Below are 57436 nucleotides of genomic sequence, written 5' to 3'. Positions count from 1 at the left end.
CGGACTCGCCACCGCCGAGCGGTTCGCCCGCTCGGGCGACCACGTGGTCAATCTCGACATCCAGGCGCTCACCGGGGGCGCGGCGGACGGTCCTCGCGAGGGGGGAGGCGAGATCCGGACGGTCATGCTCGACATCGCCGACTGGACCGCCGTGGGCGGGGCCGTCGACCGGGTGCACGCCGAGCGAGGCCGCGTCGACGTCGTCATCGCCAACGCGGGCATCAGCGTCCGGCACTCCATCCTCGACCTCACCGAGGCGGACGCCCGGCGCACCCTGGACGTCAATCTGATGGGTGTCCTGGCCCTGTGGCGGCACGCCGTTCCGCACATGCTGCGGGAGGGGCACGGAGTGCTCCTGGCGACGGCGTCCGTCAACGGGTCGCGCGGCTACCCCCTCTACGCGGACTACAACGCTAGCAAGGCGGGTGTCGCCTCGCTGTGCCAGACCTTCGCCGTGGAGCTGAGCCCGCTGATCAGGACGGCGTGTGTCGCCCCCGGCGCCGTACTGACACCCATGCAGCGCGCCGAGTACACCGATGCGATGCTCGATGAGGTCAACGAACGCATCCCGGCCCGGCGGCACGCCCTGCCCGAGGAGATCGCGGACGTGTTCCACTTCCTGGCCTCGCCGCAGGCGTCCTTCATCTCCGGTCAGCAGTTCACCGTGGACGGCGCGGAGACGGCCGGTGCCACCACCGCGTTCTTCCCCGGCCCCACCGAGCCGACGCGCTGACCCGGACGGCGGCGCCCGGCCGCCGTCCGCCCGCGCCCTTCCGCTGTCGCCCGCCCGTAACCGAGTACGAGGAAACCGCCCCATGGACAACCGCCCCGCACTCGATCAGGGTCCGCTCGACGCCGTCGATCTGGCCGATCCGCTTCTGCACGCCCACCACGACCTGGGACCGTTGTGGCGCCGGCTGCGGGACGAGGCGCCGGTGCACTGGCAGCCCGAGAGCGGCAGCCGCCCGGGGTTCTGGGTGATCAGTGGTTACGCGGACGTCGCCTCGGTGCTCGGCGACAGCGCGAGCTTCACCTCGGAGCGGGGCAACGTGCTGGACACCCTGCTCGCCGGCGGTGACTCGGCGGCCGGGAGGATGCTGGCCGTCACGGACGGACAGCCGCACAAGGCGCTGCGCAGCGCCTTGCTGAAGCCGTTCTCGCCGCGCTCCCTCGACGTGGTGGTAGAGAGCGTGCGGCGGGGTACCCGGCGGCTGGTCGAGGAGGCGGTGGAGCGGGGCGAGGTGGACTTCGCCGCCGACGTGGCCGCGCACATCCCGCTCGCCGCCATCTGCGACCTGCTCGGCGTGCCGCCCGCCGACCGGCAGCACATCATCGAACTGACCTCCTCCGCCCTGTCCACCGAGGACGGGCTCCCCAACGAGGAGGCGACCTGGGCGTCGCGCAACGGACTGCTGCTCTACTTCTCGGAGCTGGCCGCAGCCCGGCACGACAAACCGTACGACGACGTCGTCAGCCTGCTGGTGACCAAGGAGATCGACGGGCGGCCCCTCACGCACGAGGAGATCGTCTTCAACTGCTACAGCATCATCATGGGCGGCCACGAGACGACCCGCTTCTCGATGGTCGGCGGGCTCCAGGCGCTGATGGAGCGCCCCGGCCAGTGGCGGGCCCTCAAGTCCGGCGAAGTGACGACGGAGTCGGCGGTCGAGGAGGTACTGCGCTGGACGAGCCCCGCCCTGCACAGCGGGCGGACCGCGACCCAGGACCTCTTCCTCGGCGACCAGTTCGTCGAGGAGGGCGACATCGTCACCACCTGGCTGGCCTCCGCCAACCGCGACGGCCGGGTCTTCGCCGAGCCCGACGAGTTCGACCTCGCGAGGACCCCCAACAAGCACCTGTCGTTCGCCTACGGGCCCCACTTCTGCCTCGGCGCGTTCCTGGCCCGCGCCGAGCTGACGGCCCTCCTGGAGAGCCTGCGCGACCTGGTCGCCGAGGCTCGTCCGACGGGCCCGCCGGCCTACGTGTACTCGAACTTCCTGAGCGGTCTCTCGTCCCAGCCGGTGAGCCTCACCGGAGAGCCGGCAGGGCGTCGAGCACCGCTGCGATCGTCTGCCGGGGGTGGGTGCCCGGGAACGAGTGACCGCCGGGCAGCACCCGGGTCCGGTGCTCCGCCGGTGTGTACGCGGCCCACGGTCTGACCTGTGCCACCGGGGCCACCGGGTCGTCCTCGCCGGCGAAGGTGAAGAGCGGGCAGCCCACGGCGACCGGGTGCGGGACGACGTAGCCCTCGGCGAGGGCCAGGTCGCCCCGGACGGCCCTCAGCAGATCGCTCAGGAAGTCGGGAAAGGCCAGGAGTTCGCGCGGCAGCCCGCCGGTACTCAGCAGCCAGGCGATCAGCTCTTCGTCGGAGCCCGCCGAGACCGGCTCACGCGTCAGGGGCAGATGCGGCGCGCGGAACGCCGACGCCAGCAGCGCACTGGGCGGCCGCAGCCCCGCCCGCTCGATCCGCAGCGTCAGCTCGTACGCCAGCACGGCGCCGAAGCTGTGGCCGAACAGGGCGTAGGGCATGTCCAGTTCGGGCCCGAGCCCGTGGAGAAGGGCCTCGGTCAGTGTGTCGAGATCGTCCGGTACGGGCTCGTCGATCCGCGAGCCGCGCCCCGGCAGCTCCACCGGCGCCAGCTCCATGTGCTCGGGTACGTAAGGCCGCCAGGCATGGAAGACACCCGCGCCACCGCCCGCGGGCGGAAGGCATATCAGCCTCAGGTGAGGGTTCCCGACGGTGAACCGGGCGCAGACCCAGTCGACTGCTGGTGCGCTGTCCGTTGTGCTCATGCCGGTCAGCCTCATGGCCGAGCCCGGTTCCGGCAAGGCAGCCGGGCGGCAACTTGGGCGGGACGGCGGCCCTTCGGCCCGATGGTCGCGCCTCGACGACGGGCCGGTCCTCTTTCCTGGGATCATGCGACTGACGGGGCGTCATGATGCCCTGGACGGACCGCCTGCCGGGTTGCCCGACAGGGGCTAGTTGCCGCGCGCTTGCCGGGCCCGTTGCCTGGGCCCGGTCATCGGCAGGTCCTAGCGTCGACGGCATGACTCACACTCCTGCCGCCATCGGCGCCGAGGCCATCGCTCCTGTGGTGATCGGTATGGTCCAGGTGGTCGCGCCCCGCAAGCTGGACCGGATCGATCTGGACCACCGGCTCGTCGGTGACCTCGGCTTCCACTCCCTGGTTCTCGCGGAGCTCGGATACAACCTGGAGGATCTCTTCACCCTCCAGGCGCTGAATCCTGAGGCCGCCATGAAGCTGGAGCGGGTCAGTGACGTGATCGAGCTGGTCAGCGCAGAGGTGGGCGCGGGCCGGGCGGAGCTGCCCGACGCGGAAGCCCTGAGCGGCATGTTCAGCCGCTACGGCGTCGACAGCCCCCCGGTATGAGCGGCCGCGCGGGCGAGCGCCCGGCCCACGCGCTGGTCGCCGATCTGGAGCGGACGCTCGGTGACCCGGCTGCCGGGAGCGGCCCCTTCAGCTTCGCCGAGATCGTGGCGCACGAGGAGACGGACAGTCTGCCGCCGGGGGCGGTGGAGCTGCTCAGGTCGTGGGGCTTCTCCGGTTACCTGGTGCCCGAGGAGTTCGGCGGCCGGCTCCGTAACCTCGAAGACCTCTTCCTGCTCACCCGTACGCTCGCGCGCCGCAATCTGACGCTCGCGGTGATGTTCGGGTCCGCCCTTCTCGGGGTCAACTCGGTCTGGCTGTGGGGGAACGACGAGCAGCGCGCCAGGGTCGCGGGCGCCCTCCTGGACGGAGAACTCGCCTGCTTCGCGGTTTCCGAACCCGACCACGGCAGCGATCTCGGCACGAACGAGACCATCGCCGAGTCCGACGGTGACGACTTCCTCCTGACCGGGGAGAAGTGGCCCGTCGGCAACGCGACCCGGGGCCGCTTCGTCACCGTGTACGCGGCGATCGACGGTTCGCGGTCCTCTCTGCTGCTTCTTGACAAGGAGCAGATGGAGAAAGGCAGTTGGACCAACCACCCGTTCGTGAAGACGGTCGGGCTGCGCGGTCACGACCTCAGCGGGATCACCTTCGAACGTACCAGGGTGCCCGCCGGCGCACTCCTCGGGCGTCCCGGCGCCGGACTGGTCGGAATCCTTCAGGTGCTCCAGATCACCCGTACGGCGATCGGAGCGCTGTCCATCGGCACCATGGACTCGGTGCTGCGGATCGCGCTGCGTCACGCGCGTGAGCGAGTGCTCTACGGACAGGAGATCTACCGGCTGCCGGTCATCCGGCGGCATCTGGTCCACTCCCATGTGGACCTGCTGATCGCGGAATGCACGGCGCTGCCGGTGGCGCGCTCGCTCTCCATCGTGCCGTCCCGGCTCAGCCTGTGGTCGTCCGTGGTCAAATACCTCGTCCCGACCCTCGGCGAGGAGGTGGTGCGGGAGGCGGCCAGGGTCCTCGGAGCCCGGAGCTATCTGCGGGAAGGCGTGGCCTCCGGCGTGTTCCAGAAGCTCCAGCGCGACCACGCGATAGCGAGCATCTTCGAGGGGACCACGCACGTCAACCTCCACAGCATCGTCTCCCAGCTCCCCGCGGTGGCGCGCGTGGCCGACCGTCCCGCCGTCGGCGGGGAGGAGGTGTTGCGGCAGCTCTTCGACTGGTCCGAGGACGCCCCGCGGTGGCATCCGTCGGGCCGGGCGCTGCGGCTGACCAACGCCAGTGAGGACGAGATCACCCGGGGCTGGGGCCCGGCGGCCGCCGAGGCCCGCCGGATCGCGGATCGCGAACTCGCCGGGCCCGAGGGCGCCGCGCTCGTCAAGGTTCTCGGCGAGCTGTCCCGACGCCGGACCGACTTCTACGCGCGGATCGCCGCCGAGACGCCCGACGCCGCCTCCACGCACGGTCAGGATCAGGCCACCGAGCACAGCGTCCACCACGCGGCCGCCTCCTGTCTCTACACCTGGCTCTACTCCTTCGAGCGGGAGCGCGCGGCGCCGGGCGGCAGTGGATGGCTGGTGCTGGCGCTTCAGCGACTGCTGCGACGCCTGGACCACACGACCGAGCTGGAGGAGAGCTGCCTGCCGTGGCTGGAAGAGCTGATGCTGTCGAGCCTCGAAGGCCCGCGGCACTTCTCGCTGCAGGCCGTCAGGTCAGCTGCCGGGCGGGCGTCGGCATGAGCGGGGCGCCGTCCCCGGCGGCGCGTCACATGGCCCGGCGCCAGGCGCTGCCCGCGAGTACGGGCCGGTCGCGGCCCTGCTCGGCGGAGCGTCCGAGGTCGGTCGGGGCTTCCTCCTGGGTGACCCAGTGCCGCACGAGTGCGTGGACCCCGTATCTGTACTGCTGCCCCCGGTTGATCTGGACCAGTGAGACGTCGGCGAGTTCGGCCAGGAGATGGGCGACGCGTGTGCTTCCGCATCCCCCGCCCGGCTGGGGCGGGATCGCGTCCAGGGAGAACGTGCCGGGGAGCGAGGACAGTTCACGGAGGAGCTGGCGATGAGGGGGAGGCAACAGGTCATAGCTCCATCGCACGCTGTCCGACAGCGTGCGGTGCCGCGACAGGTCGCCGGCGTCGACGTGTGCGAGCAGGTGGAACAGCGTCCTGTCGTGCAGGAGGGTGGTGAGAGGGAGCGATCTGAGCCCTCTCGCGGCCACTTCTATCGCGAGTGGCATTCCGTCGAGGAGCCGGCAGAGCTGCTGCACCAGCGGCATGCGGTTGCCCAGGTCGAGCGTCGGCAGACTTGCCCGTACCCGGCGGAGGAACAGCTCCACCGCGCTCGGCAGCTCGGTGTCCGAGCCGTCCCGCTGGTCGCACGAGAGCGGCTCGACCTCCCAGGTCTCGGCCGCGCCGACGGCCAGGGCGCGGCGCGAGGTCACGATGATCTGGAGCCCGGGATGCTCGTCGAGGAGCTGCCGCGCGATGCGCGCCGTCTGCTGCGAGACATGCTCGGCGCTGTCCAGGACCAGAAGCCGCCGTCCGAGCCCGGCACCGCCCCGCGTACCGCTTTCGTTGCTGGTCAGGCGCCGTACTACACGCGTCAACTCAGCTGCCGAGGCGGCGGGTTCGAGATGCTGGGGCGGGATGTCGTGCAGTTCGGCGACGGCCACTCCGCCCTGGAACAGCGGGCGCAGCCGGGATGCCGCTGCCAGGGCGATGCGGGTCTTGCCCACGCCGCCGGGCCCGGTGAGAACGATGAGCCGGCTGCGCTGCGCGGCGGAGAGGACGTGGCTCAGGTCGGCCTGGCGGCCCACCAACGCGTCGCCCAGGGGCCGGGGCCCCTGCCACGGCGGCAGCGCTGTCGGGTCGGAGTGGAGGTCCGGGGGCTGCCCGAGCGCCGGCCTGCGCCCGCTGTCCCAGGGCGTCGGCTCGGAGAACGCGGTGGTGGTGGCGCCGAGCGCGGTGAGCAGCAGGCTGACGGAGGTCCGACGGGGATTGGTGTTGGAGCCGGTTTCCAGGTTGCGGATGGTCCGGACACTGACGCCGGAGCGGTCGGAGAGCTCCTCCTGCGTCCAGCCGGACAGCCTGCGCTGGTTGACCAGGAAGTCGCGGAGCTGACGGATATCTGTTCTGTCGAAAGAGTAGTGTTCCTTCAGAATCGGCATGTAAGCCCCCCGTGAATTATTAACAGTGCCAGTCGTGCGCATCCGCGCGATGCGAAAATGCGGTCGCCGCATTCTTTATGAGAGCGGTGGTACCGATAGGCGAGCCGTGGCGTTTGTGGCGCCGAGAGGTTCGCGTTTGCGCTGACGAGCGGCTCATTGAGACATCTCCTGCAATTACGGAGGACCCTACTCCAAGACCTCATCCGATTGGGAGATGTGGAGGCGGCAGAAAATTCGGCCGAGCGGCGCGGCTCCGACCACCCCGGCTTTGATCGGCTGTCACACGTCGGCAAGCGCGCGGCCCACCGGTGTACATGCTGAAATCATCAGCATGCGCCTATGCGTGCCTTGTGGAGTGCGTGCATGGGGAGGCAGGGGTGCGGCAAGGACCTGGTTGCCCGTATGGCCTGCGCAGCCCCCGTCGAAGAGGCGGGAAACCGAAGTTCAAGGTGTCCAGCACTGATCGGTCGCCTTTCCTGTCTGGGGGCGTCGGATCGGATGTCGACGAGTCCCCCTACCCCCTGCGGATCCCGGTCACGTCGTCCTTCCGGGCGCCCGGACAGGAAACGCCGCACTCTCCCGGGGTCAATCGGGGCTCCCGGCTCCGAAGAGGCCTTGGCCGAGTCGACGAACGCTCATGACGGCCTGAAAGTACCGCATCGGCGCGCCGTCGAACAGGTAAGATTGGCTTAAAATAACATTGCCGCATGATGAAGCTCACATGTTTCACCGAGTTGGTTGTTCCTGATTGTCCCTATTTTTCCCTGCTTTCGGCGCCAAATCCCCCAAGGGGGCAGGCGGCAAATAGCTGGCCGAAAGTGCCACTACGGACAGGAGGAGGCCGGAACGTGCCGCCCAGCGGCCGGTGAACCCAGCTGGGCCAGGGGATGACGTGGGTGGTTCAGGCGTCGGGGGAACCACGAGGAACGTGCCGTCGGGCCGCAGTCGAACGGTGAAGTCCCGAAAGCCGAAACGGGGTCCCGACCACGGCGAGAATGCCTTGTAGGAAGCCTCCTTGGCGCAGAAGAGCAGACGGTCCAGTGGCAGACCGGCGGCCGGGGGAAAGTCCTGCCGGAGCCAACTCGCTTCGACGTCCGTGACGATCCGCTCCGCCAGGAAGCGGGAGAGGGGCTCCCGCGGTTCCGCGTCGATGCCCAGAGCGGCGAAGTCCTCGGTCAGCGCGACAGCGGCCGCGCGATAGTTCCGGCAGTGGGTCATGCTCCCCACGACCCCCGCAGGCCAGCCGGGTGCGCCCAGGGGGCCGGGCACCAAGGGCGCCGGGTCCACCCCGAGGGCGGTCAGTGCCGCACGGGCGCACCCGCGCACCGTGGTGAACTCCTTGCGCCGCCCGTCGAACACCCCTTCCACCACTGCCTGTTCGGTGGCGAAGAGGGTGACGGCGCCGTCCGGGCCCTCGTCGTCGAATGCCTCCCGCGCCCGCACCCCGGTGGGCACCACCTCAGCGATCACGCCTCGCCTCCTCCTGCTCGACAACGGGTTACGTGGGCCTCGCGATTCTGCCCGGTAGCGGTGCGCCAGGCCTGCCGCGGGGGCTCGGTCCGGCGGCGGGGCGGGCCGGATCCGCGCCGGGACCATCGAGGTGTCCGACCGTGGTCCGGGCCGTCGAGCGGCAATTCCCGCCCCGTGAGTTGCCGGTGCGCTGCCTGGCCCGGCCCGTTCCCCATCGACCAGCATGCATCGCAGGTCGGCGGCGCACGCCCGGACGAGCGTGCAGACAAAGGACAGGGGACGACTAGCCATGGTGCAGGCGCGTCCCGAAGAGACCGGGCCGGCTCCGGCCGGCCCCCCGTCACTGTGGCGGGACCGCGACTACATGTACTGGTGGTCGGGCAACGGCCTGTCGACGCTGGGCACCAGCGTGTCGACGCTCGCCTTCCCGCTGCTGGTCCTCCACCTGACCGGATCCGCCGCCCAGGCCGGGGTCATCACCGTCCTGCACATGGTCGGCAAGCTGGCCACCCTCGCGGTGGGCGGGGCGCTGGCGGACCGGGTGTCCCGCCGCGCCATCCTGTGTCTCGCGCCGCTGGTCCAGGCGGTGTCGATGGGCGTCGTCGCCCTGCTGGTGTACCGGGGTGCCCCCTCGATCACCGCGATCGGCACGATGGCGCTCGTCAGTGGTCTGGCGGCCGGCCTGCGGGTCGCCGTCTCGATGCCGGTTCTCCGCAGGATCGTGCCCAAGGAGCAGATAGCGACCGCGACGGCCCAAGGCATGGGGCGCGACATGGTCGCCCAGCTGATCGGCGCTCCGCTCGGTGGCCTGCTCTACGCGATGGGCCGCTGGATCCCCTTCCTCTTCGACGCGGTCTCCTTCCTCTTCGTCACCCTGGGCTCCCTGTTGATCCGCCGGCCTCTCGGCCCGGACCGGCACCCCGGCGACGGGCCCAGGTCCAGCCTGGCCAAGGACGTGGGCGACGGCCTGCGCATGATCAGGCGCAGCGACTACCTGGTGTTCACGCTCATCTGGGGCGCTGTGCTCAACGCCGTCGCCGAGGGCTTCATCCTGCTCTTCGTGGTGCTGATACAGCACCGGGGAGGCGGGCCGACCGCGGTCGGTCTCGCCACCTCGCTCGCGGTCACCGGTGGTGTCATCGGAGCGGTCCTCGGCCCTTTGCTGATGGGCAAGTTGGGCGCACGGCGGGTCCTGATCATCTCCGCGTGGGTCTTCATGGCCTCCTTCGCCGTGGTGGTGTCGGTCTCCCAGCCGTGGCAGATCGGCCTGGTGGTGATGGTCGCCATGATCAGCATGGTGCCGATGAACGTCGTGACCGAGTCGTACGAGGTCCGGCTGGTCCCGGACCAGTACCAGGGCAGAGTCGCGGCGACCAGTCGCTTCTTCGTCCAAGGGGTCCAGTGGATCGGCCCGTTGGGCGCGGGCTTCCTCGCCGACGCGGCGGGCGTGGAGCGGGCCATCCTGGTGCTGGCTGCCGCCATGGCCCTGCTGGCCATCACCCTGCACGCGGCGCGGCGGTATCTCAGGGTGCTCGACACCCCGCTGACCGACGTGGAGGAACTGCTCCCGCCGGGCGCCCCGCCCACCGGCGAGGAGAGCGGGCCGGCGACCCCTCCGGAGAGCGACGTCCCCACTCCGGCGACCGGGACCAGGACGCCTGGAGAGGCACAGCAGCGATGACGGGCCTCGGCCCGCCGACCAACACACATGCCCGCCGACCGGAACACATGCCCGCCGACCGGAACGTATGAAGGAAGTCATGGAAGATCTTGTTCAGCCCATATCGCTGACGGACGCCGCCGAAAGTCTGCGGACGGGTGCTGTCGAGCCGCGGAAGTACGCGGCCAGGACCATCGAGCGCATCGCCGAAGTGGACGGTACGGTCCAGTCCTTCGTGGCGGAGCCCGGCCGGGCGGACCGGTTGGCCCACGCGGCCCAGGAAGCCGGCCGGCGCGGGGCGGAGCCGGGAGACCGGCCTCCGCTGTACGGAGTTCCGGTCGGGATCAAAGACATCATCCACGTCGAGGGGCTGCCCACCGGGGCGGGTTCGGCGCTGCCGCCCGAGGCCCTGGCAGGAGGGCAGGCCACGGTCGTGGACCGGCTGCTCCAGGCCGGGGCGGTCATCGCGGGAAAGACGGTGACGGGCGAGTTCGCCGTGACGGCGCCGGGGCCCACCCGTAATCCGCACCGTCCGGAGCACACCCCGGGTGGAACGAGCAGCGGCTCCGCCGCGGCCGTCGCCGCGGGTCTGGTGCCCCTCGCCATCGGTACCCAGACCATCGGGTCGCTCATCCGCCCCGCCGCGTACTGCGGAGTGGTCGGCTTCAAGCCGAGTCACGGACGCATTCCGCTGGACGGCGTCCTCCCCGTCGCCCCGACCTTCGACACCGTCGGCATGATCACCGCTCGGGTCGCCGACGCCGCCCTGGCCGCGAGCTGCCTGTGCGACGACTGGCGGCCCGACCGCACGGCCGCCGGCCGGCCGGTGCTCGGCATCCCGGAGGGCCCGTACATGGACTTCGCCGAGCCGGAGGCCCGTAGAGCCTTCGACGAGCAGGTGGCCGCGGTGCGCACGGCCGGCTACGACGTGGTGAGCGTCCCCATGTTCGAGAACTTCGAGGAAGAGGTCTTCGACTTCTTCGTGATCAACCTCTACGAGCTGTCCCAGGCGCACGCCGACTGGTTCGCACGCTACGAGGAGCTCTACGACGAGCGCACCGCCGAGGCCATCCGCCAGGGCCAGGGCGCCCAGGCGTCCGACCACGCTGCCTCGCTGGCGCGACGCGAAGCGTTCCGTGACCGGCTGGCCGCCTCCACGACCGAGCACGGCGTCGACCTGTGGATCACCCCTGCCGCCACCGGACCGGCTCCGCTCGGCCTGGAGAGCGCCGGGGACTCGGTGATGTCCCTGCCGTGGAGCGGCGTCGGCCTTCCGTGCCTCACCCTCCCCACCGCCCGTCCCGCGGGCGCCCTGCCGCTCGGCTTCCAGTGCGTCGGCCGTGCCGGTGAGGACGAGAACCTGCTGCACTGGGCCCTCGACCTCGAAGCCGTACTCACCGCCCGGGGGACCGATACCCGTGAGAGCTGAAGGACGACCGGTGGAGACTCCGGTGGAGATGGGCATCGTCGCGACCGGTACCGCGTTCGGCACCCCACGTGATGTGGCCGGGACCGCGCACGAGTACCTTCCCGACCCCGAGGCTGTCACCAAACTGGGCTACGAGACCTATCACCGGGTGGCCGACGGGGTGACGGCGGTCGACCTGGCGGCCGAGGCGTCCCGCGTCGCCCTGAAGAACGCCGGCCTCGACATCGCGGACGTGGACCTGATCGTCCTCGGCCACTCCGACATCCCCCAGTACCTGGGATGGGACCCCTCGGCGGCGATGGCCAGGGCGCTCGGCGCTCACGGCACCCCGACCGTGCTGTTCACCCAGTCCTGCGCGGCGTGGTCGTCGGCCCTGGACCACGCGGCCGGCGCGATGGCACTCTCGCCCGACACGGGCACCGTACTGGTGGCCATGGTCAACGTGGTCAGCGAGACGCACACCAACCGGATGGACTTCAACGGCACCATCGCCAGTGACGGAGCCGCCGCCGCCGTCCTGCGCCGGGGGCATCCACGCCTCCGTCGGCTCTCCTCCGCCGGCTTCACCAATCCCGAGTTCGCGGATCTGTTCCGTATCGACATCGGCGGATCCGCCCACCCCGTACCGCCTCCGGGCCGCACCCATCGCGACCTGGACCCGATGATCGCGGTCTACGAGCACTTCGGCGCGGACCCCGAGCGCTTCGGGCAGTTCATCGGGGAGGTCGTCGGACGGTTCACCGACGTGGTCGATCAGGCTCTGGCGCGGGCCGGCCGGGACCGGAGCGAACTGACCCGGCTCGTCTACTTCAACGACAACGCACGGGCGATCCACGGCGCCGCCGACGCGATCGGCCTCCACGTCGCCCGCACCAACGCCGAACTCGCCCGCCGACTCGGCCACATGGGCGCCGCTGATCAACTGGTCTCCCTCCACCTGCACGAGGAGGCCGGAGAGCTGGCGCCGGGGGACCTCCTCGCCCTCGCGGGTGTCGCCTCCCCCGGCATGCACTGGTTCTGCACGCTCATAGAGGTGTGAGACCGGAACAGCGAGACAAGGCGATGATCCCCATGTCACGACCCCAGAACATGTCACGACCCCAGAACGGGAAACAGAAATGACCACCGAGCCCGGGATCGAGCCGGAGGAACTGATCAGGATCTCCGAGGATCAGATCGCCCGATTCGTCGTCGAGCGCTTTCTCCCCGATGTCGAGTGGACCGAACTCGCGGCGGATGAGGACCTGTTGGCGACCGGGGTGATCGACAGCCTCGGGGTGCTGCAGATCGCGAGCTGGCTGGCGAAGCAGCACGGCATCGCTCTGGCCGGCCCTGAACTGACGTCCGGGAACTTCCGTTCCGTGCGGACCATCCGGGCGACGGCCGAGCGGGCGGAAGCGGGTGGCGTGGCATGACCCGCTCACTCGTCGCGTCGTTCACGGCCCGCGCGGCCGCCCAGCCCGACGCACCCGCGCTCATCTGGGAGGACCGGCCCGTAAGTTACGGCGATCTGTACGCCATGGCGGCCGGGGCGCGCGGCCAGGTCGAGGACGCGGCGCCGGACGCCGACCGTCCCGTCGGCCTGCTGGTACGCAAGTCACCGGAAGCCGTGGCCCTGGTCCTCGGCTGCCTGATGGCCGGCCGCTCCTTCCTCCTGCCCTCGCACGAACTGCCCGAAGCACCCCTGAAAGCCCTCTTCGAGCAGGCGGGATGTGCGGTGGTGCTCGGCCTTGCCGACGCTGCACCCGTCGACCGGGTGGTGGACCCGACCGGGGCTCCCAAGGGCCGGGAGGAGTACCCCCCCGCCCCGGCCGTCGACGACGACGCGGTGACCTTCATGCTCACCACGTCCGGCTCGACCGGTCTGCCCAAGGTCGTTCCGCTGTCGTCCGGCGCGGTCGGCCGTTTCACCGCGTGGGCGGCCGAGACCTTCGGGATCACGACCGGCGTCGCCGTCCTCAACTACGCGCCGCTCAACTTCGATCTCTGCATGCTGGACGTGTGGACGACGCTGGCGTACGGCGGCACCGTCGTACTGGTCGACCCGGGCAGGGGGGCCTCGGCCGGCTATCTGCGTGATCTGGTCGCCGATCACGCGGTGTCCGTGGTTCAGGGTGTGCCGATGCTCTTCCAGCTGCTCGCGGAGGCGACAGCGGAGAGCGGTGCTCTCGACACACCCGAGCACGTCGTCTTCGCCGGTGACAGCATGCCGGCCCGGGTGCTGGCCGGGGTGTCCGCCACCTTCTCCAAGGCACGCTGGTACAACAACTACGGTTGTACCGAGACGAACAACAGCTTCCTCCACGAAGTGGACCAGGACCGGCCCCTCCGTACCCCGCTGCCGATCGGCCGACCGCTGGCCGGTGTGCGCTGGCTGGTCATCGGCCAGGACGGCCGGGCGTTGGCCGGCCCCGGTCAGGGTGAGCTCTTGGTCAACACCCCTTTCCAGAGCGCGGGATACGTGAACGCGCCCAACGGGAGGACCTTCGCCCCGCACCCGGACGGCGCACCCGGCCTCACCTACTACCGCACCGGCGACATGGTCACCCTGCACGAGGACGGCGCCCTGAGCGTGATCGGCCGGACCGACTACCTGGTGAAGGTGCGTGGTTTCCAGGTCAGCACCCAGAGTGTGGAACAGATCCTCCTGGACCACCCGGCCGTCGCCGAGGCCGCCGTCGTCGCCCTCCCCGACCCGGTCGCCGGTCATCGCCTGCACGCCCGCCTTCGGCTGACCGACGCGGGAAGCGTGAACAGCCTTGCGTTGCGCAGGCATTGCTCGGAGCGAACCGTCCGCGCGGCGATCCCCAGCGTGATCGAGATGGTGACGGACCCGCTGCCCAGGACCTCCACCGGGAAAGTCGACCGTAACCGGATCAAGGCCTGCGTTCTCGCAGCGGAGGAGGAGCTGGCCCGGACACCGCGTCAGTGACGAGCGTGGCGGTCCGCCCGGATGTCCGGTGGACCGCCACGAGGGACGAGTTCGGTCGACGGGCGGGCGGGACGTCGGCACCGTGGCCCGGGGGCGCGGTGCCGGGAGCGGGTTATCGCGTCCTGAAGCGGCGGAAGAGGTTGCGGGCCACGTGGACGCCCGGCCCGCCGAAGCCGACGATGTCGACGCGTCCGTCGCCGGTGATGTCGGCCAGGAAGCGGGGGTGGCGGCCGACCCGCCAGCCGCCCGCGTCCTCGTTGTACCCGAACCCGCGGCACACCAGCTGGGCCTGTTCGAACCCGCCGGCGCCGTCGTTGTGCGATACCCAGACGCCCTCGTTCCCGAAGCCGACGATGTCCGGGTTGCCGTCGCCGGTGACGTCGGCGAGGAGCCGGAGGTGTTTCTCGCTGCTCCACCCCTGGGCCTGACCGTAGTCGTTCAGGATGAGCTGGGAGGGCTCGAACGTGCCGTCGCCGCGCCCGCGAGCGACGACGACGCCCTGCGGGCCGAAGCCGACGATGTCCAGAGGTCCGTCGCCGGTGGTCCTGACCGGGAACCGAGGGTACTCCTCGGCCGAGCTCCACCCCTGGTCGACCCCGAAGTCGGCGAGGACGTACAGCGGTTCGGCGAAAGCCCCTTCCTCGTCCTGGAGCGATGCCCAGAGGCCGTCGTCGTGGCAGCCGACGATGTCGAGCCTGCCGTCACCGGTGGTGTCGGCGAGGAAGCGGGGATGCTTGTCGACGAGCCAGCCGCCCGCCTCCTCGCTGTGACCGAACGCCCGGAGTGCGGGTTCGTCGGCGAGCGGTGCGAACTTCCCTTCCTCGTCCTGGAGCGATACCCGGAGGCCGTCGTCGTGGCAGCCGACGATGTCGAGCCTGCCGTCACCGGTGGTGTCGGCGAGGAAGCGGGGGTGCTTGTCGGCGAGCCAGTTGCCGGCCTGCGCGCCGTGGCCGAACGCCTTCAGGACCAGTTCGCCGCCGGAGGGCGTGAACGTGCCGCCCTCGCCCTGGGTGGACACCCGTACGCCATCGGCGGCGAGCACGACGACGCCGGGGCGGCTCTCGCCCGTGAGGTCCGCGAGGGTCCACAGGTCCTTGGGACTCGCGGAGGGCGCGGCCGGGTGCAGAACCCGTTCCTCATCGTCGAACGTCCCGTCCCCTCTGCTGGACGAGGTCACAGCCCCCTTGGCGGGTTTCAGCCCGACGATGTCCGCGAGCCCGGTTCCGGTGGTGTCGGCGAGGAACCGTTCGCCGAGCCCCGCCCACCAGCCCGCCTGCCCGGCAGCGCGGGGGTTGGGCCTGTCGGTCTTCCACCCGCCGGCGTCCTGGTCGCTGCCGTACTTCTCCATGACCAGCAGTACGTTGCTGAAGGAGGGCGTCGCGTCGGGTGCCGGCCGCAGTGCGCTCCTGTCGTGGGTCAGCCGCCAGGACTGGCGGCTGTTCCAGTGGCTCAGCGGCGCCCAGTCCAGCACGAGGTCGCTGGTGCGCTCCGGCTCGGCCGGGACGAAGCGCCACCGCTGGGTCTCGGCGCTGTCGTCGTACTCGCGAAGGACGATCCGGGTGTCGTCCTTCCCGGGTTCGTCGAGGTCGAGCACGGTGCCGTCGGTCGCGCCTTCGATGACGTAGAGGCCCGCTGTGCCCTCGACGGGGACGAGGCGCCACTGCTGGCTCTTCTTGCCCGAGGCATCCGACTGGCGGACGCCCTGGCCCGCGGCGGCTGGGGCGTCGAGCACTTTGCCGCTGCCGGCCGTGGTGCGGATCACGTACGCCGGGTCGTCCTGCGCCCCCGGCACGGGGGTGAACTGCCACAGCTCCGGGCGCGGGCCGTCCTCGGGGTAGTCGCGGACGACGAGTGTCCCGTCCGCGGCCGGCGTGGCCTGGGCGCCGAGGGGCCGGCCTGTGGCGGCGTTGACGATCTCCAGTTTCAGTTCTTGCGTGGGCACGGGCATCGTGGTGCCTCTTCCAGGCGGTTGGTGCGACGGCTCGGGACGGGTACGGCGTGACGGTGGCCGCGGCTCACGTGAAGACGTGGTGGTAGGGGACGTCCCACTCGTTGGGCAGCCGCGGGTAGAACGTGTTGATGACCGTCCCGGTGAAGTCCCCGCCCCAGTTGTAGGTGAGCCGCGCTTCGCTGTCCTTCGCCACCGCGTGGTCCTTGAACCCGAGGATGGCGTCGGGGTGGGTGATCGGCACGAAGGTGATCCCGCCCCACGGCGTCACCGTGACGACCCAGAGCTGGGTGTCCTCCGTCGCACCGTTCTTGCCGCGCCATTTGTCGCCCACCTTGCCGGGCAGGCCCACCTGCAAGGTGTCGGCCGTGCTCTGGGGGGCGTCCTGGTGGGCGGTGACGCGCCTGCGCTGGGGCTTCGGGGCTCCGTCGTCGCCGCGACCGGCATCCGCGTCGGCCGTGCCGGCGGGCGGGGGCGACACCTGGCCCGCGGCGCTCTCGATGAAGTACAGGGGGCGCTGTCCGAAGAAGCCGCCGGGGGTGATGTGCCAGAGGTGGCCCTGCGCGTCCTTGGTGGCCGGGTCGAGCGCGGTGGCGAGCTTCACGCCCTTGTCGTGGCTGCTCGCCGCCAGTTCCGCGGGGCGCAGGTAGCCGCCGTTGAAGGCGTGGACGAGCATGACGGGCCGGTTCTCGACCAGCGCGGCCACGATGGCGTTGTCGTAGCTGTTCACCGCCACCGGGCCGCCGACCACCAAATTCGCCATTGCCGTGCGTTCCTGGGTGTACATAGCGGAAACCTCACCTGTTCTTGATGTGGAGAACAACGCCTCAGGCGCTCAGTGAAGTGGTTTATCACGTGCCATTACCGGACGCTCCGGCGCTCGCGATCAGAAGGGCTTCATAAGCGAATGTATGATCGGAGTAAATGCGCCCAAAGTGACATCTTTCGAGGTCAGGATGCTAGGGAGGCGTGCTGGAAGGTCATCGATCGGGTGATCGCAGTCGCCGGAAATCCGTGATCACCCGTTTGAGTGTGATGCCCGGAGGTGCCTTCTCGGGTGATGGGGTCGCTGCTAGCTTCGCTTGCCGGAGCGTGTGCAGATTCCCTTTTTGCCATTTCACCGAGTGCGGTTTCGGCCAGATCAGTCGAGGACAGAAATTGCCTTCCAATGCGTACAACCTGGAACGGGCCAAGCGCCGGCCGCTGACGAAGAAGAACCTGCGGGAACTCAACATCGAGCAGACCTGGCAGTCCATCCTGGAGCACCCCAGCCTGGTCTACGTGGACGACTACGGGGTGCGGCACAAGCCCGTCGGGTTCTCCGTGAACAAGTCGAGCTTTGGCGCCTTCTCCGGCTCCGCGTACGGGCTGGGCTGGCTCGCCTACATGAACCTCGGGGAGCCGTTGATCGAGGAGCGGCGCAACATCGCCCAGCCGCCGCCCGACACGTTCTCCTCGCGCACCTACGTCAACCGCAGCGGGTCCGATATGAACTTCACCGACTCGGTCGACTTCAACGTGTCGAACGGGGCCACGTGGTCACTCTCGGGAGACACCAAGCTCACCTTCGGCGGCAACGTCAGCGCCCAGCTCGCGCTGCAGCTGCAGGCCAAGCTCGGTCTGAGCCTCCAGGGGCAGTTGGGGACGCAGCTCAAGAACGAGATGGCGAACAAGAACGCCAACACGGTGACCAATAAGCAGAGCAAGGACAGCATGGGCGTGGACAACGCCAACACCGTCGACACGTCGGTGAGCAACGGGATGACGAACTCCGCTTCGGCCACGTTGACCGGCTCGGTGGATTTCACGACCACGGGTACCGCGACCGGTACGGCGGGCCTCAACGCCGCGCTGGCCCAGGGCATCACGGCCTCCGCCGGCGGATCCCTGTCCACCGGCTGGTCCTCGAAATCACAGATCTCCGGCACGGTAAAGCCGAACTCCCGCGTGGAGACCATCGTCACGCAGCGCCGCGCCCTCAAGCAGTACGCCTACGAGATCCCGGTGACCTTCTCCGGGCTGCTCGCGGTGAAGTACGCGGTGCCGGTGGCCGTCCTGTCTCCCCCGCAGTCGGACGACTACCCCCGGCTCGACCAGCTGGTCGCCCGCGACATCAGCGACCTCGACCTGGCCGGCGGCGGCTTCCGCATGAAGGGGCTGGCCGAGGTGGTCTCCGCCCTGGAGGTCCACCACACGATGTTCGACGGCGAGAGCCTGACCGACAGCGAACGAGACCTGTACAAGCAGCCGTGACCGGCGGACGGCCCCGCAACAACGACCAGAGGTGACGAGCATGGTGTTCAAGAACGTCTTCGACTCCGCCGGACAAGGCGCGGGGCTCTTCTCCGTGATCACCGACCGCGACAAGCCGCAACCGGGAGCGGGTGTCGACTTCGAGGACGCGGCTGACGACACGTACGACGACACGACCGCGAGCCTGTTCACGAGCGGGATCCATGGTGCCTCCCACCGGGCGAAGATCGTGCAGGAGCAGGCATCCGAGGCGCGGGTCATCCTGGGCTTCCTCGCCTCCTTCATCCAGACCAGCCGGGCATCCGCCGACACCCAGGCCGCCTACGCCCAGGACCCCGGCTCGGTGTCCACGGCCGCGGCCGCCGGCATGGACAAGTCCAGCGAGACGGTGAAGCAGAACGGCGACCTGCAGAAGGACGAGGGCCTCAAGGCGCCGAAGAGGGACGACTTCAAGGCTCCCGACGCCCCGGCGTCGCCCAAGGCCGAGGAGCCTCCCAAGGCGCCCAAGGCCACCGCCGAGAAGCCGGCCGACTCCAAGTAGGTTTTCCCGATCCGAGTGGTCAGGGGCGCCGCCGCCCCTGACCACTCGTGCGTTCACACCGGGAGCAGCTGCCACTGGCGGTCGCGGTGGTCGCCCTGGGCCCCGTACTGCTTGATCACCGTGGGGGCGTTGGTGTCGACGCGAAGGAGCAGACCGCTGTTGCGGTTCGCGATCTCATAGACCCGCGGGGTGTCGGTAACCGACCCCACCGGGATCAGCCGCCACTGCTGGTGCTCGGCGTCGCTGCCCTCGTACGCTCGCTGCGCGACCACCGCGCCGTCCACGGTGCCTCCTCCGACGACCTCCAGGACCTTGCCGCTGCGCAGGTTCTCGATCCGGTACAGGACCTCGCCGTCGTCCTGGCCCGAGGCGATCAGCCGCCACCGCTGGTGCGCCCGGGGGGAGGTGAGGGACTGGTGGATCTCGGCCCCGTCCTTGGTGGACTCACGCAGGACCCCCATCCGTAGTTTGCTGCGCACGTTGGTCCAGGAGACCACGGTGCCCGACTCGGGCAGCCCGGCCATCTTCTCCGACGCGATCTTCCGGATGCGGTGGTTGCTGTAGTCCGCGATGTAGAGCGTGTCAACGCAGTCCACAGCAAGTCCCAACGGGTTACTCAGCTGGGCAGATGCGGCCGGGCCGTCGTCACCACCGAAGCCGGCAGTGCCTTTGCCCGCGATCGTGCTGATCTGCCCGTCCGGCGTGACCTTCCGAACCCGGTGGTTACCGTAGTCGGAGATGTAGAGGATGCCGGTGCTGTCCGCCACCACCCCCAAGGGGGTGTGCAGCTTGGCCGAGGCCGCTGGGCCGTCATCCCCGCCGAAGCCCGCGGTGCCCGTGCCGGCGACCGTGCTGATCTGCCCATCGGCAGCCTTGATCTTCCGGATCCGGTGATTGGCGGAATCGGCGATGAAAAGATCGCCTTCGCCGCTCAGCACCACTGCGTACGGGTTATTCAACTTGGCGGTCGCCGCTGGACCGCCGTCTCCGCCGAAGCCCGCAGTGCCCGTGCCGGCGACAGTGCTGATCTTCCCATCGGTCGTGATTTTCCGGATCCGGTGGTTGTGGTAGTCGGAGACGTAGAGGACTCCAGCACTGTCAACCGCTACCCCCATCGGGAGGTTCAACCGTGCGGCGGTGGCGGGGCCGCCGTCCCCGCTGAACCCGGCGGTGCCCATGCCGGCGACCGTGGTGATCTGCCCGTCGGGCGTGATCTTCCGGACCCGGTGGTTGGAGGAATCGGCGATATAGACGGCTCCGGCGCGGTCCACCGCCACCTCACGCGGGCCGTTCAGCTGAGCCGAGACGGCAGGGCCGGCGTCTCCTCGGAAACCGGCGGCCGCTCCTGCGACCGTGTTGATCTTCCCGTCGGTGGTGATCTTCCGAACCCGGTGGTTGGAGTGGTCGGAGAAGTAGAGGGTGCCGGCGCTGTCCACCGCGAGCCCGTACGGACGGTTCAGCTGCGCCGAAACAGCCGGCTCGTTGTCCCCCTTGAACCCCGCGACCCCGGTCCCCGCGACCGTGCTGATCCGAGGTGCCGAGTCCTCGCTGCCGGTGGCTGCCGCCTGTGGAGTGCTCACTGTCATCCCTTCACCGTTCACCGACCGCCCACTACAGCCGGTTGTCGATCGATTCCAACAAGACATGCGGTCATCCGGTCGGCAAAGTCACCAACGGGTGTCTCTGTGTATTGAGTTGACGGAGGCCGACCCCTATCGGCTGCGGCTCGCCGCCGGTGCCGAGAGGTGACACACGGGCGCGGCGAGCTGCACGGTCGATGATCCGCGGCGGACACTTGCCCCATGCCTGACATGCTGCGCATCTGGATGAGACACGAGTCCCGGCGGAACGAACGGCGTGCCGCGCTCGTGCCGGAAGACGCCCGCAAGCTGATCGCGAGCGGAGTGCACCTGACAGTCGAGGAATCCCCGCAGCGCGTCTTCTCCGCGCACGCGTACGCCGATGGCGGCTGCGCGATCGCACCGCAGGGCAGCTGGGCGAGTCACTGCCCTGCGACGGACGTCATCCTGGGCCTCAAGGAACTACCCGCCGAGCCTACGAACCTGATGCACCAACACCTCTTCTTCGGCCACGCCTACAAGGGGCAGCCGGAGGCGCCGCGGCTGCTGCGGCGCTTCCAGGCAGGCGGCGGTACTCTGCTCGACCTCGAACAGCTCCTCGACGCCGAAGGCCACCGGATCGCGGCCTTCGGCTACTGGGCGGGTTACGCGGGCGCCACACTCGCCGTTCTTCAGTACCGGGGCGAGCTGACGGCGCCGCTCGCCTCCTCATCCAGCACGGAACTGCGCAGGCGGCTGGCCCCCGGCCGACGCGGGAGCGGCGTCACCGCCGTGGTGATCGGCGCGGACGGACGCTCGGGGCACGGGGCCTGCGACGCACTCAGGACGGCCGGCATCGAGCCGACCTGTTGGGGGTCCGATGACACCCGGGACCTGGACCGGGACGCCCTGCTTGCCCACGACATCCTCGTGAACACCGTCGGATCCCGTCGGCCGGTGCCTCCGTTCCTGACGAAGGCCGACCTCGACAACGAGCGGCGGCGGCTGTCGGTGATCGCCGACGTGACCTGCGACGTGGGCTCCGACCTCGACACCCTTCCCGTCCACGACCACATCACCGACTGGGACAACCCCGTAGAACGGCTGCGCGAGGGCCCCAGGCCCCTGGACATCATCGCCATCGACAACCTCCCCTCCCTCGTGCCTGCCGAGGCCAGCAGGGCCTTCTCCGCCGACCTGTGGCCCCTCCTCCTGTCGTTGCGGGAGGGCTCAGAAGTCTGGGACCGCTGCCGGGGGGCGTTCCGTCACGCTGTGGCCTCACTGGGCAGGCGGGGCTGAACGGCCCGGAGCGCAAGGAAGGACGCCGCCGAGGGCGAGCCTCCGTCGCCGTGCGGACGGTCCGCCTCAGGCGGTGTCGATCTCCAGGAACTCCCGGAACTCCGCCGTGTCGGCCGGATCGTTCAGTGCGGCGTTCCACCGCGCGATGTCGTCACCCGAGACGTCGGCGTCGAGTGGCAGGAAGACCCGGACGGCGTTCGGCCACTGCTCGAAGAATCCACGGGCAACCGCGTCGGTCAGCGTCTGTGAGATCGAGTCCCACACCGCCCTGCGGAACACGCGAAGGCCCGGCACCGCGACGGGGTCGGCGCCCGCACCGGTGAAGCGTTGCCGCGCCCGTTCTGCCTCGGCGCGGATCGGCGCCAGTGGGTCGTCGATCCCCTGAACCCCGACGATGTCCAGATCCCACTCGCCGAGGTGCCATTTCACGTCGATGGCGAACTCCGGTTCCTCGGCGGTCATCCCGTCGAGATGATGCCGCGAGTGCGCGAAGGCGACGATCGACGTGGCGCCGGCGTCGGTCGCGATGCCGACGCCGACCACATCGTCCGCCGGTGACTGTCCTGCGACCGTCAGGACGGCCCGCTCGAGCGCCGGTCCGAGGCGATCGGACCAATCGCGCGCCCACGCGCGGAGCTCAAGATCCATGGCTCCATTGTCGACGCTCTCCGACCGGATCTCGCCCGCGTCAATGCCGCCGACGCCGACACCGACCATGAACCCGGCGGGGCCCCGACGAAGCCACCCGAGCGGGTTCGGTGCCTACCCATCCACATGAGGTGACTTCTCGGTGTAGGTGCTGCGGCACCCGCCCCGGGCGGCCGGGTGGGCGTTCCCGTCGAGGCCGGCGCCCAACGGCTCGTCACGGTGGGGGTCCCGCTCCTCGCTCCGCTCGGCCTCTGCCTCGAAGGTGCGCAGCAGATTGGCCGCGACGCTCACGGCGATGGTCGCGGGGTCCTTGCCGGTGATGTCGGCCAGCCCGATCGGGGTCTTGATCCGGTCGACGGCCGCCTCGTCGTGACCTCCCTCCGCGAGGAGGCGCTTGCGGAACCGCACCCACTTGGCCGCCGACCCGATCAGCCCGATCGAGCCGAGGTGGGGTGCCCGCAGGGCGGCGTCGCAGAGAGCGGCGTCCTCGGCGTGATCGTGGGTCATGATCAGGACGTGGGTGCCGCGCGGCAACGCGTCGAGGACCTCCTCGGGCAGCAGCGGAGTGTGGTGTACCCGCACCCCCGCCACCGCGTCCGCGAGGACGGCGAGCCGCTCCTCGGCGAGGATGTCCGAGCGGCTGTCGATCAGATGGAGGTCGAGGTCCTGCCGCGCCAGGACGCGCGCCAGCTCCATCCCGACGTGCCCGACGCCGAAGATCGCCACCGCCCGTACCACCGGGAGCGGTTCGAGCAGCACCGAGACCGTGCCGCCGCAGCACTGCACGCCGTGCCGGTTGGTCACCTTGTCGTTCAGGGCGAAATCCAGCAGCTCCGGTTCGGCCGAGGACGTGGCGATCAGCTCCCGGGCCCGGTCGATCGTGACCGCCTCGACGTTGCCGCCGCCGATCGAGCCCCAGGTCTCGCTCCGCCCCACGACGAGTTTCGCGCCGGCGTTCCGAGGGGCGTGGCCGCGCACGGTCGCGACGGTCACCAGCACACCGGCCTCCCGGCGTGCTCGCAGCCGCGCGACCGCGCCGAACCAGGTCATGTCAGGCACCGCTCAACGCCGCTGTCCCGGTCGGACTCCCGGCTTCGGCGGTGAGGCCGTCGGCGGCGTGACCGTTCGGGGAGGGGACGGCCCGACGGCTCGCCTCGACCGCCCAGTACACCGCCTCCGGCGTGGCGGGCGAGGCGAGTTCCACGCTCACGCCGGGCGGTCCGAACGCCGCGGCGGCCTGCCGCAGCGCCTCCCGTACCGAGAACGCCAGCATCAGCGGAGGCTCACCCACGGCCTTGGACCCGTAGACCGCGCCCTCCTCGGTGGCGTTCTCCAGCAGCCGTACGTGGAACTCCTGCGGCATCTCCGAGAAGCTGGGCAGCTTGTACGTACTCGCCGCCTGGGTCAGCAGCCGGCCGCGGCCCGGCCCGTCACCGGTGTCCCAGCGCAGGTCCTCCAGCGTCAGCCAGCCCGCGCCCTGCACGAAACCGCCCTCGACCTGACCGATATCGATCATCGGGGAGAGGCTGTCGCCGACGTCGTGCACGATGTCCACCCGCCGGAGGCGGTACGCGCCGGTGAAGCCGTCCACCTCCACCTCGGCCGCTGCGGCACCGTAGGAGAAGTACTTGAACGGTGAGCCCTGGAACGCCTTCGCGTCCCAGTGCAGCCCCTCGGTCCGGTAGAAGCCCGCCGCCGACAGCTGCACGCGCTGGAGGTACGCGGTGCGCACCAGGTCGTCCCAGGCCAGCTCGTCGTCGCTGCCGAGGGCCCGCGCGACGCCCTCGACGATACGCACGTCCGAGGCGCTCGTCCCCAGCCGGCCACCGGCCACCTGGAGCAGCCGCTCGCGGATCTGCTCGCAGGCGTTCTTCACCGCCGCGCCGTTGAGGTCCGCCCCCGCGCTGGCCGCGGTGGCGGAGGTGTTGGGCACCTTGTCGGTCCGCGTCGGGGCGAGGCGCACCTTGTGCAGCCCGATGCCCAGCGTCGTCGCGGCCACCTGGAGCATCTTGGTGTGCAGGCCCTGACCCATCTCGGTGCCACCGTGGTTGATCAGGACCGAGCCGTCCTTGTAGACCAGGACCAGCGCGCCGCCCTGGTTGAAGGCGGTGAGGTTGAACGAGATGCCGAACTTGATCCCGGTGACAGCGAGACCCCGCTTGGTGTTCGGGTGGGCGGCGTTGAACGCCGCGATCTCCCGCCGCCGGTCGGCGACGCGGCCGTCGGCGCACACCTGCCGCCAGACGGTGGAGATCCGTTCGGCGTGCGTGACCACCTGCCCGTACGGCGTCGTCTGCCCCTGCCCCGGCCGGTAGAAGTTGCGCTCCCGCAGCTCCATCGGGTCCAGGCCGAGCAGCGGCGCGCACCTGCCCATGATGTCCTCGATCACCAGCATCCCCTGGGGTCCGCCGAAGCCCCGGAAGGCGGTGTTGGAGACCTTGTTGGTCTGGGCGATACGGCCCGCGACCCGGGCGTTGGGGATCCAGTAGGTGTTGTCGATGTGGCACAGCGCACGGGCGACCACCGGCTCGGACAGGTCCAGGCTCCAGCCGCCGTCCGCGGTCAGGGTGGCGTCCAGGGCCTGGATACGGCCTTCGGCGTCGAAGCCGATCCTCCACTCCGCGTGGAATCCGTGGCGCTTGCCGGACATGGTCAGGTCCTGGGTGCGGTTGAGCCGGACCCGGACCGGCCGGCCGGTCAGCCGGGCGCCGAGCGCGGCGACGGCCGCGAAGCCGTGCGGCTGCATCTCCTTGCCGCCGAAGCCGCCGCCCATCCGCAGGCACTGCACGGTCACCTCGTGACTGTGCAGGCCGAGCACGTGCGCGACGATCTCCTGGGTCTCGGAGGGGTGCTGGGTGCTGCTCTGGACGAACAGCTGCCCGCTCTCGTCGACCAGGGCCAGCGCCGCGTGCGTCTCCAGATAGAAGTGTTCCTGGTCGGAGAAGTGGAACTCGCCCGAGAACACGTGCGCGGAGTCGGCGAAGCCGGCGTCGACGTCGCCGGTGAGCATCACGGGCCGGGCCCCGTGGAAGCTGCCGGCCGCGATCGCGTCCCGCAGCGCGATCAGGGAGGGCAGTTCGTCGAGGTCGACCTCGACGGCCGCCGCCCCGAGCCGGGCCGCCTCCAGGGTCTCGCCGAGCACCCAGGCGACCGCGTGGCCGTGGAACATCACCGTGTCGGGGAACAGCGGTTCGTCGTGCTTCATGCCGGCGTCGTTGACGCCGGGCACGTCGGCGGCGGTCAGTACGCGGACCACACCGGGCACGGCGAGCGCGGGCCCGGTGTCCAGCCGGCTGATCCTGCCGTGGGCCTTCATGACCTGGACCGGGTAGGCGTGCAGCACGCCCTTCGTGCGATGGACCAGGTCGTCGGTGTAGAGCGCGGCGCCGGTGACGTGCTGGGTGGCACTCTCGTGCGGCATCGAGACGCCGACGACCGGCTTCGCGGGGCGCTGGGACAGCTGGCTCATGAGGAAACCGCCTCGGTCGTCTGCGCGTACAGCTTCAGCAGGCTCTGGCCCAGCATCGCGGAGCGGTAGGCGGCGCTGGCGCGCTGGTCGTTCATCGGCGTGCCCTCCGCCCGCAGCACCCGCGCCGCGGCCTCGACGGTCTCCGCCGCCCACGGCCTGCCCTCCAGGGCCTTCTCGGTGGCCAGGGCGCGGATCGGGGTGGCGGCGACTCCGCCCAGACCGATGCGGGCCTTCCGGACGATCCCGCCCTCGACGTCGAGGGCGAAGGCGACCGCCACGCTGGAGATGTCGTCGAAGCGGCGCTTGGCGATTTTGTGGAAGGCCACGACCGGCGACAGCGGCAGCGGGACGCGCACCGCGCGGATCAGTTCGCCGGGGCGGCGCACGTTCTGCCGGTAGCCGGTGAAGTACTCCGCGAGGGGGACCTGCCGTTCTCCGTCGGCGTCGGCGAGCACCACCGACGCCTCCAGTGCGAGCAGCACGGGCGGGCTGTCTCCGATGGGGGAGCCGGTCCCCAGATTGCCGCCCAGCGTCGCGCCGTTTCGGATGAGCCGCGACGCGAACTGCGGGAACAGCTCTGCCAGCAGCGGGACTTGGCCGTCCAGGCGGCGTTCGATCTCGGTGAGTGTCAGTGCCGCCCCGATCTCGACGGCGTCGGATGCGACGCGCAGTTCGCGCAGTTCGGGCAGCCGGTCGACGGCGATCACGCAATCCGCCCTGCGGGCGCGGATGTTCACCTCGACGCCCCAGTCGGTGGAGCCGGCGACCACCACCGCGTCGGGCCGCTCGCGCAGCAGCCGCAGGGTCTCGCCCAGGGTGTTCCTCCGCAGGAACGTGCTGCCGTCCCGGACGTACTCGGTGGCGACGGGCGGGGGCGGGGACTGTGCACGACGCTGGGCGAGCGGGTCCTCGTCGGTGGGCGCGCCGACGGCGAACGCGGCATCGCGAATCGGACGGTATCCGGTGCAGCGGCACAGGTTTCCGCTCAGCGCGTGCAGATCGAAGCCGTTCGGCCCGTGCTCGGGGTCGGCGCCCCCGGCCGGGTCCGCGTGGGCGCAGCGGTCGGGCCGGTAGTACTCGGCGGCCATGCTGCAGACGAACCCCGGTGTGCAGTAACCGCATTGGGAGCCGCCGCGGAACGCCATCTCCTCCTGCACCGGGTGAAGCGTGCCCGGCGGGCCGGCCGCACCGACGGTGGCGAGCCCCTCGGAGGTGACCACCTCCTGTCCGTCGAGCGCCGCGGCCGGGAGGAGGCAGGCGTTGACCGCCACCCAGTCGGTGGGCTCGTTCGTCCCGGGACGGGCGACCAGGACCGCGCAGGCGCCGCACTCGCCCTCGGCGCAGCCCTCCTTGGTGCCGGTGAGGCCGCGCTCGCGCAGGAAGTCCAGCACCGTGGTGTGGGGCGCGGCCGGTGAGATCGGGGCTTCGGTCCCGTTGACCGTGATGCGTGGCGTCGTCACGACAGGTCTTCGTTCCGTCGCGCGGTGGGCGGGTTCATCATCTTCGTCAGTGTCTTCGTCAGTGTCTTCGTCAAAGTCGGACAGCTCTCTTGATTCGGACGCGCCACGGGAGAGGAGCGGGCGCGAAGCGGCGCACGGACAGCGGTGCGCCGCGAAAGAAGTGATGGAAAAGGGGCAAAGCGGCGAAGCGGGGCAGCCGGAAGGTGCCACAGAGGTGCCACGGAAGGGCACAGGAGAAGGGGGGCGCGCTCAGCAGCCGTGCGCGATACGCCCCGGGACCCAGGCGGTGCACTCGGCGAGGCGACCGAGGTCGGAGTAGGTGAACATCAGCTGGTCGCCTCCTTTCGAGCGCCGGGGGGTCGGCGGTTCACGGCAACGTAGTTGCTGCCGTCAGGGAGGTCAAGAGGCAGTCCGGCGCCGCACCTCACCTCGCGTGAGCGCCCTTCGGGGGCGAGTACGGGGCGTCTCGGTCCCGGTGGGCCCGCGGGGCAAGGCCATGCGGGCCGTCTCGCAGCTCTTGACGGCGGTCGCGGAGGCTCCCCATACTGACGGCCAAATCGATTTGGCCAAATCGATTTGGCCCTCCGTTCGGGGCTGGATCGCGGCTGATGTCCGAGCGTTCTTCACGCCCGAATGGAGCTCCAACGTGTCCAGTCATCGCCAGCCCGCACCCGGAGCGGAACAACAACCACCGACGCCGGAGCCGGTCACGCACGACGCCCCGCATCCCGCCGACGCCCCGCACGCGGCCGACGAGTCACGACCCGCCCGGGACTCGGCCGACGAGTCGCGCACCGCCCCGCCCTCGGCCGACGAGTCGCGCCCCGCCGTGCACCCCGTCGACGAGTCGCGCCCCGTGGGGCGGATCGTCCTCTTCGGGATTCAGCACGTCCTCGTCATGGCCGCCACCCCCATCTCAGCGATCTTCCTGATGAGCGCCACCCTCCGCCTCGACGCCGGCCTGACCGTCAACCTCCTCTCCGCGGCGTTCGTGCTCTCCGGCGTCGGGTCGCTGATCCAGTCGCTGGGGCCGTGGAAGTTCGGCCCCCGGCTGCCGTTCGTGATGCTGCCCGGCGGCGCGCCGCTCATCCTGTTCATCGCCATCGCCGAGCAGCACGGTCTGCGTACCGCCACCGGCGCGGTCATTCTCACCGCGGCCTTCTACTTCGTCGTCCTGCCGGTCTTCTCACGGCTGCTGAGGTTCTTCCCGGCCCTGGTCATCGGCACCATGATCGTCATCGTCGGGGTCAACCTGGTGAAGGTCGGGGCGGTCCTCGTCACCGGCCGGCCCGGCGAGCCCGGGTTCGCGAATACGACGAACCTCGCGCTCGGCATGGCGACGATCGGATTCACCGTCGTCTTCTACCTGCTGTTCACCGGCATCCTGCGGCAACTCGCGGTCATGCTCGGGCTGGTCGCCGGCACGGTGCTGGCCGGGTTCCTCGGCCGCATCCACCTCAGTGGCGCAGCCGAAGGCGGTCTGGTCAGCGTGCCGGAGCTGATGCCGTTCGGCTCGCCCCAGTTCAGCCTGATCGCCGCCCTGCCGCTGATGCTCTACAGCCTCGCCTCCATGGCGGAGGCCACCGGCCAGACGGTCATCAACGCCGAGGCCGTCGGCAAGGAGATCGACACCCGCACCGACGTCCCCAAGACCGTCCGCGGTGACGCGCTGACCTCCCTCTTCGGCGGGTTCTTCGGGCTGCCGCTAATGGTGACCAGCGGCGAGAACATCGGGATCGTCCGGGTCACCGGCGTCCGCAGCCGCTACGTGACCGCCGCCGCCGGTGTGGTCCTCATCGTCATCGGGTTCCTCGCGCCGGTGACCCGCGCGATCAGTGTCGTCCCGTCCGCCGTGGTCGGCGGCACGGCGATGGTCGTCTTCGCGGTGATCACCGTGCTCGGCGTGCAGATGCTCGGCCGCTCCGACCTCGACCGGCACACCTCCACGTTCATCTGCGCCGTCGCCCTGGCGCTGGGCCTGCTGCCGATCCTCATCCCCGGCGTGTACGCCGGCTTCCCGCCGAACGTCCGCATCCTCCTCGAAAGCGGCGTCGCCGTCGGCGCGTTCGTCGCCGCCGTACTCAACATCCTGTTTCACCACGTCAGGCCGCGCGTCGCCGCCCGGCTGACCGAATCACGCACGGAAAGCGACCGATGAACCAGCTCACCCGCGACCACCTCGACTCCTCCGGCCCGCTCCTCCTCGTACCCGATGCCGTGCTGCTGCCGGAAGGGCCCGCCGACGGATACGCGGTAGTCGTCGCCGACGGCTTTTTCCGCGCCGTCGGACCCGCCGGGGAACTGGCGCGTACGCACCCGCACCTCGACGCCGTCACGCTGCCCGGCCATCTCCTGATGCCCGGCTTCGTCGACGCCCACCACCACCTGACCCAGAGCTTCGGCTCCGCGCTCGCCTTCGGTGAGCCGTCGGAGATCTTCCGCAGGGTCTGGGTCCCGCTGGAGGGGGCGCTGGACGAGGAATCGGCCTATGTCGCGGCCAAACTGGCGGCGTTGGAGGCCCTGCGCGGCGGCTTCACCACCGTCACCGACGCCGGTACGCGTGCCGATGTGGACGTCGACGTCGTCGCGTCGGCCGCTCGTGACGCCGGAATCCGCTGCGTACTCGGCCTCGTGTGCAACGACGTCGCCGGCGACGCCGCGACCGCCGCCGAGGACTCCGCGACCACCACCGCCGTCCTCGAAAGCGCCGAGAAGCACCTCGCCCGGTACGACGGCGATCCGCTGGTCCACGCCTCCCTCGCCGTCTCGATCCCCGAGGCGGCCACCTCGGCGACCCTCCACCGCACCGCCCGTCTCGCCGCGGAGGCCGGCGCGATCGTGCAGATCCACGTCAACGAGCACCTGGCCGGTGTCGAACGCTCCCTCGTACGGCACGGACTGCGCCCGCTCGAACACCTGCACAGGATCGGCGCGCTCGGCCCTCAACTGCTCGCCGCCCACGCCACCTTGCTCACCCCCCGCGAACTGACCCTGCTCGCCGACACCGGGACCGCCGTCAGCTACAACCCGGTGGCCAGCGCCTGGAAGGGCAACGCCGTCGCCCCGGCCACCGCGATGGCCGAACGCGGCATCCGCTTCGGGCTCGGCACCGACGGCACCCGCGGCGACGGGTTCCGGCTCGCGGACGCGGCCGAGTTCGCCCAGCGGATCGCCTACGGGCTGTCCACCGGGGACTCGTCGTGCGGCGCCGGCTGGACCTGGCTCGAACACGCCACCGCCGGGGGGGCCGACGCGGTCGGCCTCGGAGCCCGCACCGGCACGGTCGCCGAGGGGCTGGCCGCCGACTTCCTCCTCGTCGACCTCACCACCCCCGAGCTGGCACTTTCCCGGGACGTGCCGTGGGAGCTGGTACGCCGGGGCAACCGCGACCAGATCACCGCCGTGTTCGTCGCCGGAGACCTACGGCTGTGGCGCGGCCTGCCCACCGGCTGGGACGGCCCCGCCTTCGTACGGCAGGCGGCCGAACTGGCCCGTACAGCCGTCGAGAGAGCGCCCATCACCCGCGTACACCCCACGTCCACGGCGGCACGGCAGGGGAGCACCGCAACCACGGCGACACGGCGGGGGAGCACCGCAGCGTCGGCGGCGCGTCAGGGGAGCACCGCACGGTGAGTACGGAAGCTCTCGTGGTCCTCGCCGTCACGGTGGCCGTCGCCGCGTTCGTCCAGGGCAGCAGCGGTCTGGGCTTCGCCCTGATCGTCGCGCCCGTGGCCGGGATCCTCGACCCCGGTCTGCTCCCGGTGTTCGTCCTGGCGGCCATGATCCCGCTCAATCTGTACGTCGCCTGGCGCGAACGCGCCTCGATCGACCTGCGCGGTGCGGGCTGGATCACCGCGGCCCGGCTGGCCGCCACGCCCGCCGGGCTCGCGCTGCTCTGGCTGATCCCGGACCGCAGCATCGGCCTGTTCGTCGGCATCGCCACCGTGCTGGCCGCGGTGGTCAGCCTGGCCGCCCCCGCCTTCACTCCCGGTCGGGCCGCCTACCTCGGGGCGGGCGTGGTGACCGGACTCACGGAGACCGCGACCGGCGTCGGCGGGCCCCCGCTCGCGCTCGTCTACCAGCACCGGCCGCCCGCGGAACTGCGTTCGACCGTCGCCGCCTGCTTCCTCGTCGGGGAAGTGGCCTCGCTGGGCCTGCTGTTCGCGACCGGGGAAGGCGAGCCCGGACACCTGGGTCTCGCGGCGGCGCTGCTGCCGGTGATCGCCGTGGGCGCGTGGCTGAGCCGGCTGGTGCACCACCGGCTGGACGCGCGCCGCATGAGGCTGTGCGTCCTCGCCTTCGCCCTGGTCTCCGGTCTGGTGCTCATGCTCGGGCTGTGACCCGAAGCGACGAGGCACGCGGAACCACCCGCGGCTCGGGCGCCGTCGCCACCGTGGCGGCGGCGCCCTCCCCGCGCAGCCGGCCGAGCAGCAGCTCCACCGCGGCTGCCGCCGCACGGTCCAGATGAAGGTCCACGGCGGTCAGCGGCGGCTCGCAGGTGCGCGCACGCAGCCCGTCGTAGCGGGTGACGACCATGACGTCGCCCGGTACGGTCCGCCCGCTGTCCCGGATCGCCCGCACCGCGCCCACCGCGAACGCGTCCACCAGCGCGCAGACCGCGTCGGTCCCGGGATGCTCGGCCAGCAGGGCGGCACAGCTCTCGTACCCGGCCTGCTCGCCGCCCGCCTCCGGGGCGCTCGCCACGACGGGCTCCCAGCCGTACCGCTCGGCGACCCGCTCGTACGCGGCGCGCGCGTCGACCGACGAGTGGCGTGACCCGGAGCCGACGATCAGCGCGGGCCGCCGGGCACCCTGCTCGCGCAGATGCGCGAACAGCAACTCGGCGACCGGCCCGCCGCGCAGATCGACGTACGGCGACGTGTCGTCCGGCGACACCGGCCGGCCGAGTGACACATAGGGCAGGCCCCGCTCCCTCAACTGGGCCGCGGCGGCGTCGTTCACGTCCGGCTCGACGACGATGGCGCCGTCGATGTCGACGGAGTACAGGGCGGACCCCGACTGCACGGGCGGTACGAGCACCAGCGCGTAACCGTGGAGCAACGCGCTCTCCGCGGCGGCGGCGGCGATCTCCATGTAGAACCCGAGCCGCGACGGCCCACCGGCCACCGCGAACGGCATCGAGGAGGCGAGCGCGATGGCCTTCGCCTCCCCCCGGCGCAGCCGCTGGGCCCGGAGGTTGGGCCGGTAGCCGAGCTCGGCGGCGACCCGCTTGATACGTTCCCTGGTCCGCGGATCGACCTTGCCGATCCCGTTGAGGGCGTGGGAGACCGTCGTACGCGACACCTCGGCGAGCCGCGCGACATCAGCGATCGTCGGTGGCCGCGAGCCGGGACCGGAGGTTGGCATCGACGGACACTCCTTGCGGGCTGAGGACGGGGCACCCCATCTTCGCCCACCGGCCTCCCCGAGCGGCGTCCGGCAGCGGAACGGCCGGCGGGCCGACCCGGACGGTTCCGCCACCGGCAGCGGGATCGGGATCGGGCAACGGATTTGGTGCCGGCACACTGGCACCGGCTCTCCGGCACACCCGCACCGCCACCGGCACAGCCGCACCCGCACCGGCACACCGCCACATCCGCACCGGCACGACGCGGATGCGCCGGGACGTTCCAGCTCCGGCACCCCACCGGCTCAAGCCTCCAGAAGCCGCAGCCCCACCACCCCGGCGACGATCGCCACGACACAGGCCAGCCGCGCCGCGGACGCGGCTTCGCCCTGGACGATGCCGGCGGTGACGACCCCCGCCGCGCCGATGCCGACCCAGACCGCGTAGCCCGTGCCGACCGGCACCTCACGCAGGGCGAAGGTCAGCAGCACGAAGCTCAGCAGGGCGAAGCAGACGCCGATGACGCTGGGCCAGAGCCTGGTGAAGCCGTTCGATTCCTTCAGGGCCAGGGCCCAGACGATCTCCAGGAGACCCGCCGCCGTCAGGATCACCCACGCCATCGCTGCTCCTCTCGTCGTCGGTGTCACCGTTCCGCCGGTGGCCATGGGCGCCGCACCGTAGCTTCCTTCTGCCGTTGCTCGTCGCCGTCCGGCGGCCCTGTCGGGTCAGGCGGTGTAGCCACCGTCGACCGCCAGTGAGGTGCCGGTGATCCACTGGGCGTCCGGGCCGGCGAGGAAGGCCACGGCCTTCGCGGTGTCGGCCGCCGCGCCCAGCACCTTCGCCGCGGTCCTCAGCCGCTCCTCCTCGGCCTCGTCCGTGCCGTCCGGGTTCATGTCGGTGACGGTGGGCCCCGGGTCCACGATGTTCGCGGTGATCCCCTTGGACGCCACGTCGTGGGCCAGGCCCTTGGTGAAGCCGATCAGCGCCGACTTGCTCATGGCGTACAGCGTCACGTCGGGGACCGGCACGCGGTTGGCCCAGCAACTGCCGATGCTGATGATGCGGCCGCCGTGTCCCAGGTGGGGGATGGCCGCCTGGGTGGCCAGGAAGACGGCGCGCACGTGGACGGCCAGCGTGCGGTCGATCTCCTCCAGTGTCACGCCCTCGATCGGGCCGTAGGGGAAGACGCCGGCGTTGTTCACCAGGATGTCGAGCCGGCCGAGCTCCGCCGCAGTCTGCTCGACGGACCGGACGACGGCCGCCGGGTCCGCGCTGTCGGCCCGGATGGCCAGGCCCCTGCGCCCGAGAGCCTCGATCGCCTTGACGACCTCCTGGGCCTTGTCGGCCGCGCTCACATACGTCAGGGCGACGTCCGCGCCCTCCTCCGCCAGTCGGAGGGCGGTCGCGGCACCGATGCCGCGGCTTCCCCCGGTCACCAGTGCCACCTTGCCCGCAAGCTGAGGCATCTCGCTCCATTCACGCTAAGGTTGATTTCTGAGTCGAACGATCTAGAAATACTAAACAGGCAGGATGACCACGGGTCAACCCATCCCCGAGGAGGCAGACATGGCCGAAAGAGGCCGACCGCGCGCGTTCGACCGGGCCGCGGCGCTGCGGCGCGCGATGGAGACGTTCTGGGAGCTCGGCTACGAGGGCACGAAGCTGACGGACCTGACCGCTGCCATGGGCATCAACTCCGCCAGCCTGTACAACACCTTCGGCTCGAAAGAGCAGTTGTTCCGCGAGGCCGTCGCGCTCTACGACCGCACCGCGGGCTCGGCGACCAACCGCGCGCTGCGCGAGGCGCCGACGGCGCGGGCCGCGGTGGAGGCCATGCTGCGCGGCAACATCGACACCTTCACCGACCCGGAGACCCCGAGGGGCTGCATGATCGTGCTGTCGGCCACGAACTGCTCCCACCAGAACAGGAAGGTCGCGGACCACCTGGCCCAGTGGCGCCGGACCTCGGTCGCGGATCTGGAGAAGCGGCTGGTGCGGGCCGTGGAGGAGGGCGAGTTGGAGCCGGGGACGGACGTCCGCGCGGTCGCCGCCTTCTACGCGACCATCCTGCACGGGCTGTCGATAGAAGCCCGGGACGGCGTGCCCCTGGAACGGCTCCGCTCCACCGTGGACCACGCCGTGGCCCTGTGGGACACCCTGGTGCGGCAGCCGGCCGGACAGCACTGAGGGGCGCCCGGCCCCATCAGGGCCGGACGCCCCCTTGTGCGCCGGGCGGGGTCACCCGCAGGCGGCTGATCCTTCGACCGCCTTGGTGTAGGCGACGAGCAGTTTCTCGATGGCGGCCGGGTCGTCGACGCCGGAGTCGCGGGTCTCGACTGTCGTATAGAGGTCCTGCTCCGGATGCTCCGATGCCTTGCAGGAGGAGACGGTCTTGCCGACGCCGGCCTGCCCGGTGTGGAGGAAGCGAAGGTCGTCCGACAACTTCCCGTCGTCCGTGCCGGGGTACGCCTGCGAGACCGCCGCCGTGGTGTGCCCCTCACTCCACCAGGCCTGGGCGAGGCTGAGGACCAGCTTGCCGTCCACGGACAGGTTGCAGCGGACCGTTCCGCCGTTCGGCTTCTGGGTGGCCGAGGTGAGGGTGTCACCACCGGGCAGTGCGGCCTTCACCAGTGCGGGGTCCACGGGCATTCCGCACATCGACGTGGGCACGGTGTACGCCTTCTTAGGGGGGCGTCGCCGGAGCACGCCGACAGGGTGGCAGCGAGAGCGGCGGCGGCCGACAAGGCGACGGCCCTGCCGATGAACCGGCGACGCCGAGGAGTTACACGGGTCGACAACGCGAGAAGCCTTTCGATGTGGGGACGGGGAGGACGCGGCGGGCGACGCCTCCGGGCATGCGGTCAGATGTCCGTCTTCACATGGGAGTTCATCTGCTCGGCGGCTCCCCGGTGCGACAGCCGGCCGGACAGAGCTGAGGGGCGCCCGGCCGCATCAGGGCCGGACGCCTCCTTGTGCGCCGGGCGGGGTCACCCGCAGGCGGCTGATCCTTCGACCGCCTTGGTGTAGGCGACGAGCAGTTTCTCGATGGCGGCCGGGTCGTCGACGCCGGTGTCGCGGGTCTCGACCACCGTGTAGAGGTCCTGCTCCGGGTGCTCCGCCACCTCGCAGGAGGAAATGGTCTGACCGACGCCGGCTTTCCCGGTGTGGAGGAAGCGGAGGTCGTCCGACAACTTCCCGTCGTCCGTGTTGGCGTATGCCTGTGCGACCCCTGCCGCGCTGTCCCTGTCCCCCCACCAGGCCTGGGCGAGGCTCAGGGCCTCCTTGCCGTCCACGGACAGGTTGCAGCGGACCGTTCCGCCGTTCGGCTTCGTGGTGGCCATGGTGAGGGAGTCGCCGCCGGGCAGTGCGGCCTTCACCAGTGCGGGGTCAACGGTGATCCCGCACAGGGATGGGGGCACGGTGTACGCCTTCTTGGGCGGTTCGTCGCCGGAGCATCCCGCCAGGCTGGAGGCAAGGGCGACGGCGGCCGACAGGGACACGGCCGCGCCGACGAACCGGTGACGCCGGAGAGATTCACGGACAGACAACGCGAGCCTTTCGAGGCAGGGGCGGGGAGGGTGCGAAGGGTGCTGACTTCGGAGGTGCGATCAGATGTCTGTCTTCAAGTGAGGAGACATCTGTAGGGTGTTCGTCCCTGCGGCCCGGAACCCGAGCTGAGCGGCCACACGCGCCTTTTCGTCAATACTGTTGTCCATCAGGTCCTCGCGGCCGTGTGCCTTCGCCGCGGCCTCCACCGCCTTCTCGGTGTACGCCGAGTTCTGCTCGACGCCGCTCTCCCACTGCTCGCCCATGACAGGGCCGGCGTCGTCCTTGGCCTTCCCCTCGGCGTCCTTGAAGAAGGATTCCAGGACCATGCTGCTCGCCGTCTCCGCCAAGCCGCCGGCCACCGCGCCGCCGACCGGGCTGGCGACGAACGACGTGCCCACGCCGATACCCGTACCGATACCCCCGGAGATGGCATTCTTCCACTGCGCCACGGACTGCTCGTACTTCTTGTCGGTTGCTTCTGCTTCGCCGGCGACCGCCTCCTGACGGCCGATGGCCAGGGTGCCGGACACCTCACCGGACCCCTGGGCGACCTGCTCAAGGGTGAACTGCATGTCCTTCGAGTAGCGCTCGTCGGCCGGCAGATCCGGGTTCATGTGGTAGTCCATGAGGTTCGCCATGTACTGCTTGTTGGCCACCTCCACGGCCGCGTATCCCTCGGCGTTCTGCCCCACGGTCAGCAACAGGGCGTTGACATCACGGTGGTTGAGCGTTGCGGAGCTGCCGGCGACGGGGAACAGCTTGTCCGTTTCCCCGTCCGAGTCGTTCGTCATGGCCCGGTTGATGTCCGGCAGGTACTCCGAGGTGATCTGCCCGATGCTGTCGCCCATGTAGTTGTGCTTGGTGAGCCGTTCGTTGTCGTCCGCGACGGAGGCCACGAGCGACTCGAAGAGCTTGGTCTGCCCCTCGTTGTGGGCGGGCGTATCCACCGTCGGCAGTTCACCCGCCGGGTGCCCGGTCGTGGCGGCCTCCAGGGCGAGGGCGAGGGTGTTGCGGCCGGTGTTGTCGTCGTCGCCCTTGAAGTTGGTCTCCTGCGGCCACTCCCGCTCCTCGAAGAGGTACTGGAAGTTGGAGAGGGGGATCTTTCCGTTCTTGCCGTTGTCGTCAGTATCGCGCTCGAAGGGAGAGTCCTCCTTGGAGACATACTCCTCGTTGAAGAAGTCGGTCGCCGCGTCCGGGCTGTTGGACAGCCCCTTGAGGTAGCCGGTCAGCGGGTCGTCGCCGCTGTCCTCGCCGATCCGGTTGAGCCACGGGTCCGGGCCCCGGTGCTGCCACACCATGTTCTCGTGCTCGCCGTTGCCCGTGAGCTTGCGTTCCGTCTCCATGAGCTTGTTGCCGTAGCTCTTGAGGAACTGGTCGTCGTAGTCGCCGGTCCGCATCAGGTTGCTCATGACCTGGAAGCCCATGGGACCGCCGCCGTCCCGGCCGATGGGCTGTTCGCCCAGCTTGATCATGTTGCCCTTCCAGCTCGTCATGTCGGCGGAGTCGCTCTGGGTGGCGGTGGCGAGCGTGAGGCCGAGATTGCGCTGGAGGTCGTCGAGCTTGTCGAGCCGTTCGCTGCCCACGTGCGGGTTCACGGCCGGGTCGTTGATGCCCTGCCAGAACTCGAGCGTCTTCTTGGGCCCGAGCTGCGTGGCGAACCGCTCGGCGAACAGCGGATCGTTCTTGTACTTGTCCAGACCGCCGTTGATCTTGTCGAAGTCGGCGGGTGTGAGGTCCTCAGGGTTCTTCGCCGCGATTTTGGCGAGGTCCTCGGCCGCCTGGACGGCCTCGACCGCGGAGTCACGGTCCTTGTAGGAGGCGTCCGAGAAGCCCATCGTGGACTGATTGGCAATCGCGGTCAGTACCTTGCTCGCCGAGGTGTCGCTCTCCGTGGCCTTCTTGAGAATCCCCTGCACTTCGTCGCGCAGCGCGGTGACATCGCTCTGGTCGTGCTCCGGGACGGAGGTGCCCTTCGCCGCCCGGTCCGGGTGGATGTTCATCGTGACGGTGAAACCACCGCCGCCGTTGTCGACGACGGTCAGATTCTTCCGGGCTGCGCGGCTGATGGCCTCCTCGACGTCCTTCTTGTGCTGCCGGAGCTCGTCGCGGGTGTCGGTGAGAATCTTGTGAATGGTGTTGGCCTGGGTGTGGGCGTCGGCGAACTCACCGGCGGTCTTGCCGACGAACTCCTTGGTGACCTGGGCGTTCAGGCCGGCCCAGTCGGCCGAGTTGGCGGCCTTGCGCAACCCGTCCTCGGCCTGCTTCTTCAGTTGGGCGAGGTTGCGTACGAGCAGGCCCCAGTCGGAGACGGCTTCGTCGAGCGTCGCGAAATTGCCGAAGCGCAGCGCGTCGAGATCCATGAGTGGTCGATTCTCCCTCTACGTCTTGGTCGCGCTGCTACTTCTTCGGCTCGTACGCCGGGTTCTTCTTCCCCGGCTCGCCGACCCGCTCGTCGAACCCGGCGTCCAGGGCGTCGATGCTGCTCATCTGCCGCTGGATGTAGTGGTCGTCGCCGGCGTGCACCTTCTTGGTGACTTGCATGTGGTTGGCGATATGGGCGCAGGCGTCCATGAGCGACTTCAGCTGCTCGTCCCACCGCTTCGATACGTGCTTGAGCCCGCCGCCCAAAGCGAAGCCCTGGCCGCTCAGGTCGCCGGCCGCTTTGTCGCTGCTGGGAACGGCTACCCGGGCCTTGCCCCACAGCTCGTCGTAGAGGCCGTGTGCCTGGCTGCCGATCTTCACCAGATCGCCGTTGGTCACCTTGAGGTCACCGGTCTGCCCGGGCAGGGCCGCCGAGCCGCCGCCCCCGGGGTCGAGCTGGTTCAACTGCATCCCGGTGGACTGCCGATGGACGGCGTCCGCCTTCAGCTGTTCCCACTCGTCCCATGCCATGGAAAACCCTTCCCCCGTGCGTCCGCTGCTTTTCGTCGCGGTTGATGAGCGCCTTTGCTTCAGGCCAAGCTAGCAACTCGACCAGGTGTCCAAGCGGGGCGGAGCTCGATCCTCGGACAGTGGTTGTGACCATCTGGTGGAGACTTCGGGACCGGCGCCGCCCGATGTCCCGGGATCAAGTGGTTGGTCTGCTTTCGCGCTCTGCGGGGACCGCCGGTACGCCCCGGCGGGCCCCGCAGAGCGGCCCGATGGACTTCAGGCGGCCGGGTGCCGTGCCTCCGGCCGCCCGCCGAGAGGTGCCGCGACGCCCGGCCGCTCGGGCGCGGGCCGCACCCGCGACCGGAGGCAGACGTGGAGGGTGGCCGCCTTGTGGGGCAACCGCACCGTTCTCACCCAGGACATCCAGGCCCGCTCCATCACCCTGCGGCAGGCCAGATTGCGCACGTCCCTGGAGCCGGCACGACCTGGGCTTTCACCTGGCGATCGTCGACCGGGCGCTGATCGGGCACGGGCTGGGCACGGCGTTCGTGTCGGACCTGGTGCGGACGGCTGTTCCGGTGCTCGCCCGAGGCGGAACGCGTCGCCGCCGAGCGCGGGCTGGAAGGCGGCGATGTTGGAGTGCAGCGGCCGGTAGACCTCGATATAGGCGAACCGCCTGCCCTCGTACGTGATCAGGAACGGCCCGCCCTCCCGGCTCTCGTGCAGCCGGCGCAGCTCGTCACTCCAGCGCTCCGGGGGCCAGGCCTGGTGCCAGGTCTCCGCCAGATACTCCTGGCCCATCCAGCGGGACAGCAGGCGGCCTTCCTCGGCGGTGCCGCTGAGCGGACGGGCGGCCCAGGGCGTGGGCAGATCCAGTCGGTCGGCGATCACATATCTCCTCTCTCCTGAACGTGTGCGCGCTCCCTCGGCCTCCGTGCGCCCCGTCAAGAATGCGGCTGAATCAGGTGGATAGAGGGGCGGAAAGCCGTTCGTGCGGCGCTTTTCCCCGTGAGGTTCCGGCCGTACCGCGAGGCGATGGCGGGGGCCCGGGGCAGGCGGGTGGTTCCGTGACGGGCGCGGCTACCGGTTTCATCGGCAGTGCTCCCGGCTTCAGTCGGGAGGTGAAACCGATCTCGCCATTCGGGGTGCGGGGTGCCCCGGAATCGTGCGGAGCCGGAAAGCGCAGAAGGTTACGCGAGTTCACTGGATCGGATGATCGGGCGGGAATTTCTCTTCGGTCGGGGTGCACGTGTTTAGAGTTCGGTGTCATGCAGTTGCGGTACGCCTTCCGGCTCGAACCGACCCCGTTCCAGCAGATGATGCTGGCGCGGACGTTCGGCTGCGCGCGGGTGGTGTTCAACGACGCGCTCGCGCTGCGCCGTGCCGCGTACACGGCCAAGGAGCCGTGGATCGGTGCCGGGGACCTGTCCAAGACCGTGCTCACCCAGGGCAAGAAGCGTGAGGGGCGAACGTGGCTGGGTGAGGTGTCCTCGGTGGTGCTGCAGCAGTCCTTGCGGGATCTCAGTCCTCCTACCGTGCCTTCTTCGACTCCCGCAGCGGCAAGCGCAAGGGGCCACCGGTCGGTGCGCCCACCTTCAAATCCCGCAAGGACAAAAGGCAGGCGGTGCGCTTCACCGCGAACGCCCGCTGGAAGATCACCGAGACGGGCCGGCTGATCCTGCCGAAGATCGGCCAGATCCGGGTGCGCTGGTCCCGCACGCTGCCTACCGCCCGTCCACGGTCACCGTGATCAAGGACGCTGCCGGACGGTACTTCGCCTCCTTCGTCGTCGACACCGACCCGGACACCGACGCGCAGCGCTGGCCTGTGGAGGACGCGGCCGGGCGCGAGGTGGGTCTGGACATGGGCCTCACGCACTTCGCAGTCCTGGACAGCGGCGAGAAGATCGCCTCACCGCGGTTCCTGCGCCGCGCGGAGAAGAAACTCAAGAAACTCCAGCGGGAGCATGCCCGTAAGACGAAGGGATCGAAGAACAAGGAGAAATCACGGCGGGCGTTGGCCCGTCAGCATGCCAAGGTCGCCGACGCCCGCCACCACTTCCACCACGAGCTGTCCTCCCGGCTGGTCCGCGAACACCAAGCGGTCCATGTCGAGACGCTCCACGTGAAGGGCATGGCCCGCGGCAGGCTCGCCAAGTCGATCCACGACGCGGCCTGGTCCAGCTTCCTGAACATGCTCGAATACAAAGCAGCCCGGTACGGGCGGGTCTTCCAACGGGTCGGGCGGATGTTCCCCTCCTCCCAGCGCTGCTCGAACCCCGCCTGTCACCGTATCGACGGCCCCAAACCCCTGAGCGTCCGCACCTGGACCTGCCAAGGGTGCGGGACCGTGCACGACAGAGACACCAACGCCGCCGACAACACCCGCCAAGAGGGCAGACGGCTGTACACACTCAAGGTCGCCGAGGGACATCACGGAGACCCAAAACGCCTGCGGAGCGACGGTAAGACCAGGGACCCAGGTCCCGGCACGACGCGTTGAAACAGGAAGCCACGGAATCCCCCACCCACCACCGTGCCGCGAAGCGGCACAGCACCCGGTAAGGGAAGGCCAGAATCCTCAGGCTTCAGCCCGAGGAGCATGTCAACATCCCCTGTGACCGAAACGACCGAACCGCCCGGGCGCCGCGCCTCCATATTCGCCGACCTCACCCCGCTGCGGCTCTCGCCCGACTACCGGCGGCTCTGGTTCGGGAGCACCGTCTCCTGGATCGGCCAGGGCATGACGTCGCTGGCGGTCTCGCTCCAGGTCTACGACATCACCGGGTCCGCCTTCTCCGTGGGGCTCATCGGGTTCTGCTCACTCGTGCCGCTGGTCGTCTTCGGGCTCTACGGCGGGGCCGTCGCGGACACCGTCGACCGGCGCAAGCTCGGCCTGTTCAGCGCCGCCGGGTCGTTCTTCCTGTCCGTCGTCCTGGTGGCGGCGACGTTCGCGGGCGTCGAGCGGGTCGGGCTGCTGTACGCGGTCGTCGCCCTCCAGGCCGTCTGCCTCGCCCTCAACGCACCGGCCCGCGCCTCGATGATCGCCCGGCTGCTGCCGGCCGAGCAGCTGCCCGCCGCCAACGCACTGAACTCCATGACCACCACGACGGGCATGCTTGTCGGGCCCATGCTGGGGGGCCTGATCGTGGGCTGGTGGGGCTACCGCTCCGCGTACACCGTGGACGCCGTCTGTTTCACCGCCTCCCTGTACGCGATGTGGCGGCTGCCCTCGATGCTGCCCGAGCGGAACGAGGGCGACACGGGCAAGCGGGCTTCCGTCCTGGACGGGCTGCGTTTCCTCGGGACCCGGCCGAACCTGCGGATGACCTTCTTCACGGACCTGTGCGCGATGGTCCTCGCCCACCCCCGCGCCCTCTTCCCGGTCGTCGCGGTCCTCTGGTACGGGGGTGACGCGCGGACCACCGGACTGCTCGTCGCCGCCCCGGCCCTCGGCATGCTGCTCGGCGGCGTGTTCTCCGGCTGGCTCGGCCGGATCCGGCGGCACGGGCTCGCGATCCTGCTGGCCGTCGGCTCCTGGGGCCTCGCCATCGCTGTCTTCGGGCTCACCCGCAACCTCTGGCTGGGGCTGCTGTTCCTGGCGATCGCCGGATGCGCGGACACCATCTCGATGGTCTTCCGCAACACGATGCTCCAGGCGGCCGTGCCCGACGAGATGCGCGGCCGGCTCCAGGGCGTCTTCATCGTCGTCGTGGCGGGCGGCCCCCGCCTCGGGGACTTCGTGGCGGGCTCGGTGGCCGACCTCGCCACCCCCGCTCTCGCCGTCACCGGCGGCGGCGTCCTCTGCGTGACCGGCGTGGCTCTGCTCGCGCTGAAGTGGCGTGCCTTCGCCCGCTACGACGCCCACGACCCGCAGCCGTAGGCCCGGGCCCGGCCCCCGCCCGGAGTCCCGGCCCCCGCCCGGGCCCGGCCCGGAGTCCCGACCCCGAGCCCGGCCCGGAGGCCCGACCCCGACGCGACCCCGTGGCCCGACCCCGACCCGACCCCGGAGGCCCGGCCCAGGCCCCCGCCCGGCCTCGGAGCCCCGGCCGCCGCCGCCCGCTCAGCTCACGATCGAGCGGGCGAACCCGAGCTCCAGCAGGTCCTGCGGACGCAACCGCAGCTGGTCCGCGGTGGCGCCGGTCTCCGACGGCGGCCGCTTGAGAATCGCGGCGGCCAGTTCCGGGGCGATGACGGAGAAGTAACTGTCCGCCGTGACATGGGTGTTGTCCGGTACCGCGAGGGCCAGCGCCCCGCCCGAGCCGCCCTCGCCGATCACCAGCGTCGTCACCGGCACCCGGACCGCCGCGACGGCCGCGAAGGCGTCCGCGATGGCCGCGCCCGCGCCCGCCCGCTCCGCCTCGGCGTCGTTGGCCGCGCCCGGGGTGTCGATGAGGGTGAGGACGGGGACGCCGAGCCGGCCCGCCAGCCGGATGGTCCGGGCCGCCGCGCGGTACCCGGCCGGGCGGGTCGGCGTCCCGCACTGGGCGACGTACGCGACGGGCAGTCCGTCCGCGCGCAGCCCGAAGCCGCACAGCAGCCCCGGGTCCGTACCGCCGCACCGGTCACCGTGGAGCGGGAGCCGGACGCCGAAGTAGTCGGCCAGATACGCCTCCGCGCGAGGTCGCCGAGGGTCGCGGGCCGCCGCCACCGCCTCCCGCCCGGTCTCCGGAAGCCGGGCCGCCGACAGCGCGCGGGGCAACGGGGCGGCGGAGAGCGCGCCGTGCGGGCCGAGCGCGCGCAGCCAGTGCGTCAGCGCCCGGACCAGCTCGCCGGGCGGGACGACCGCGTCCACCTGGCCCGCCGCGAACTGCCCCTCGGCGCTGTACGCCTGGGGATCCGCGTCCGCCGGCCGTACCCGGGAACCGGCGAAGCCGACCTGCGCGCCCGGCAGCGCCAGCACCACGTCGGCGCCTGCCCCCACCGTGGCCCAGCCGCCGCCGGTCGTCGGGTCGCGCACCACGGCGATCTGCGGGAGCCCGGCCGCGCGCAGCCGGGTGGAGGCGGCGGCCACCCGCTGGAGCTGGGTCAGCGCGACCATGCCCTCCTGCATCCGGCTGCCGCCGGTGGCGACGAGCGCGAGCAGGGGCAGCCGCCGGGTCAGGGCCAGCTCGTACGCGGCCACCAGCCGGTCCCCCGTCGACCGGCCCAACGAGCCGCCCAGGAAACCGAATTCGAAGGCGAGCAGCACGCACGCGCGGTCGCCGACGACCCCGGTGCCGTACACCACGGACTCCTCCTCGCCGGTCCGTGTCGCGGCCCGCTCCCGCGCCGCGTCGTACCCCGCCCAGCCGAGCGGACCGTCCGGCGGCAGGGGGTGCGACGGCGGGCGGTGCTCGGTGAAGCCCGCCGGGCCGGTGAGCAGCGCGATCGCCTCCCGGGCCGTCGCCCGGGCGGGGGAGTCAGCCGGCATGGAGCGACCTCTTCATGATCTTGCCCAGGTCGTTGCGGGGCAGGGCGTCCAGGTAGTGCACGGTGCGCGGGCGCTTGTGCGGGGCCAGCTGGGCCGCCACATGGTCCGCCAGCTCCTCGGCGGCGGGCGGGGAGCCGGGGTCGGCCGCGACCACCCAGGCCACGACCCGTTCGCCCAGGTCCGGGTCCTCCTCGCCGGTCACGGCGGCTTCCCGGACGCCGGGGTGCGCGAGCAGCACGTTCTCGATCTCGCCCGCGCCGATCTTGTAGCCGCCGCTCTTGATGAGGTCGGTGGCCTTGCGCCCGACGATCGTGACGTACCCGTCCTCGTCGACCGTGCCGACGTCCCCCGTACGGAACCAGCCGTCCGCCGTGTGCGCGGCGGCGGTGGCGTCGGGCCGGTTGAGGTAGCCGGTGAACAGGTTCGGGCCCCGGACCTGGATCTCGCCGATCGCCCCCGGCTCACCGAGCACCGTGCCGTCCTCCTCGGCCAGGCGCAGCTCCACCCCGGCGAGCGGCGGGCCCACGGTGCCGGGGCGCGGGGCGCCGTCCGCCCGGATCCCCGTGTTCATCAGGGTCTCCGTCATCCCGTACCGCTCGATCACCCGCCGCCCGGTGGCCGCCGCGATGCGTTCGTGGTCGTGCACGGGCAGCGCCGCCGAGCCGGAGACCAGCAGCCGGGCCCCGGCCAGCGCCCCGGCCAGCGCGTCCCGTCCGCGACCGTCCACGGGGGAGCCGTGACCGCTCCCGCCCTCCGGGGAGCCGTGACCGCTCCCGCCCTCCGGGCCGTCCAGCACCTCCGCCAGCCGGTGGTACATCGTCGGCACCCCGAACAGCATGGTGCCGCCGGAGGCCAGCTCACGGGCCACGCCCTCGGGTGAGAACCTCCCCAGGTGACGGACGGAGCCGCCGCGCCGCAGCGGGCCGAGGACGCCCAGGATCAGCCCGTGCACATGGAACAGCGGCAGCGCGTGGACCAGGACGTCGTCGCCGGTCCACCCCCAGGCGTCCTCCAGCGCGTCCAGGGACGCGGCGACGGCCCGCCGGGGCAGGACGGCACCCTTCGGCGGGCCGGTGGTGCCGGAGGTGTAGACGATCAGGGCGGGGGACTCGGGGTCCTCCTCGGCCGGAAGGGCCCCGCCCGCCATGGCCTCCGGCCCCTCCTCGGCCGGAGGGACCCCGCCCGCCGAGTCCTCCGCGGGAGCGCCCGCCGCCCGCGCGTCCACGGTCACGCGCCGCAGCTTCTCCAGTGCGGGCGGCAGCGCGTCGCCCGGTCCCGCGAGCACGGCCGTGGGCTCGCTGTCGGCCAGGATGTGCGCCAACTCGCGCTCGCCGGTGCGGGGGTTGAGCGGCACGGCCGGGACCCCGGCCCGCAGTGCCGCCACCACCGCGATCACGGTCTCCGGCGTCGGGGTGGCCCAGACGGCGACCCGGCCCGCGTCCGCGATGCGGGCGGCGAGCGCGTCGGCGGCTCCGGCCAGCCGGCCGTAGCTCAGGGACAGGTCACCGAAGCGGACGGCCTCCCGGGAGGCCGCCGGGCCGGTGGGGGACTGGAGCGCGGGAAGAAGGAGGGTCACGCCGGGAAGCCTAGGGCCTCCGGGCGGGCCTCGCCCGGACCCGGATGCCGATGAGGGCAGCGTCACCCCGGGTCGGTTTCCGGACAGCTCGTCCCGCTCGCCGCATCGCTGCACGGAGCACTCAACCACAATTTTGACACGACCTTGACAAACTAATTTTGCGTTGCCAGCATGCAAAAAGCCGCCCTGTTGGGGGAGTTGGAGCGCTCTCTCCAAGAAAAAAGCTGCCTGCGCCCGTTCACCGGCGCAGTCGTCGCACGCCCGCACGCCGCACGCCGCACGCCGCACGCCGTACGCCCGCACGCCGCATGCCGTACGCCCCGCGCGCCGGGACCCGTACGCCGCAAAGCGCGACAGCGCCTTGCCTGAGGGACCCCACGTACCGTCAGGAAGGAACGACCATGTCACCCGCACCCCCACGGTGGTCCAGATACGCCACCGCGCTCGCCGCACTGCTGGCGGCCACGCTCGCCGTCCCCGCCGTGGGACCGGCCCTCGCCGCCGACCCCGAAGCCCGCGCCCCACGCGTCGCGGCCGACATCCCCGCCGCCGACTACCAGCAGGTCCAACTCGCCCTCGGCGGGGCCGAACTGGGCGAGGCCATGTCGCTCGCCGTGCTGCCGGACCGGTCCGTGCTGCACACCGCCCGCGACGGCACGGTCCGGCTGACCGACGCCGCCGGGTCGACGAGGACCGCCGGGAAGCTCGCCGTCTACACCCATGACGAGGAGGGTCTCCAGGGCATCGCCGTCGACCCGGGATTCTCGGCGAACCGCTTCGTCTACCTCTACTACTCGCCGGTCCTGAACACCCCGCCCGGTGATGCGCCCACCACGGGCTCCGCCGCCGACTTCGCGGCGTGGAAAGGGCATCTGAACCTCTCCCGCTTCGTCCTCAAGGCCGACGGCACCCTCGACACCGCCGGCGAGAAGGTCGTCCTGGAAGTCGCGAGCGACCGGGGCCAGTGCTGCCACGTCGGCGGCGACATCGACTTCGACGCCGCCGGGAACCTCTACCTCACCACCGGCGACGACACCAATCCCTTCGAGTCGGCCGGCTACGCCCCCATCGACGAACGCGCCGACCGTAACCCGCAGTTCGACGCCCAGCGGTCCTCCGGCAACACCAACGACCTGCGCGGCAAGCTGCTGCGGATCAAGCCCACGGCGGACGGCGGCTACACCGTCCCGGCGGGCAACCTCTTCGCCCCCGGCACCCCGGACACCCGCCCCGAGATCTACGCGATGGGCTTCCGCAACCCGTTCCGGATGTCCGTCGACAAGAAGTCCGGAGCCGTCTACATCGGCGACTACGGCCCCGACGCGGGCGGCACCGACCCGGCCCGGGGCCCCAGCGGCCAGGTCGAGTTCAACCGGGTCACCCAGCCCGGCAACTTCGGCTGGCCGTACTGCACCGGCGCCAACACGCCCACGGAGACGTACGGCGAGTACACCTTCCCCAGCGGCCCGTCCGCCGGGAAGTACGACTGCGCCGCCGGCCCGGCCAACAACTCCTTCCGCAACACCGGCCAGGACACACTGCCCCCGGCCCGGCCCGCCTGGATCCGGTACGCCGGCGACGCGGGCTCCCCGCCGGAGTTCGGCGGCGGGTCCGAGTCCCCGATGGCCGGACCCGTGTACGACTTCGACGCGAACCTCGACTCCGCGGTGAAGTTCCCCGCCTCCCTCGACGGCCGCTTCTTCGCCACCGAGTACGGCCGCAAGTGGATCAAGCCGGTCGAGGTGAAGGCCGACGGATCGCCCGGGACCATCGACACCTTCCCGTGGACCGGCACCCAGGTGATGGACTCCGCCTTCGGACCCGACGGCGCGCTGTACGTCCTCGACTACGGCACCGGCGCGAACAACCAGGCCCTCTACCGCGTCGAACACCTCGCGGGCAGCAACCGCTCCCCGGTAGCCGAAGCGGCCGTCGACAGGACCTCCGGGCCCACCCCGCTCACGGTCTCCTTCTCCTCGGCCGGCAGCGCCGACCCCGAGGGCGGGAACCTCACCTACGCCTGGGACTTCGGCGACGGAGCCACCTCCACCGACCCGAACCCCAGCCACACCTACACCACCGCCGGGACCTTCGACCCGACCCTGACCGTCACCGACCCCGAAGGGCTCACCGGCTCCGCGAGCCTGGTCGTGACGGCCGGCAACAGCGCGCCCACCGTCACGCTCACCACCCCGGCGGACGGTTCACTGTTCTCCTTCGGCGACTCCGTCCCCTTCACCGTGAGCGTCAGCGACCCCGAGGACGGCACGATCGACTGCTCCAAGGTCAAGGTCACCTACCTCCTCGGCCACGACAGCCACCGCCACCAGATCACCTCGAAGAACGGCTGCTCCGGCACCATCGACGTCCCCGTCGACGGGGAGCACGACACCGCCGCCAACATCTACGGGGTCTTCGACGCCGAGTACACCGACGCGGGCGGGCTCACCACGCACAGCGACTCCGTCCTCCAGCCCCGCCACCGCCAGGGCGAGCACTTCGCCGCCCACAACGGCGTCCAGGTCGCCCCGCACGGCCCCGCCGAGGGCGGCGCGACCGTCGGCTACACGGACAACGGCGACTGGGTCTCCTTCACGCCGTACGTCCTGTCCGACGCCACCTCCATCACCGCACGGGTCGCCTCCGGCGGCGCGGGCGGCACCCTGGAGGTACGGGCCGGCTCCGCCACCGGGGCGCTCCTGTCCACGCTCACCGTCGCCCCGACCGGCGGCTGGGAGAACTTCGTGAACGTCACGGCGGACGTGAACAACGCCCCCGCCGGATCCACCGAGCTGTTCTTCGTCTTCAAGGGCCCGACGGGCCAGGGCAGCCTCTTCGACCTGGACGCCTTCACGTTCGACACCCAGGGAGTGCAGGTGGACCACCGATGAGACGATCCCGCGTCCGCCGCCTCGCCCGCGCCGTGGCCCTCACGCTCGGGGCGGCCTTCCTGAGCCCCGGAGTACAGAGCGCGGCGGCAGCCGACCCGTACCAGGTCCTGGTCTTCTCCAAGACCGCCGGATTCCGCCACGACTCCATCCCGGCGGGCATCACCGCCCTCCAACAGCTCGGCGTGGCCGACGAGTTCATCGTCACCGCCACCGAGGACGCGACCGCCTTCACCCCGGCGAACCTCGCCACCTACGAGGCCGTCGTCTTCCTCTCCACCACCGGCGACGTCCTGAACGACACCCAGCAGAGCGCCCTCAAGGGGTACGTGGACGGCGGCGGCGGATTCGTCGGCGTGCACGCGGCCGCCGACACCGAATACGACTGGCCGGAGTACGAGGACCTCGTCGGCGCCCGATTCCAGAGCCACCCGGCGATCCAGGAGGCCCGCCTCACCACCGAGGACCACGTCCACCCGGCGACCGCGCACCTGGACGACACCTGGACGCGGACCGACGAGTGGTACAACTACCGCTCCAACCCCCGCGCTGACGTCCACGTACTCCAGTCCCTGGACGAATCCAGCTACAGCGGCGGCGAGATGGGCGGCGACCACCCCATCACCTGGTGCCACCCGCAGCAGGAGGGCCGCTCCTTCTACACCGGACTCGGCCACACCATCGAGTCCTTCGCCGACCCGGACTTCCGCCAACTCCTCCTCGGCGGCGTCCAGTACGCGGCCGGAGCCGTCGAGGCCGACTGCGGTGCGGGCGGCCCGGGCCCGGACCCGGGAGGCGACAGCGCGGAGGCGGAGGCGTACACCTCCTCCTCCGGCGTCCAGAGCGCCGCCCACGGCTCGGCGAGCGGGGGAGCCACCCTCGGCTACATCGACCACGGCGACTGGGCGGGCTACTCCGCCCTCGACACCGCCGGGGCCACGGCCTTCACCGCCCGGGTCTCCTCGGCCGGCGCCGGCGGCACCATCGAGGTCCGCTCCGGCTCCGCCACCGGGCCGCTCCTCGGCTCCGCGGACGTCGCCCCGACCGGCGGCTGGGAGACCTTCACCGAGGTCACCACCGCCCTGACCGCCGGGACGGGCCCGCTGTTCCTGCGGTTCACCGGGGGAGCCGGCGCCCTCTTCGACGTCGACCGCATCGCCCTGACCCGCGCCCCGGCCACCGAGGACGAGGGCTCGTCCAACGTGCACCTCTTCTACTACCCGTGGTACGGCACCCCCGACGGCTCGGGGAGCTGGCGGCACTGGCAGCAGGGCGGCCACACCCCGCCCGACTCCATCGGCGCCGACCTCTACCCGAAGCTCGGCCCGTACGACTCCGGGGACATCGCCGGAACCGTCGACCAGCACATGAAGTGGGTCCAGCGGTCCGGCGCGGGCGTCATCGTCTACAGCTGGTGGGGGCAAGGGGGGTACGAGGACTCCCTCGCAGGAGACGTCATGGACGCCGCCGCCCGCCACGGCATCGAGGTCGCCTGGCACATCGAGCCCTACGGCGGCCGCACCGCCGATTCCGTCGTCGACGACATCGCCTACCTGGAAGGGAAGTTCGGCGACCACCCCGCGTTCTACCGGGACGCCGCCCACGGCGACCGCAACGCCTACTACATCTTCGAGAGCCTGAGGATCCAGGACTGGTCCGCGCTGGACGCCGTCAAGGACACCGCCATCGTCCTCGCCCAGACCACCGACACCAGCAAGGTCGACCACTTCGGCGGGATCTACACCTACGACGGCATCGCCGGGGCCACCGCCCCCGGCTGGAAGAACGCGGGCGACTACGCCAAGGCCAACGGCCTGGTCTGGGCCCCCTCGGTCGCCCCCGGCTACCTCGACGACCGGGCCGTGCCCGGCAACACCACCCCCACCCTGGGGCGCGAGGACGGCGCCTCCTACGACCTGGGGTGGAACAACGCCCTCGACCCGGCCATCGGCTCCGACCCCACCTGGGTCTCCGTCACCTCGTTCAACGAGTGGCACGAGGGCAGCTCCATCGAGCCGGCCTCCTCCAGCCCGCCCCCGGGCCACGGCTACGAGACCTACGAGGGGGCGTACGGCACGACCGGGGAGGCCGCCGAGACGGCCTACCTCGACCGGACCGCGTACTGGGCGGACCGGTTCGAACAGCAGCTCCGCAAGCGCGGGTAGCCGCACCGGAGCCCGCACACGGACGGCCGCGTTCCGGCGGGAACGCGGCCGTTCCTCCGTACCCGGAGGCCTCACTCGTCGCGCGTACCCGGAGTTCTCACTCGTCGCGCTGGATGCTCCGCATCCGCCCGTACGCGTACACACACCCCGCCAGCGCCAGATCGGACAGCAGCATGAAGCCGATCGCGTAACTGTCCTTGGCGCTGTAGATCGCACCCATCACCAGCGGCGGCACGAAGCCGCCCAGCCCGCCCATCGCCCCGACGATGCCCGTCACACTGCCCACCTTCGGCTGCGGCGTCACCTGCGAGACCAGGGCGAACACACTGCCGCTCGCCGTGCCGAGCCCGGCCGCCATGGCCAGCAGCGCGATCGTGCCGACCGGGTCCAGCGGCGGCTCGAAGGCCTGCACGATCGCCATCAGCGCGGCCAGCAGCAGGGCTACCGAGGTCACCAGCGCCGGGTGCGCCCGGTCCGAGAGCCAGCCACCGATCGGCCGGAAGACCACCGTGACCAGGGCGAACCCGGCCGCCTTGGTGCCCGCCTCGGTCGGCGACATCTCGTACCAGGTCTTCAGATACGTCGGCAGATACACCCCGAACGCCACGATGCCGCCGAAGCCGATCGCGTACAGCGCCGACAGCTCCCAGGTCACCCGCAGCTTCCCGGCCTCGCCGAGCCGGTGCGCCAGCGTGTCCGCGGGGACCTTCCGGCCGGGGTGGTCGCTGACCAGGACGGCCGCCACCAGCGCGTACACCACCAGCGCCCCCGCGACCACGAGGAACGGCAGGTTGTCGCCGTGCTTCGCGATGCGCGGGGTGAAGTAGCCCGACAGCGCCACCCCGCCCATGCCCATCCCGAACACCCCCAGGGCGAAGCCCCGTTTGGCGGGCGGGAACCACGAGTTGACCAGCGGAACGCCGATCGCGAACGTCGTCCCGCCGAGCCCCAGCAGGAAGCCCACCGCGAGCATCGCCCCGTAGGAGTTCTTCGCCGGGATCAGCAGCAGCACCGGCACGATCGTCAGCGCCGACACGAGCGGGAACATCAGCTTCGCGCCGTACTTGTCCGTCAGCGCCCCCACCGGGATCCGGCCCAGCGACCCCACGAGCACCGGCACGGCCACCAGGAAGGACTGCTGGAACGAGCTGAGCCCCAGCCGGTCCTTGTACTCCCCGGACATCGGCGCGATCAGGTTCCACGCCCAGAATGTCAGCGCGAAGCCGACCGTCGCCAGGACGAGATTGCGGTACGCGGCCGCCGGAGGAGCGGTTGCCGCCGGGGCGGGCGGCTCGGGAGACTGCTTGACGGAGGTGTCCACACCAGCCAGTCAAGGGCGCGGTACACCGCACGGCCCGCCGGGCTGCGCCGACCGGGGGACAGCGGGCGCCCGGCGCTCCCGGCGGCCTCCCTCAGCCGATACCGCCACGAGCTGGGACAATCGCGGTATGGATCGGCTGGACAGGGAAATCCTCGGCATTCTCCAGGAGGACGCCCGGATCTCGTACCGGGATCTGGGCGTACGCGTGGGGCTCAGCGCCAACGCGGCGGGCGACCGCGTCCGCCGGATGCGCCGCGACGGGGTCATCCGGGGCTTCACCGTCATCGTCGACCCGGCCGCCGACACCCGTTCGGGCCTGGTCGTCTTCATTGATGTGACGTTGCGGCTCGACACGACGAACGAGGAGTTCGAACGCTCGGTGCTGATGCTGCCCGGAATCACGGAGGTGGTCCACGTGACGGGCGGCCACGACTACCTCGTACGGGCCACCGTCGCCGACCCCGGGGCGCTGGACACCCTGCTGCGCCGGCTGAAACGGGAGGCGGGCATCGCCCACTCCAACACCCGGATCGCCCTGCGGGCGGCCCCGAAGCACTGAACCGTCTGAACCGTCTGAGCCACCGGGGCCACCGGGGCCACCGGGGCCACCGGGGCCGTCTGAGCCGCCGAGGCCACCGGAACCACCGGGTCAGGCCGGGGCCGCCGGGGCCACCGGGTCAGGCCCGGGCCGCCGGGGCCACCGGGTCAGGCCGGGGCCGCCGGGGCCACCGGGTCAGGCCGGGGCCGCCGGGGCCGCCGGGTCAGGCCGGGGCCTGCCAGGTCACCGTCGTCGGACGGCCGTCCTCGCCGCGCCCGTCGTCCGCGACCACCAGCCGCACCCCGGTCCGCCCGTCCGGCAGCCGGACCGTGGCGTCCACCTCCACCTCGATGGCCGACACCCCGGGCCTGCGGTGCGCGGCGGCCAGCGCCCCGCGCAGGGCGGCCAGCAGCTCCCGCCCCGTCTCCTCGCCCACCAGCGCGTCCACCGCCCCGGCGAACCGCACCGACGGCGGGAAACCCAGCAGGGCCGCCGCGCCCCCGGTCTCCCGCAGCACCCGGCCCCGGAAGGTGCTCGGAGCCCCGGCCGGCGGCTGCTGGAGCGCGAAGATCGCGGTGCGGACCTCCTGGATGGTGGAGTCCAGCTCGTCCACGGCCCGCCCCAGCAGCTCCCCGGTCTCCGGCTCTCCGCTGCCGCCGGTCTCCGCCTCCCCGCCGCCGGTCTCCGCCTCCCCGTCGCCGCCGGTCTCTTCCGACGCGGCCCGGCGGCGGGTCGACTCCAGCATCATCTCGGTGGCGAAGAGCCGCTGGACCACCAGATCGTGCAGGTCACGGGCGATCCGGTCCCGGTCCTCGTACACCGCGAGCTGCTCCCGGTCGGCCTGCGCGTCCGCCAGCACCAGAGCCAGCGCCGCCTGCGAGGCGAACTGGGTCGCCAGCAGCTTGTCCATCTCCGTGTAGGGCCGCTCGCCGCGCCGCCGGGGCAGGGCGAGGGTGCCGATGAGCCGCCCGCCGCTCTGCAACGGCAGCATCATGCTCGGCCCGAAGCGGGAGCGGACGCCGGTGGTCATCCGGGGATCGGTGGCCGAGTCCTCGACGAAGACCGGTTCGCCGCCGAGCAGCTGCACCAGCACCTCGGAACCGGGCTCGATCACCGTGCCGACGATGCCCGCCGGATCGTCCGGCGTGGACGCGGTGACGATCTCCATCCCGCCCTCCTCCGTCGGCTGGAGGATCACCCCGGCCGACGCGCCCGCCAGCACCCGGGCCCGCTCGGCCACCGTCATCAGCGCGTCGGCCGCGTCGGTACCGGTCAGCAGGGCCGTGGTGACGGCCGCCGCTCCCGCGATCCAGCGCTCGCGCTGCCGGGCCGTGCCGTAGAGCCGGGCGTTGCCGATCGCGATGCCCGCCTGGGCGGCGAGGACCCGCAGCAGGGCCCGGTCCGTGTCGCTGAACGGCCCCGACGGCTTCTCGGCGAGCCAGAGGTGCCCGAAGACCTCGGTCCGGACCAGGATCGGCGCCCGCAGGAAGCCGCGCGCCGGGGGACCGCCGGGGGGACCGCCCTGCCGGTCCTCCTCGACCAGTGCGGCCGGACCCGCGGACGAGTCGTCCGGGAAGAGGTCGAGATGCTCCCGCTCCGCCTCCGTCATCCCGGCGGTGTACAGCTCCTCGACCCGGTCGCGGTCCGGGTCCAGCACGCCGAGCGCACCGTGGCGGGCCCCGGTGAGGGTGGTGGAGGTGTCCACGATCTGCTGGAGGGTGGAGCCCAGCTCCAGGTCGCTGCCGACGTTGAGGACCGCCTCCAGGAGCATCGGCAGCCGCCCGGCGGCGGCCGGGCCGGGCTCCACGGGCCCCTTCATCCGCGCCGCCCGCTTCGGCCGTTCCGCCGCCCGGTCCGTGCCGACGTGCTCACCCCGCCAGCGGGTTGAGGACCATCGGCTGGATCTTGCCGTCGAGCATGGCGCCCAGACCGAGCACCGAGCAGACGTCGGGACGCTCCGCGATGTGCACCGGCATCCCGGTCGCGTCGCGCAGCATCTGGTCGAGGCCCGGGAGCAGCGCGCTGCCGCCCACCATCATGATGCCCCGGTCCGCGAGGTCGGCCACCAGGTCCGGCGGGCAGTCGCGGAGCACCTTGCCCACCCCGTCGAGCACGGCGGTGAGCGGCGTGTGGATGGCCTGCCGTACGGCGGCGGTGTCGACCTGCACCGAGCGGGCCAGCCCGGTCGCCACGTCGCGGCCGTGGATCTCGGTGAGGGCGGGGCCGGTCAGCTGGAGGCCGTTGCCGTGCAGCGCCAGCTGGAGCGGGCGTACGGACTGGCTGGGGAGCACCAGCTCGTGGCGCTGGCGCAGATGCTGGATGACCGCCTCGTCGATCGCGTTGCCGCCCACCGGGATCCGGACGGCGGTCACGATCGAGCCGAGCGAGAGCACCGCGATCTGGGTCGTGGCGGCCCCGCACACCATGATCATGGTGGCGGTCGGCTGCTCGACCGGCAGCCCGCAGCCCACGGCCGCCGCGATCAGGGTGTCCACCAGCTCGACCCGGCGGGCGCCGAGCCCGACCAGGGTCTCCACCGTGGCACGCTGGGCCAGCGGGTCGGCCTCGTGCGGGGTGCAGGCGGCGGCGCGCAGCCGGGGCTTGCGGCGCAGCTGACGGCGGAGCTTGTCGCCCAGCAGATGGCGCAGCATCCGCTGGGCCATCTCGATGTCGACGACGGTGCCGCCGGAGACCGGGCGGGCCACCCGGATGTACTCGGGGGTGCGGCCGGTCATCTGCTCGGCGAGCGCACCGACGGCGATGAGGGAGCCGGTACGGGTGTTGACGGCGGCGACGCTCGGTTCGTCGACGACGAGGCCGAGCCCCTTGACGTACACCCGGGTCCTCGCGGCCCCGAGATCGACGGCGACGTGGCAACGCTGCAACTGCTCAAGGCTGACGGTCACGGCGATTCTCCCGAGCGCGCGGATGGAGGGGGGCACCGGCGGCAGCCGGTATCTCTCTTTGCAACTTTGGCGCTGTCCGGCCCGTCGCGCGCGCTGAGCTGCGCCGTAAGGGGGGCTGGAGCTGACGGCTCCTCAGGTCAGCGGGCCGGAAGCAGCCGCTGGAACAGGCCCCAGGTGAACTCCGCGACCCGCTCCCCGCCGGTGGCCGGGTCGGTGACGGCCAGCGACCACCGGGTCGGGGCGCTGCCCTCCATCGGCCGGGCCGGGGGAAAGGCGCGGGCCGCCTCGTCCACGGTGCACGACCACGGGAGCAGCGCGTCCGGAGAGGTCAGCTCCGGTCCGGCCGCGCCCGGGGCCCGCACCAGCCACTCGTTCCACACGGCCCCGCCGGGCCCGGCCATCACCTCGAACCGCAGGTCGGGCCAGAGCGGCACCGGCCACAGCAGCGCCTCGCACTCCAGCTCCCCGACCCGGCGCGGCAGGATCGCCTCCGGTTCGCCGAGCACCGAGCGGTAGCGTCGCAGCGACCCCCGCCCCCGGGGCGCCCGGACCATGGCCTGCCAGCGGCGGTTGGCCTCCCGCATATCGGCGAGGGAGGCGCTCAGTTCATGCCGGGCCTCCTCGACCAGACCGGGCTGGTGGTCGGCCATCCGGCGCAGCAGGACGAGCTGGAACTGGAGGGGGCCGAAGGGGGCGGGAGCGGTCATGCCGCCCATCCTCCCGCGTGTCAGGCGTATCGGACCGGCCGTCACCGCAATCAGCGCTTCGTCACAGGATCCTCACCTGTGCGGCTTCCCTGGTTCTTCCGCGCACGCCTAACCTGCGGGCGCCATGGATTACTGCCACCCGTGCCGACGGCATCTCAACGGAGCCCTGGCCTGCGCCGGGTGCGGTACACCCGCCGAGGCCCTGGGCCCCTACGCCGTGCCCGCCCCGGACGTGGGTGACGCCCCGGGCGGGGCCGCCGCGTCGCCGGACGGGACGGCCGCGCCCGGCGACCCGGGAAGCCCCCGGCGCGATGCCCGAGGCGATGCCCGGCTGGACGCCCGACGTGGCACCCGACGCGATGCCCGGTTGGACGCGCGGCGCGACGCCCGACGCGGTGCCGGAGGCCGGCCCGACGCCGGAGGCCCGTCCGACGCCCGCCCCGCGTCGCGGCGGCGGGCCCGCGGCGGTCATCGCCGGCGCGGCCGGACCGTCCTGCTCGGCGCGCTCGGGCTGCTCCTCGCGGCGGGCGCCCTGAGCCTGGCGGAACTGGCCGGGGAGCCCGGGCGGGACGACACCGCAGCCGACTACGTACGTGAGTCGCCGTCCGGCCCGTCCGGGGCCGGGCCCGAGGAGCCGTCCGCCGACGAGCCCCGCGATCCCGGCCCGGCCGGGTCCCGGGCCGGGGCGACCACGGGCCCCGCCACCGACGTCTCACCGGCCGGCACGCGCCGTGGGAACCCCTCACGCGCGCCGAGCCCCGAAGCCTCGCCCACCGACGGGCCCACCGCCTCCCCGGACCCCGACGGCGCGGACCCCGACGAGGCGGGCCCGTCCGACGTCCCCGACAGCCCGCCCGCCGATCCGCCGGAACCGGACGATCCGCGGGAGTCGACGACCGCGCCCGCACCCCCGCCGCCCCCGGCGGAA

Annotated in this window: 46 protein-coding genes and 2 pseudogenes (2 of these 48 running past the window's edge); 24 read left to right on the top strand and 24 right to left on the bottom strand. The window is 71.3% G+C overall.

What is annotated here, in order from left to right:
• Both AB0F29_RS27585 and AB0F29_RS27580 read left to right on the top strand, forming a co-directional pair.
• Positions 1-733: the 3' portion of an SDR family oxidoreductase gene (locus AB0F29_RS27585; protein ID WP_018961899.1), read on the top strand. 38 nt of this gene lie to the left of the window's left edge; the window shows 733 of its 771 coding nt (coding positions 39-771); its start codon lies off the left edge, out of view; its stop codon occupies positions 731-733.
• An 82-nt stretch (positions 734-815) separates the two neighbouring features.
• Positions 816-2159: a cytochrome P450 gene (locus tag AB0F29_RS27580; protein ID WP_361877169.1), complete on the top strand. Its 1344-nt coding sequence runs from the start codon at positions 816-818 to the stop codon at positions 2157-2159.
• Here the strand turns inward: AB0F29_RS27580 and AB0F29_RS27575 are convergent.
• Positions 2122-2793: pseudogene (locus AB0F29_RS27575) on the bottom strand (thioesterase domain-containing protein); the annotation flags it as partial. The gene AB0F29_RS27580 and the pseudogene AB0F29_RS27575 sit on opposite strands and share 38 nt — an antisense overlap.
• A gap of 254 nt (positions 2794-3047) precedes the next feature.
• Here AB0F29_RS27575 and AB0F29_RS27570 point away from each other — a divergent pair.
• Complete coding sequence (locus tag AB0F29_RS27570) at positions 3048-3392, top strand: acyl carrier protein (protein WP_361877166.1); 345 nt, start codon at positions 3048-3050, stop codon at positions 3390-3392.
• Positions 3389-5137: an acyl-CoA dehydrogenase family protein gene (locus tag AB0F29_RS27565; protein ID WP_361877163.1), complete on the top strand. Its 1749-nt coding sequence runs from the start codon at positions 3389-3391 to the stop codon at positions 5135-5137. The genes AB0F29_RS27570 and AB0F29_RS27565 overlap by 4 nt, the downstream gene beginning before the upstream one ends.
• A gap of 25 nt (positions 5138-5162) precedes the next feature.
• On the opposite strand, the gene AB0F29_RS27560 is transcribed toward AB0F29_RS27565, so the two are convergent.
• Together AB0F29_RS27560 and AB0F29_RS27555 are read right to left on the bottom strand one after the other, a co-directional pair.
• Positions 5163-6560: a helix-turn-helix domain-containing protein gene (locus AB0F29_RS27560; RefSeq protein WP_361877160.1), complete on the bottom strand. Its 1398-nt coding sequence runs from the start codon at positions 6558-6560 to the stop codon at positions 5163-5165.
• A 726-nt stretch (positions 6561-7286) separates the two neighbouring features.
• Positions 7287-8030, bottom strand: a complete 744-nt coding sequence (locus tag AB0F29_RS27555) for a 4'-phosphopantetheinyl transferase superfamily protein (RefSeq protein ID WP_361877157.1) — start codon at positions 8028-8030, stop codon at positions 7287-7289.
• 289 nt (positions 8031-8319) lie between these two features.
• Between AB0F29_RS27555 and AB0F29_RS27550 the strand changes: the two genes are divergently transcribed.
• The 5 genes from AB0F29_RS27550 to AB0F29_RS27530 all read left to right on the top strand — a co-directional run bounded on the left by AB0F29_RS27550 (position 8320) and on the right by AB0F29_RS27530 (position 14051).
• The gene (locus AB0F29_RS27550; RefSeq protein ID WP_361877154.1) at positions 8320-9711 is read left to right on the top strand and encodes an MFS transporter; all 1392 of its coding nucleotides are present in this window, start codon (positions 8320-8322) and stop codon (positions 9709-9711) included.
• Positions 9712-9790: 79 nt separating this feature from the next.
• Complete coding sequence (locus tag AB0F29_RS27545) at positions 9791-11119, top strand: amidase (protein ID WP_361877152.1); 1329 nt, start codon at positions 9791-9793, stop codon at positions 11117-11119.
• Between the two features lie 10 nt (positions 11120-11129).
• Positions 11130-12158 (top strand): 3-oxoacyl-[acyl-carrier-protein] synthase III C-terminal domain-containing protein, encoded by a 1029-nt coding sequence (locus tag AB0F29_RS27540; protein WP_361877149.1) that lies wholly within the window; start codon positions 11130-11132, stop codon positions 12156-12158.
• Positions 12159-12237: 79 nt separating this feature from the next.
• Positions 12238-12534 (top strand): phosphopantetheine-binding protein, encoded by a 297-nt coding sequence (locus tag AB0F29_RS27535; RefSeq protein WP_361877146.1) that lies wholly within the window; start codon positions 12238-12240, stop codon positions 12532-12534.
• A complete protein-coding gene (locus tag AB0F29_RS27530; RefSeq protein WP_361877143.1) occupies positions 12531-14051 on the top strand; it encodes an AMP-binding protein in 1521 nt (506 codons plus the stop codon). Before AB0F29_RS27535 ends, AB0F29_RS27530 begins: the two co-directional genes overlap by 4 nt.
• A gap of 112 nt (positions 14052-14163) precedes the next feature.
• Here AB0F29_RS27530 and AB0F29_RS27525 read toward each other — a convergent pair whose 3' ends face one another.
• A complete protein-coding gene (locus AB0F29_RS27525; protein WP_361877140.1) occupies positions 14164-15999 on the bottom strand; it encodes an FG-GAP-like repeat-containing protein in 1836 nt (611 codons plus the stop codon).
• Between the two features lie 67 nt (positions 16000-16066).
• The gene (locus tag AB0F29_RS27520) at positions 16067-16786 is read right to left on the bottom strand and encodes a hypothetical protein (RefSeq protein WP_361877137.1); all 720 of its coding nucleotides are present in this window, start codon (positions 16784-16786) and stop codon (positions 16067-16069) included.
• A gap of 371 nt (positions 16787-17157) precedes the next feature.
• On the opposite strand from AB0F29_RS27520, the gene AB0F29_RS27515 reads away from it, so the two are divergent.
• Positions 17158-18252, top strand: coding sequence for a hypothetical protein (locus AB0F29_RS27515; protein ID WP_361877134.1), 1095 nt, complete (start codon positions 17158-17160; stop codon positions 18250-18252).
• Positions 18253-18292: 40 nt separating this feature from the next.
• A complete protein-coding gene (locus AB0F29_RS27510; protein WP_361877132.1) occupies positions 18293-18793 on the top strand; it encodes a hypothetical protein in 501 nt (166 codons plus the stop codon).
• Between the two features lie 53 nt (positions 18794-18846).
• Here the strand turns inward: AB0F29_RS27510 and AB0F29_RS27505 are convergent, their stop codons facing one another.
• Complete coding sequence (locus AB0F29_RS27505; RefSeq protein ID WP_361877129.1) at positions 18847-20379, bottom strand: RICIN domain-containing protein; 1533 nt, start codon at positions 20377-20379, stop codon at positions 18847-18849.
• A gap of 216 nt (positions 20380-20595) precedes the next feature.
• Between AB0F29_RS27505 and AB0F29_RS27500 the strand changes: the two genes are divergently transcribed.
• Positions 20596-21651: a saccharopine dehydrogenase gene (locus AB0F29_RS27500; protein WP_361877126.1), complete on the top strand. Its 1056-nt coding sequence runs from the start codon at positions 20596-20598 to the stop codon at positions 21649-21651.
• A gap of 66 nt (positions 21652-21717) precedes the next feature.
• Here the strand turns inward: AB0F29_RS27500 and AB0F29_RS27495 are convergent, their stop codons facing one another.
• The 4 genes and pseudogenes from AB0F29_RS27495 to AB0F29_RS27480 all read right to left on the bottom strand — a co-directional run bounded on the left by AB0F29_RS27495 (position 21718) and on the right by AB0F29_RS27480 (position 27228).
• Entirely contained in the window at positions 21718-22299 is a 582-nt protein-coding gene (locus AB0F29_RS27495) for a hypothetical protein (protein ID WP_361877123.1), read from the bottom strand.
• 249 nt (positions 22300-22548) lie between these two features.
• Positions 22549-23349 (bottom strand): annotated as a pseudogene (gene xdhC / locus AB0F29_RS27490) (xanthine dehydrogenase accessory protein XdhC); the annotation flags it as partial.
• A gap of 1 nt (position 23350) precedes the next feature.
• Entirely contained in the window at positions 23351-25768 is a 2418-nt protein-coding gene (xdhB, locus tag AB0F29_RS27485) for a xanthine dehydrogenase molybdopterin binding subunit (protein WP_361877120.1), read from the bottom strand.
• Positions 25765-27228 (bottom strand): FAD binding domain-containing protein, encoded by a 1464-nt coding sequence (locus AB0F29_RS27480; RefSeq protein WP_361877117.1) that lies wholly within the window; start codon positions 27226-27228, stop codon positions 25765-25767. Before AB0F29_RS27480 ends, xdhB begins: the two co-directional genes overlap by 4 nt.
• Positions 27229-28057: 829 nt before the next feature.
• Between AB0F29_RS27480 and AB0F29_RS27475 the strand changes: the two genes are divergently transcribed.
• The 3 genes from AB0F29_RS27475 to AB0F29_RS27465 are packed head-to-tail and all read left to right on the top strand — an operon-like array spanning position 28058 to position 31568.
• Positions 28058-29386, top strand: a complete 1329-nt coding sequence (locus AB0F29_RS27475; RefSeq protein WP_361877273.1) for a uracil-xanthine permease family protein — start codon at positions 28058-28060, stop codon at positions 29384-29386.
• A complete protein-coding gene (locus tag AB0F29_RS27470; protein WP_361877114.1) occupies positions 29383-30861 on the top strand; it encodes an amidohydrolase family protein in 1479 nt (492 codons plus the stop codon). The genes AB0F29_RS27475 and AB0F29_RS27470 overlap by 4 nt, the downstream gene beginning before the upstream one ends.
• Positions 30858-31568: a sulfite exporter TauE/SafE family protein gene (locus AB0F29_RS27465; protein WP_361877112.1), complete on the top strand. Its 711-nt coding sequence runs from the start codon at positions 30858-30860 to the stop codon at positions 31566-31568. The genes AB0F29_RS27470 and AB0F29_RS27465 overlap by 4 nt, the downstream gene beginning before the upstream one ends.
• Here AB0F29_RS27465 and AB0F29_RS27460 read toward each other — a convergent pair.
• From AB0F29_RS27460 to AB0F29_RS27450, 3 genes are all read right to left on the bottom strand, one after another.
• The gene (locus AB0F29_RS27460; RefSeq protein WP_361322339.1) at positions 31552-32595 is read right to left on the bottom strand and encodes a substrate-binding domain-containing protein; all 1044 of its coding nucleotides are present in this window, start codon (positions 32593-32595) and stop codon (positions 31552-31554) included. The two genes, AB0F29_RS27465 and AB0F29_RS27460, sit on opposite strands and share 17 nt — an antisense overlap.
• Before the next feature lie 285 nt (positions 32596-32880).
• On the bottom strand, positions 32881-33195 hold the full coding sequence (locus AB0F29_RS27455; protein ID WP_361877109.1) for a multidrug efflux SMR transporter: 315 nt from the start codon (positions 33193-33195) through the stop codon (positions 32881-32883).
• 105 nt (positions 33196-33300) lie between these two features.
• Positions 33301-34041: an SDR family oxidoreductase gene (locus AB0F29_RS27450; RefSeq protein WP_361877106.1), complete on the bottom strand. Its 741-nt coding sequence runs from the start codon at positions 34039-34041 to the stop codon at positions 33301-33303.
• Positions 34042-34141: 100 nt separating this feature from the next.
• On the opposite strand from AB0F29_RS27450, the gene AB0F29_RS27445 reads away from it, so the two are divergent.
• Positions 34142-34762 (top strand): TetR/AcrR family transcriptional regulator, encoded by a 621-nt coding sequence (locus AB0F29_RS27445; RefSeq protein ID WP_361877103.1) that lies wholly within the window; start codon positions 34142-34144, stop codon positions 34760-34762.
• A gap of 51 nt (positions 34763-34813) precedes the next feature.
• On the opposite strand, the gene AB0F29_RS27440 is transcribed toward AB0F29_RS27445, so the two are convergent.
• From AB0F29_RS27440 to AB0F29_RS27420, 5 genes are all read right to left on the bottom strand, one after another.
• Complete coding sequence (locus AB0F29_RS27440; RefSeq protein ID WP_361877100.1) at positions 34814-35245, bottom strand: hypothetical protein; 432 nt, start codon at positions 35243-35245, stop codon at positions 34814-34816.
• 317 nt (positions 35246-35562) lie between these two features.
• Positions 35563-36123, bottom strand: a complete 561-nt coding sequence (locus tag AB0F29_RS27435; protein WP_361877097.1) for a hypothetical protein — start codon at positions 36121-36123, stop codon at positions 35563-35565.
• A gap of 60 nt (positions 36124-36183) precedes the next feature.
• On the bottom strand, positions 36184-38484 hold the full coding sequence (locus tag AB0F29_RS27430) for a hypothetical protein (RefSeq protein WP_361877094.1): 2301 nt from the start codon (positions 38482-38484) through the stop codon (positions 36184-36186).
• Positions 38485-38521: 37 nt separating this feature from the next.
• On the bottom strand, positions 38522-39016 hold the full coding sequence (locus AB0F29_RS27425; protein ID WP_361877091.1) for a hypothetical protein: 495 nt from the start codon (positions 39014-39016) through the stop codon (positions 38522-38524).
• A 255-nt stretch (positions 39017-39271) separates the two neighbouring features.
• On the bottom strand, positions 39272-39886 hold the full coding sequence (locus tag AB0F29_RS27420; RefSeq protein WP_361877088.1) for a GNAT family N-acetyltransferase: 615 nt from the start codon (positions 39884-39886) through the stop codon (positions 39272-39274).
• Between the two features lie 59 nt (positions 39887-39945).
• On the opposite strand from AB0F29_RS27420, the gene AB0F29_RS27415 reads away from it, so the two are divergent.
• From AB0F29_RS27415 to AB0F29_RS27400, 4 genes are all read left to right on the top strand, one after another.
• Positions 39946-40671, top strand: coding sequence for a helix-turn-helix domain-containing protein (locus AB0F29_RS27415; protein ID WP_361877085.1), 726 nt, complete (start codon positions 39946-39948; stop codon positions 40669-40671).
• A complete protein-coding gene (locus AB0F29_RS27410) occupies positions 40620-40745 on the top strand; it encodes a hypothetical protein (RefSeq protein WP_361877279.1) in 126 nt (41 codons plus the stop codon). The genes AB0F29_RS27415 and AB0F29_RS27410 overlap by 52 nt, the downstream gene beginning before the upstream one ends.
• Positions 40742-41497 (top strand): RNA-guided endonuclease TnpB family protein, encoded by a 756-nt coding sequence (locus AB0F29_RS27405; protein WP_361877083.1) that lies wholly within the window; start codon positions 40742-40744, stop codon positions 41495-41497. The genes AB0F29_RS27410 and AB0F29_RS27405 overlap by 4 nt, the downstream gene beginning before the upstream one ends.
• Positions 41498-41611: 114 nt before the next feature.
• Entirely contained in the window at positions 41612-42877 is a 1266-nt protein-coding gene (locus AB0F29_RS27400; protein ID WP_361877080.1) for an MFS transporter, read from the top strand.
• Positions 42878-43057: 180 nt separating this feature from the next.
• Here AB0F29_RS27400 and AB0F29_RS27395 read toward each other — a convergent pair whose 3' ends face one another.
• Entirely contained in the window at positions 43058-44407 is a 1350-nt protein-coding gene (locus AB0F29_RS27395) for a carboxyl transferase domain-containing protein (RefSeq protein WP_361877077.1), read from the bottom strand.
• The gene (locus AB0F29_RS27390; protein ID WP_361877074.1) at positions 44397-45983 is read right to left on the bottom strand and encodes an acyl-CoA synthetase; all 1587 of its coding nucleotides are present in this window, start codon (positions 45981-45983) and stop codon (positions 44397-44399) included. The genes AB0F29_RS27395 and AB0F29_RS27390 overlap by 11 nt, the downstream gene beginning before the upstream one ends.
• Before the next feature lie 401 nt (positions 45984-46384).
• Between AB0F29_RS27390 and AB0F29_RS27385 the strand changes: the two genes are divergently transcribed.
• Together AB0F29_RS27385 and AB0F29_RS27380 are read left to right on the top strand one after the other, a co-directional pair.
• Complete coding sequence (locus AB0F29_RS27385) at positions 46385-48874, top strand: PQQ-dependent sugar dehydrogenase (RefSeq protein ID WP_361877071.1); 2490 nt, start codon at positions 46385-46387, stop codon at positions 48872-48874.
• Entirely contained in the window at positions 48871-51036 is a 2166-nt protein-coding gene (locus AB0F29_RS27380) for a ThuA domain-containing protein (RefSeq protein WP_361877068.1), read from the top strand. Before AB0F29_RS27385 ends, AB0F29_RS27380 begins: the two co-directional genes overlap by 4 nt.
• A gap of 97 nt (positions 51037-51133) precedes the next feature.
• Here AB0F29_RS27380 and AB0F29_RS27375 read toward each other — a convergent pair whose 3' ends face one another.
• Positions 51134-52357, bottom strand: a complete 1224-nt coding sequence (locus AB0F29_RS27375) for a NarK/NasA family nitrate transporter (RefSeq protein WP_361877065.1) — start codon at positions 52355-52357, stop codon at positions 51134-51136.
• A gap of 127 nt (positions 52358-52484) precedes the next feature.
• On the opposite strand from AB0F29_RS27375, the gene AB0F29_RS27370 reads away from it, so the two are divergent.
• Complete coding sequence (locus AB0F29_RS27370) at positions 52485-52916, top strand: Lrp/AsnC family transcriptional regulator (RefSeq protein WP_018958355.1); 432 nt, start codon at positions 52485-52487, stop codon at positions 52914-52916.
• Between the two features lie 202 nt (positions 52917-53118).
• Here the strand turns inward: AB0F29_RS27370 and AB0F29_RS27365 are convergent, their stop codons facing one another.
• The 3 genes from AB0F29_RS27365 to AB0F29_RS27355 form a co-directional block, all read right to left on the bottom strand.
• Positions 53119-54666, bottom strand: a complete 1548-nt coding sequence (locus tag AB0F29_RS27365; RefSeq protein WP_361877270.1) for a GAF domain-containing protein — start codon at positions 54664-54666, stop codon at positions 53119-53121.
• Between the two features lie 97 nt (positions 54667-54763).
• Positions 54764-55801 (bottom strand): rod shape-determining protein, encoded by a 1038-nt coding sequence (locus AB0F29_RS27360; protein WP_361877061.1) that lies wholly within the window; start codon positions 55799-55801, stop codon positions 54764-54766.
• Between the two features lie 137 nt (positions 55802-55938).
• A complete protein-coding gene (locus AB0F29_RS27355; RefSeq protein ID WP_361877058.1) occupies positions 55939-56508 on the bottom strand; it encodes a hypothetical protein in 570 nt (189 codons plus the stop codon).
• A gap of 124 nt (positions 56509-56632) precedes the next feature.
• On the opposite strand from AB0F29_RS27355, the gene AB0F29_RS27350 reads away from it, so the two are divergent.
• Positions 56633-57436 carry the 5' portion of a hypothetical protein gene (locus tag AB0F29_RS27350; RefSeq protein ID WP_361877055.1) on the top strand. The gene runs 60 nt beyond the window's last position, so the window shows 804 of its 864 coding nt (coding positions 1-804); its start codon is at positions 56633-56635; its stop codon lies off the right edge, out of view.

Origin of the sequence: Streptomyces sp. NPDC026589 (genome assembly GCF_040638385.1) — a bacterium.
Lineage (GTDB): Bacteria > Actinomycetota > Actinomycetes > Streptomycetales > Streptomycetaceae > Streptomyces.
This window is presented reverse-complemented; position numbering and strand designations above follow the sequence as displayed.

What these genes read in the sequence shown, in the direction of transcription:
- AB0F29_RS27580 (WP_361877169.1), top strand. Translation starts at nt 816, where the DNA reads ATGGACAACCGCCCCGCACTCGATCAGGGTCCGCTCGACGCCGTCGAT.
- AB0F29_RS27570 (WP_361877166.1), top strand. Translation starts at nt 3,048, where the DNA reads ATGACTCACACTCCTGCCGCCATCGGCGCCGAGGCCATCGCTCCTGTG.
- AB0F29_RS27565 (WP_361877163.1), top strand. Translation starts at nt 3,389, where the DNA reads ATGAGCGGCCGCGCGGGCGAGCGCCCGGCCCACGCGCTGGTCGCCGAT.
- AB0F29_RS27560 (WP_361877160.1), bottom strand. Translation starts at nt 6,560, where the DNA reads ATGCCGATTCTGAAGGAACACTACTCTTTCGACAGAACAGATATCCGT.
- AB0F29_RS27550 (WP_361877154.1), top strand. Translation starts at nt 8,320, where the DNA reads ATGGTGCAGGCGCGTCCCGAAGAGACCGGGCCGGCTCCGGCCGGCCCC.
- AB0F29_RS27545 (WP_361877152.1), top strand. Translation starts at nt 9,791, where the DNA reads ATGGAAGATCTTGTTCAGCCCATATCGCTGACGGACGCCGCCGAAAGT.
- AB0F29_RS27535 (WP_361877146.1), top strand. Translation starts at nt 12,238, where the DNA reads ATGACCACCGAGCCCGGGATCGAGCCGGAGGAACTGATCAGGATCTCC.
- AB0F29_RS27530 (WP_361877143.1), top strand. Translation starts at nt 12,531, where the DNA reads ATGACCCGCTCACTCGTCGCGTCGTTCACGGCCCGCGCGGCCGCCCAG.
- AB0F29_RS27525 (WP_361877140.1), bottom strand. Translation starts at nt 15,999, where the DNA reads ATGCCCGTGCCCACGCAAGAACTGAAACTGGAGATCGTCAACGCCGCC.
- AB0F29_RS27520 (WP_361877137.1), bottom strand. Translation starts at nt 16,786, where the DNA reads ATGTACACCCAGGAACGCACGGCAATGGCGAATTTGGTGGTCGGCGGC.
- AB0F29_RS27510 (WP_361877132.1), top strand. Translation starts at nt 18,293, where the DNA reads ATGGTGTTCAAGAACGTCTTCGACTCCGCCGGACAAGGCGCGGGGCTC.
- AB0F29_RS27505 (WP_361877129.1), bottom strand. Translation starts at nt 20,379, where the DNA reads ATGACAGTGAGCACTCCACAGGCGGCAGCCACCGGCAGCGAGGACTCG.
- AB0F29_RS27500 (WP_361877126.1), top strand. Translation starts at nt 20,596, where the DNA reads ATGCCTGACATGCTGCGCATCTGGATGAGACACGAGTCCCGGCGGAAC.
- AB0F29_RS27495 (WP_361877123.1), bottom strand. Translation starts at nt 22,299, where the DNA reads ATGGATCTTGAGCTCCGCGCGTGGGCGCGCGATTGGTCCGATCGCCTC.
- xdhB (WP_361877120.1), bottom strand. Translation starts at nt 25,768, where the DNA reads ATGAGCCAGCTGTCCCAGCGCCCCGCGAAGCCGGTCGTCGGCGTCTCG.
- AB0F29_RS27470 (WP_361877114.1), top strand. Translation starts at nt 29,383, where the DNA reads ATGAACCAGCTCACCCGCGACCACCTCGACTCCTCCGGCCCGCTCCTC.
- AB0F29_RS27460 (WP_361322339.1), bottom strand. Translation starts at nt 32,595, where the DNA reads ATGCCAACCTCCGGTCCCGGCTCGCGGCCACCGACGATCGCTGATGTC.
- AB0F29_RS27455 (WP_361877109.1), bottom strand. Translation starts at nt 33,195, where the DNA reads ATGGCGTGGGTGATCCTGACGGCGGCGGGTCTCCTGGAGATCGTCTGG.
- AB0F29_RS27450 (WP_361877106.1), bottom strand. Translation starts at nt 34,041, where the DNA reads ATGCCTCAGCTTGCGGGCAAGGTGGCACTGGTGACCGGGGGAAGCCGC.
- AB0F29_RS27445 (WP_361877103.1), top strand. Translation starts at nt 34,142, where the DNA reads ATGGCCGAAAGAGGCCGACCGCGCGCGTTCGACCGGGCCGCGGCGCTG.
- AB0F29_RS27430 (WP_361877094.1), bottom strand. Translation starts at nt 38,484, where the DNA reads ATGGATCTCGACGCGCTGCGCTTCGGCAATTTCGCGACGCTCGACGAA.
- AB0F29_RS27425 (WP_361877091.1), bottom strand. Translation starts at nt 39,016, where the DNA reads ATGGCATGGGACGAGTGGGAACAGCTGAAGGCGGACGCCGTCCATCGG.
- AB0F29_RS27415 (WP_361877085.1), top strand. Translation starts at nt 39,946, where the DNA reads ATGCGGCTGAATCAGGTGGATAGAGGGGCGGAAAGCCGTTCGTGCGGC.
- AB0F29_RS27395 (WP_361877077.1), bottom strand. Translation starts at nt 44,407, where the DNA reads ATGCCGGCTGACTCCCCCGCCCGGGCGACGGCCCGGGAGGCGATCGCG.
- AB0F29_RS27385 (WP_361877071.1), top strand. Translation starts at nt 46,385, where the DNA reads ATGTCACCCGCACCCCCACGGTGGTCCAGATACGCCACCGCGCTCGCC.
- AB0F29_RS27380 (WP_361877068.1), top strand. Translation starts at nt 48,871, where the DNA reads ATGAGACGATCCCGCGTCCGCCGCCTCGCCCGCGCCGTGGCCCTCACG.
- AB0F29_RS27370 (WP_018958355.1), top strand. Translation starts at nt 52,485, where the DNA reads ATGGATCGGCTGGACAGGGAAATCCTCGGCATTCTCCAGGAGGACGCC.
- AB0F29_RS27365 (WP_361877270.1), bottom strand. Translation starts at nt 54,666, where the DNA reads ATGCTCCTGGAGGCGGTCCTCAACGTCGGCAGCGACCTGGAGCTGGGC.
- AB0F29_RS27355 (WP_361877058.1), bottom strand. Translation starts at nt 56,508, where the DNA reads ATGACCGCTCCCGCCCCCTTCGGCCCCCTCCAGTTCCAGCTCGTCCTG.